Source organism: Gilliamella sp. HK2, assembly GCF_001690265.1.
Classification (GTDB): Bacteria; Pseudomonadota; Gammaproteobacteria; order Enterobacterales; family Orbaceae; genus Gilliamella; species Gilliamella apicola_C.
Window position 1 is genome coordinate 1 of sequence record NZ_LZGV01000045.1, and the last position, 40,870, is coordinate 40,870.

General features: G+C 36.8%; 49 protein-coding genes, 2 tRNA genes and 1 pseudogene. 29 read left to right on the plus strand and 23 right to left on the minus strand.

The window, feature by feature from the left end; genetic code table 11:
* Window positions 1-373 precede the first annotated feature (373 nt).
* The 3 genes from A9G45_RS04000 (at window position 374) to A9G45_RS04010 (ending at window position 1,974) form a co-directional block, all read left to right on the plus strand.
* On the plus strand, window positions 374-811 hold the full coding sequence (locus tag A9G45_RS04000) for a DDE-type integrase/transposase/recombinase (RefSeq protein WP_065567546.1): 438 nt from the start codon (window positions 374-376) through the stop codon (window positions 809-811).
* 302 nt (window positions 812-1,113) lie between these two features.
* Complete coding sequence (locus A9G45_RS04005; RefSeq protein WP_065567547.1) at window positions 1,114-1,461, plus strand: hypothetical protein; 348 nt, start codon at window positions 1,114-1,116, stop codon at window positions 1,459-1,461.
* A gap of 66 nt (window positions 1,462-1,527) precedes the next feature.
* A complete protein-coding gene (locus tag A9G45_RS04010) occupies window positions 1,528-1,974 on the plus strand; it encodes an aspartyl protease family protein (protein WP_065567548.1) in 447 nt (148 codons plus the stop codon).
* A 266-nt stretch (window positions 1,975-2,240) separates the two neighbouring features.
* On the opposite strand, the gene A9G45_RS04015 is transcribed toward A9G45_RS04010, so the two are convergent.
* The 12 genes from A9G45_RS04015 to sbcB form a co-directional block, all read right to left on the minus strand.
* Window positions 2,241-2,316: transfer RNA gene (locus tag A9G45_RS04015), tRNA-Gly, on the minus strand.
* Between the two features lie 12 nt (window positions 2,317-2,328).
* Window positions 2,329-2,416: transfer RNA gene (locus A9G45_RS04020), tRNA-Leu, on the minus strand.
* 236 nt (window positions 2,417-2,652) lie between these two features.
* Window positions 2,653-3,207: a CDP-diacylglycerol--glycerol-3-phosphate 3-phosphatidyltransferase gene (gene pgsA, locus A9G45_RS04025; protein ID WP_065567549.1), complete on the minus strand. Its 555-nt coding sequence runs from the start codon at window positions 3,205-3,207 to the stop codon at window positions 2,653-2,655.
* A gap of 107 nt (window positions 3,208-3,314) precedes the next feature.
* Window positions 3,315-5,150 carry an excinuclease ABC subunit UvrC gene (gene uvrC, locus A9G45_RS04030; protein ID WP_065567550.1) on the minus strand — a complete coding sequence of 612 codons (1,836 nt, stop codon included), beginning with the start codon at window positions 5,148-5,150 and terminating at the stop codon, window positions 3,315-3,317.
* 1 nt (window position 5,151) lies between these two features.
* Window positions 5,152-5,829 (minus strand): arginine ABC transporter permease ArtM, encoded by a 678-nt coding sequence (gene artM, locus A9G45_RS04035; protein WP_065567551.1) that lies wholly within the window; start codon window positions 5,827-5,829, stop codon window positions 5,152-5,154.
* 12 nt (window positions 5,830-5,841) lie between these two features.
* Window positions 5,842-6,570, minus strand: a complete 729-nt coding sequence (gene artQ / locus A9G45_RS04040; protein ID WP_065567562.1) for an arginine ABC transporter permease ArtQ — start codon at window positions 6,568-6,570, stop codon at window positions 5,842-5,844.
* 134 nt (window positions 6,571-6,704) lie between these two features.
* Entirely contained in the window at window positions 6,705-7,439 is a 735-nt protein-coding gene (locus A9G45_RS04045; protein ID WP_065567552.1) for a transporter substrate-binding domain-containing protein, read from the minus strand.
* A gap of 23 nt (window positions 7,440-7,462) precedes the next feature.
* Window positions 7,463-8,191, minus strand: coding sequence for an arginine ABC transporter ATP-binding protein ArtP (gene artP, locus A9G45_RS04050; protein WP_065567563.1), 729 nt, complete (start codon window positions 8,189-8,191; stop codon window positions 7,463-7,465).
* Between the two features lie 157 nt (window positions 8,192-8,348).
* Complete coding sequence (locus A9G45_RS04055; protein ID WP_065567553.1) at window positions 8,349-8,996, minus strand: ElyC/SanA/YdcF family protein; 648 nt, start codon at window positions 8,994-8,996, stop codon at window positions 8,349-8,351.
* A gap of 1 nt (window position 8,997) precedes the next feature.
* Entirely contained in the window at window positions 8,998-9,687 is a 690-nt protein-coding gene (locus A9G45_RS04060; protein WP_065567554.1) for a CidB/LrgB family autolysis modulator, read from the minus strand.
* Window positions 9,684-10,139: a CidA/LrgA family protein gene (locus A9G45_RS04065; RefSeq protein ID WP_081297814.1), complete on the minus strand. Its 456-nt coding sequence runs from the start codon at window positions 10,137-10,139 to the stop codon at window positions 9,684-9,686. Before A9G45_RS04065 ends, A9G45_RS04060 begins: the two co-directional genes overlap by 4 nt.
* Window positions 10,140-10,240: 101 nt before the next feature.
* Window positions 10,241-11,674 (minus strand): exodeoxyribonuclease I, encoded by a 1,434-nt coding sequence (gene sbcB / locus A9G45_RS04070; RefSeq protein ID WP_065567555.1) that lies wholly within the window; start codon window positions 11,672-11,674, stop codon window positions 10,241-10,243.
* A 177-nt stretch (window positions 11,675-11,851) separates the two neighbouring features.
* Here sbcB and A9G45_RS04075 point away from each other — a divergent pair, with 177 nt between their 5' ends.
* The gene (locus A9G45_RS04075) at window positions 11,852-13,021 is read left to right on the plus strand and encodes a tyrosine-type recombinase/integrase (protein WP_065567556.1); all 1,170 of its coding nucleotides are present in this window, start codon (window positions 11,852-11,854) and stop codon (window positions 13,019-13,021) included.
* Here the strand turns inward: A9G45_RS04075 and A9G45_RS04080 are convergent.
* The 10 genes from A9G45_RS04080 to A9G45_RS04125 form a co-directional block, all read right to left on the minus strand.
* A complete protein-coding gene (locus tag A9G45_RS04080; protein WP_065567557.1) occupies window positions 13,005-13,187 on the minus strand; it encodes a helix-turn-helix transcriptional regulator in 183 nt (60 codons plus the stop codon). The genes A9G45_RS04075 and A9G45_RS04080 overlap by 17 nt on opposite strands.
* A gap of 133 nt (window positions 13,188-13,320) precedes the next feature.
* Window positions 13,321-14,709 carry an SNF2-related protein gene (locus tag A9G45_RS04085; RefSeq protein ID WP_065567558.1) on the minus strand — a complete coding sequence of 463 codons (1,389 nt, stop codon included), beginning with the start codon at window positions 14,707-14,709 and terminating at the stop codon, window positions 13,321-13,323.
* Window positions 14,702-14,965, minus strand: a complete 264-nt coding sequence (locus A9G45_RS04090) for a VRR-NUC domain-containing protein (RefSeq protein ID WP_218057029.1) — start codon at window positions 14,963-14,965, stop codon at window positions 14,702-14,704. Before A9G45_RS04090 ends, A9G45_RS04085 begins: the two co-directional genes overlap by 8 nt.
* Window positions 14,958-15,560, minus strand: coding sequence for an Nmad5 family putative nucleotide modification protein (locus A9G45_RS04095; RefSeq protein WP_065567560.1), 603 nt, complete (start codon window positions 15,558-15,560; stop codon window positions 14,958-14,960). The genes A9G45_RS04090 and A9G45_RS04095 overlap by 8 nt, the downstream gene beginning before the upstream one ends.
* Window positions 15,561-15,564: 4 nt before the next feature.
* A complete protein-coding gene (locus tag A9G45_RS04100) occupies window positions 15,565-17,664 on the minus strand; it encodes a DNA polymerase (protein ID WP_065567561.1) in 2,100 nt (699 codons plus the stop codon).
* A 288-nt stretch (window positions 17,665-17,952) separates the two neighbouring features.
* Window positions 17,953-18,666 carry a BRO-N domain-containing protein gene (locus A9G45_RS04105; protein ID WP_065568188.1) on the minus strand — a complete coding sequence of 238 codons (714 nt, stop codon included), beginning with the start codon at window positions 18,664-18,666 and terminating at the stop codon, window positions 17,953-17,955.
* A gap of 293 nt (window positions 18,667-18,959) precedes the next feature.
* The gene (locus tag A9G45_RS04110; protein ID WP_065568187.1) at window positions 18,960-19,508 is read right to left on the minus strand and encodes a DUF2815 family protein; all 549 of its coding nucleotides are present in this window, start codon (window positions 19,506-19,508) and stop codon (window positions 18,960-18,962) included.
* A gap of 2 nt (window positions 19,509-19,510) precedes the next feature.
* Complete coding sequence (locus A9G45_RS04115) at window positions 19,511-20,749, minus strand: DUF2800 domain-containing protein (protein ID WP_065568186.1); 1,239 nt, start codon at window positions 20,747-20,749, stop codon at window positions 19,511-19,513.
* A gap of 1 nt (window position 20,750) precedes the next feature.
* The gene (locus A9G45_RS04120) at window positions 20,751-21,167 is read right to left on the minus strand and encodes a hypothetical protein (protein ID WP_065568185.1); all 417 of its coding nucleotides are present in this window, start codon (window positions 21,165-21,167) and stop codon (window positions 20,751-20,753) included.
* Window positions 21,168-21,700: 533 nt separating this feature from the next.
* The gene (locus A9G45_RS04125; protein ID WP_081297815.1) at window positions 21,701-22,372 is read right to left on the minus strand and encodes a LexA family transcriptional regulator; all 672 of its coding nucleotides are present in this window, start codon (window positions 22,370-22,372) and stop codon (window positions 21,701-21,703) included.
* A gap of 147 nt (window positions 22,373-22,519) precedes the next feature.
* On the opposite strand from A9G45_RS04125, the gene A9G45_RS04130 reads away from it, so the two are divergent.
* The 3 genes and pseudogenes from A9G45_RS04130 to A9G45_RS04145 all read left to right on the plus strand — a co-directional run bounded on the left by A9G45_RS04130 (window position 22,520) and on the right by A9G45_RS04145 (window position 26,488).
* Entirely contained in the window at window positions 22,520-22,720 is a 201-nt protein-coding gene (locus A9G45_RS04130) for a helix-turn-helix domain-containing protein (protein WP_065568184.1), read from the plus strand.
* A gap of 1 nt (window position 22,721) precedes the next feature.
* Window positions 22,722-24,865, plus strand: a pseudogene (locus A9G45_RS04135) (VapE domain-containing protein).
* Window positions 24,866-26,152: 1,287 nt separating this feature from the next.
* Entirely contained in the window at window positions 26,153-26,488 is a 336-nt protein-coding gene (locus A9G45_RS04145; protein ID WP_065568182.1) for an antiterminator Q family protein, read from the plus strand.
* Window positions 26,489-26,614: 126 nt separating this feature from the next.
* Here the strand turns inward: A9G45_RS04145 and A9G45_RS04150 are convergent, their stop codons facing one another.
* Window positions 26,615-26,806 (minus strand): hypothetical protein, encoded by a 192-nt coding sequence (locus tag A9G45_RS04150; RefSeq protein ID WP_065568181.1) that lies wholly within the window; start codon window positions 26,804-26,806, stop codon window positions 26,615-26,617.
* Between the two features lie 315 nt (window positions 26,807-27,121).
* On the opposite strand from A9G45_RS04150, the gene A9G45_RS04155 reads away from it, so the two are divergent.
* The 22 genes from A9G45_RS04155 to A9G45_RS04250 all read left to right on the plus strand — a co-directional run.
* A complete protein-coding gene (locus tag A9G45_RS04155) occupies window positions 27,122-28,036 on the plus strand; it encodes a hypothetical protein (protein WP_065568180.1) in 915 nt (304 codons plus the stop codon).
* A gap of 6 nt (window positions 28,037-28,042) precedes the next feature.
* Window positions 28,043-28,600 (plus strand): hypothetical protein, encoded by a 558-nt coding sequence (locus tag A9G45_RS04160; RefSeq protein WP_065568179.1) that lies wholly within the window; start codon window positions 28,043-28,045, stop codon window positions 28,598-28,600.
* Window positions 28,601-28,766: 166 nt separating this feature from the next.
* Window positions 28,767-28,991, plus strand: coding sequence for a phage holin family protein (locus A9G45_RS13750; protein WP_081297816.1), 225 nt, complete (start codon window positions 28,767-28,769; stop codon window positions 28,989-28,991).
* Entirely contained in the window at window positions 28,951-29,484 is a 534-nt protein-coding gene (locus tag A9G45_RS04165; protein ID WP_065568178.1) for a lysozyme, read from the plus strand. Before A9G45_RS13750 ends, A9G45_RS04165 begins: the two co-directional genes overlap by 41 nt.
* Window positions 29,485-29,551: 67 nt before the next feature.
* On the plus strand, window positions 29,552-29,881 hold the full coding sequence (locus tag A9G45_RS04170; protein WP_065568177.1) for a DUF2570 domain-containing protein: 330 nt from the start codon (window positions 29,552-29,554) through the stop codon (window positions 29,879-29,881).
* On the plus strand, window positions 29,829-30,083 hold the full coding sequence (lysC, locus tag A9G45_RS14930; protein WP_442902875.1) for an Rz1-like lysis system protein LysC: 255 nt from the start codon (window positions 29,829-29,831) through the stop codon (window positions 30,081-30,083). The genes A9G45_RS04170 and lysC overlap by 53 nt, the downstream gene beginning before the upstream one ends.
* Before the next feature lie 39 nt (window positions 30,084-30,122).
* Complete coding sequence (locus A9G45_RS04175) at window positions 30,123-30,431, plus strand: hypothetical protein (protein ID WP_065568176.1); 309 nt, start codon at window positions 30,123-30,125, stop codon at window positions 30,429-30,431.
* Window positions 30,432-30,651: 220 nt separating this feature from the next.
* Window positions 30,652-31,245, plus strand: a complete 594-nt coding sequence (locus A9G45_RS14070; RefSeq protein WP_065568175.1) for an HGGxSTG domain-containing protein — start codon at window positions 30,652-30,654, stop codon at window positions 31,243-31,245.
* Window positions 31,238-32,509, plus strand: coding sequence for a terminase large subunit domain-containing protein (locus A9G45_RS04185; protein ID WP_081297817.1), 1,272 nt, complete (start codon window positions 31,238-31,240; stop codon window positions 32,507-32,509). The genes A9G45_RS14070 and A9G45_RS04185 overlap by 8 nt, the downstream gene beginning before the upstream one ends.
* Window positions 32,509-33,885: a DUF4055 domain-containing protein gene (locus A9G45_RS04190; RefSeq protein ID WP_065568173.1), complete on the plus strand. Its 1,377-nt coding sequence runs from the start codon at window positions 32,509-32,511 to the stop codon at window positions 33,883-33,885. The genes A9G45_RS04185 and A9G45_RS04190 overlap by 1 nt, the downstream gene beginning before the upstream one ends.
* 8 nt (window positions 33,886-33,893) lie before the next feature.
* Window positions 33,894-34,967, plus strand: coding sequence for a hypothetical protein (locus A9G45_RS04195; RefSeq protein WP_065568172.1), 1,074 nt, complete (start codon window positions 33,894-33,896; stop codon window positions 34,965-34,967).
* Between the two features lie 80 nt (window positions 34,968-35,047).
* Complete coding sequence (locus tag A9G45_RS04200; RefSeq protein ID WP_065568171.1) at window positions 35,048-35,815, plus strand: hypothetical protein; 768 nt, start codon at window positions 35,048-35,050, stop codon at window positions 35,813-35,815.
* A 14-nt stretch (window positions 35,816-35,829) separates the two neighbouring features.
* A complete protein-coding gene (locus A9G45_RS04205; RefSeq protein ID WP_065568170.1) occupies window positions 35,830-36,828 on the plus strand; it encodes a major capsid protein in 999 nt (332 codons plus the stop codon).
* A 34-nt stretch (window positions 36,829-36,862) separates the two neighbouring features.
* Complete coding sequence (locus A9G45_RS04210; protein ID WP_065568169.1) at window positions 36,863-37,342, plus strand: DnaT-like ssDNA-binding protein; 480 nt, start codon at window positions 36,863-36,865, stop codon at window positions 37,340-37,342.
* On the plus strand, window positions 37,342-37,695 hold the full coding sequence (locus A9G45_RS04215) for a hypothetical protein (protein ID WP_065568168.1): 354 nt from the start codon (window positions 37,342-37,344) through the stop codon (window positions 37,693-37,695). The genes A9G45_RS04210 and A9G45_RS04215 overlap by 1 nt, the downstream gene beginning before the upstream one ends.
* Complete coding sequence (locus tag A9G45_RS04220; RefSeq protein ID WP_065568167.1) at window positions 37,696-38,145, plus strand: hypothetical protein; 450 nt, start codon at window positions 37,696-37,698, stop codon at window positions 38,143-38,145.
* A gap of 3 nt (window positions 38,146-38,148) precedes the next feature.
* Window positions 38,149-38,556, plus strand: a complete 408-nt coding sequence (locus tag A9G45_RS04225; RefSeq protein ID WP_081297818.1) for a DUF4128 domain-containing protein — start codon at window positions 38,149-38,151, stop codon at window positions 38,554-38,556.
* A 20-nt stretch (window positions 38,557-38,576) separates the two neighbouring features.
* Window positions 38,577-39,236, plus strand: coding sequence for a phage tail protein (locus A9G45_RS04230; RefSeq protein ID WP_065568166.1), 660 nt, complete (start codon window positions 38,577-38,579; stop codon window positions 39,234-39,236).
* A gap of 10 nt (window positions 39,237-39,246) precedes the next feature.
* Entirely contained in the window at window positions 39,247-39,558 is a 312-nt protein-coding gene (locus A9G45_RS04235; protein WP_034910063.1) for a phage tail assembly chaperone, read from the plus strand.
* A gap of 47 nt (window positions 39,559-39,605) precedes the next feature.
* Window positions 39,606-39,863 carry a DUF1799 domain-containing protein gene (locus A9G45_RS04240; RefSeq protein WP_081297819.1) on the plus strand — a complete coding sequence of 86 codons (258 nt, stop codon included), beginning with the start codon at window positions 39,606-39,608 and terminating at the stop codon, window positions 39,861-39,863.
* An 81-nt stretch (window positions 39,864-39,944) separates the two neighbouring features.
* The gene (locus tag A9G45_RS04245; protein ID WP_065568164.1) at window positions 39,945-40,301 is read left to right on the plus strand and encodes a DUF2513 domain-containing protein; all 357 of its coding nucleotides are present in this window, start codon (window positions 39,945-39,947) and stop codon (window positions 40,299-40,301) included.
* A 39-nt stretch (window positions 40,302-40,340) separates the two neighbouring features.
* A partial coding sequence (locus A9G45_RS04250) for a hypothetical protein (RefSeq protein ID WP_141673596.1) occupies window positions 40,341-40,870 on the plus strand: 530 nt, incomplete at its 3' end.

Consider the following 40,870-nt stretch of genomic DNA (forward strand, 5'->3'; position numbering starts at 1 on the left):
TGTGGAAACGATAAGCACTGATAATGGGGCGAATAACTATTCTAAACGCAAAACGACATCGTTATAGCGCAACAAAACTATATATTATCAAGTTATTATGCTTATTGTTAGTGTAAATTGAATAAACAAAAATCAGTAAGACTTTATGTAGTTAAAATAGTGATGCTGTTTAACCAAAGCTATCATTCTTATGGTACAAGGCGAATTCGTTTTGATTTGCAAAACGAGAATATTTAGGTATCACGTCGTTATATTACTTGGGAGATGAAATCCTTTATTACTCGTATCAAAATACACCGTTAAACATTATAAATTTCACGATACAGAAGTGAATGAAACATCCACAAAGAATTATTGGCAACAGTAATTCTTTGTGGATGATAAAAAGCAAATTGTTGTCGCGGATTTAACTTATATTCGAGCTAACCAACGTTGGCATTATTTATTGTGTTTTAGTGAATTTATCCAATATGCAGATTGCCATCATGTTGGTAAACATAAAACGGCAGAGCTTGTCATGTTAGCATTAAGCCAAATTAAACAACCATTATCGAAATTGGATTTATTTCATTCAGATCGAGGTGAAAAGTTTGATAATCGGCTATTGGAGGATTGTTTTAAGGCATTTAATATCACGCATTCATTAAGCAAGAAAGAGGGTTTTTATGACAATAAGGTAGCCGAAGCGACATTGAAAACAATTAAAACGAAGTTTGTAAAAGGCCAACATTTCAATCCCATAACTGAGTTACAAAGTGCTTTTTCAGTTTATTCTATTGGTATAATAATAGACGATGACATTCTTCATTAGGCTACTTGCCTACCGTTGAATTTAAGAAGCACTTACTCCTTAATTTTTTTGTTTGAAAATGTATTGCCATTTCAACTGCAAATGAAAACAGTAAACGCTTCCATACATGGTTATTATTTTACTAAACTGGTTCTTGCACATAGGCAAGAAACCATTAATATAGCAAATAGAGCGATACTATTAACGCATAGTTTAATCGTTTCAGATTCATTGAATATTTCTGGCAAATAAGATCAAATCCCAAAAAACTTGCACTTCACTGATGTTTATAAAAGTAATGTTTATCAAATGCGAAGATTTATATGAATAAAAAATCACTATTTTTAATCATATTATTAATAACTAACTTTGCCTACGGTAGTGAAGCAGTTTGGGATCTGACTTTTGATAAAAAATATAGTTTACCCAATATAATAATAAACCTTGAAGGTGAAAAAATTGCATTGACATTGGATACTGGCACTAAAGAAGCTTTACATCTGCCAATAGAGCTAATTGATAAAATCCCAAATAAATCTGAAAATTCACAAAAAATAAGAAGTATTGATTTATCTGGTAACATGACAGAGAGTAGAACATTTATTATCAATGAGTTAGAGTTGAATTCTTTTATTTTTAAACGTGTGGAAGTTGTAGAATATAAAAATTGAAGACTGAGTTTTTCTAGTAGTAATGATAATAACGAGAATAATAATATAGAAAACCCAGTTATTGGGTTGGGTTTATTTGATAGTTATGTTTTAACTATTAATTATCCTGAAAGTAAAATAATAATATCGGATGAAACAGATATTGCTACGGATCTTGATAAAAAATGGATTGCAATTCCCTTTCATATTAATGGTGAGGGCTTAGTTATAGATATGTCGGATGGTATAAAGAGTTATAAAATGGTTTTAGATACTGGAGCCACTATGTCAGTCATAAAAGAACAATCACTTTCAGCAAAAACGATTAAAAAGAACGACGATGAAAGTGATTATAAATTTGTATCACTTAAAGTCGATAATGTTGTTAATGATAATATCGACGCTGTTATATTGGATTCTCTTCCCACTGAATTTCAGTCTGATGGATTAATCGGGTTTGATTTCCTTAGTAAAAATATAGTGAAGATTGATTTCAAAAATAAGCAATTATGGATTCAAACTGTGACACGATAAGCTAATAATGGCACAACTCGTAATAAATGCTCCTTATGTGTTTGAACGCAACGTAAGGCTAGTTAGAAGGTAATGACTTCTACTCCACTTAAACTGGTGCTATCACATAACTTATTTTTGGACTAGTCTATAGAATTCAAAAAATTTTGAACTAATAAGTTATCGCTTTAAGTGGATTTCATCAGAATTTAGTAGACTGAAATATAACTTTTATTTCTGTTTTTCAATCAATTGTATCAGTGAATAGGGGGTTATAGAAAAGATATTGGAGCGGGAAACGAGGTTCGAACTCGCGACCCCGACCTTGGCAAGGTCGTGCTCTACCAACTGAGCTATTCCCGCATAAGTAAAGGTTGGTGCCCGGGGCGAGACTTGAACTCGCACGGCCAAAAAGGCCGAGGGATTTTAAATCCCTTGTGTCTACCGATTTCACCACCCGGGCTCAAAACTGATTTACAAAAAGTAATTCGCTTTGAATGCAGTGCATTTTACCTATCTTATGATTTCAGTCAATAGAAATTTTAAATTAATTGTTTAATTGCTCAATGTTTAGCTAATTAATGATTAAAATAGCGTTGTTAGTTAATTGATAAGGCGATAAGTAATTTTGTTTATACGTTTTGATTGAACAAAATTACTTATATAAAAAAGTGTTTGCTCAGAAATATAGAGAGTTGGTTATTCTTCTTCTAATAAATCACTGTGCGCTATCCATAAATATTGTAACATTGATAATAGCGTTAAAACTGTCGCAATAAATAATGCAACGAGACCAGCATAAATGACCATATCACAAGGACGCCATAGTAACCAAGTTAACGCGGTCATTTGGGTAATTGTTTTTATTTTACCAATTGACGAAACGGCCACGCTTTTACGTTTACCAATTTCAGCCATCCATTCTCGTAGGGCAGATATGATAATTTCGCGTGAAACAATAATAATTGTTGGAATAGAGATCCACCATGCTTGATAATATTGTGTAATTAAAACTAAAGCAATTGTCACCATAATTTTATCAGCAACAGGATCTAAAAAAGCACCAAATTTAGTTGTTTGTCCTAAGCGACGGGCAAGATAGCCGTCTAAAACATCGGTTACGGCCGCAATTAAAAAAATCAATGCAGAAAAAAAACCAGCCCATTGATGAGGAAACCAATAAAATGCCATCACAAAAAAAGGAATTAAAATGACTCTAAATAGTGTTAAGGCTGTTGGAAAATTAATTTTCATGTGATAGAAGCTCTTTTTTATTTTATTAATCAATGCATTAGTAATTAGCGAAAAATAGTTTTTTATTGGTGATTATGTTGCCTGAAAAATGTTAATTTTTCAATGTGTTATTGCTTTAAATTTAGATAAATTTTTTCAGCTAATGATTTAGATATTCCTTGCACTTGCGCTATTTCATCAATGCTGGCATTTTTTAGTTCTCTTAACCCACCAAAGTGTTTAAGTAATGCTTGCCTCCTTTTGGCTCCAACTCCTTCAATATGTTCCAAAGCACTATCGGTAAGTTGTTTGATGCCTTTTTTTCGTTGGCCGACAATGGCATGATCATGTGATGCATTTCTGATCTGTTGAATGAGTAATAGAGCAGGGGAATGATCATCCAGATAGCGCCCAGAGCCATGAGCCTCAAAGAAAAGGGTTTCTAATCCTTCTTTACGCTCAGCGCCTTTTGCTACCCCAATTAAAATAGGATGATTTTTATTCCAATTAACATTCAATTGGTCAAATACTTGCAACGCTTGGTTAAGTTGTCCTTTACCGCCATCAATAAAAATGATGTCGGGGATTTTTTCGTCAGGAAGCTCTTTTTTGTTGTAACGGCGTGTTAATACTTGTTCCATTGCTGCATAATCATCACCTGGTGTGATACCTGTAATATTATAGCGTCGAAATTCGGCTTTAACAGGTCCTTTATCGTCAAAAACAACACAAGATGCAATGGTGTTTTTGCCCATAAAATGGCTAATATCAAAGCATTCCATGCGGTTAATTTTATCAATCCCTAAAAAAGCTTTTAATGCATCGTAACGTTGTTTTATGGTTGAGTTTGCTAATAGCTTATTTTTTACTTCAGTTTGAGCATTTACCGTTGCAATGTTGAGTAATTTTAGATTATCACCTTTAGGTTCATCAACCAATTTAACTTGGTGTTCAGCAATAAGTGACAGTGTCTCTTCTATAGGTTTTTTATCCGATAAAGAATAATTCAACAAAATTTTCTTAGGAATGTTGCGGTTTTGATTACCTTGTAAATAAAATTGCCCTATAAATGTTTCAATAACTTCTTCTAATTCCGTATTGGATGGTACTTTAGGGAAGTAAGATCGATGACCAAAGGTTTGCCCGTTGCGAATAAATAAAACATATATACACGCTAAACCTAATTCATAATGAAAGCCAATCACATCAAGATTATCATTATTGTTATAAATTGCTTGTTTTTCATTGATATGTTTTATTGCTTGTAGTTGATCGCGTAGTGTTGCCGCTTTTTCAAAATTAAGTTCATTGCTGGCTTTTTGCATATCTTCAGTGATTTTTTGTAAGATTTGTTCTGATTGCCCAGACAGAAATAACCTTACATAGTTAACTTGCTGTTGGTAATCTTCATCACTCACTAAACCAGGTACGCAAGGCCCTAAACAACGCTTAATTTGATATTGTAGACAAGGACGGGTGCGATTGCGATATGTCGAATTCAGGCATTGTCTTATTGGGAATGTTTTTTGTAACAAGGCTAATATTTGTTTAACAGCATAGCCACTGGGATAAGGACCAAAGAACTCATCTTTTTTCCGATTTACAGCTCCTCGGTAAAGCGATAGTTGAGGATGTTGTTCTTTACTTAATTTTATAAATGGGTAGCTTTTATCGTCTTTTAAAAGCACATTGTATCGTGGCTGATACTTTTTTATATAAGTTTGTTCAAGTAGTAAAGCTTCGGTTTCGGTATTAGTAATTGTGAATTCAACATGGCGGATATGACTAACTAGCATATCTGTCTTTAAGGTTTTTTTGCTATTGTTAAAATAGCTTTTTAGACGGTTATTAAGATCTTTTGCCTTTCCCACATAAATAATCGTCTGTTTATCATTAAACATTTGATAAATACCCGGTTTATGTGGGACAGTTTTTAAAAAAGATGCTGAATCAAATGAGTTCATATTAGTTTTCAAATGTGAGGGCTTTTTTCTCTATTATCCTCATAATGGTGCTAAGCAAACCATTTATCAAGAGGTAAACTAGCCCAGCAGCAATAAAAATAGTGAAATCGTAATAATCCGCATTCAAATCATTACTATAACCCATCACATCCATCACAGGAATCATTGCGGCTAATGCAGTACCTTTTACGACAAACACGACTTCATTTGAATAAGTGGAAAGTGCACGTTTTAAAGCATAAGGAAAAACAACTTTTAACGTTTGTATTTTATCCATACCAAGTGCTTTACAAGCTTGCCATTGTCCTTTAGGTAAGGCTTTTAACGAGCCATAAAAAATTTGCGTTGTATAGGCAGCGCTGTTAAGTGTTAATGCCAAATAGGCACAAAACCAAGGTGATGAGATGGTATTATAAAGTAATGGTACTTTGATTAAAATATCTTTAAACTGTGATGGTCCATAATAAATAAGTAATAGCTGTACAAGTAAAGGTGTACCGGTAAATATAATAATATATGTGCGTATTACTTTATTTAGTATAAAGTGATTTAGTGATAATAAACATGATAAGCAAGTAGCAATAACTCCTGCAGATAAAATACCTAAAATGCTTAAACTTAATGTTTCAGGAAGACCTTGGCAGATTATTTTTAGGTAATGAATAAAATTATCAAACATAATGCGACCTTACTAATTTTTCGCTGAGGTAGGTTGTTCAAAATAGGTTGAGCGTTTTTCAATGCGCAATATAATTTTTTGACTAAAAATTGAGATAATTAGATAAATAATCATAGCCACGATATACCATAAAAAAGGTTGATTGGTTCGTGCAACAATGGTTTTGGTTTGCATCATTAAATCATTAATGGCAATTGCTGAAACTAATGCCGTATCTTTTAATAATATTAACCATTGATTACTTAGGCCCGGTAAAGCATGGCGCCACATTTGTGGCATAATAATGCGAAAGAATGTGCGAGATTTGCTTAGTCCTAAAACTTGCGCGGCCTGCCGTTGTCCATTAGAAATTGCTTTAAATGCACCACGTAAAGTTTGAGAGGCATAAACAGCATAGAGAAGAGAAAGTGCGGCAACACCACATAAAAAAGGGCTAACATTAAAATCTTCAATGTTTAGCTGTATTGTTAAAGAGGTAAAATACAGATCAATGGTGAAGCCATCATTTAATAATATCAATAATAAAGGTAAACCGTTATAAATGGCTATCACAATTAATAATTCGGGTAATGCTCGAATAGTTAAGTTAAATAAAGACATGGTCCATGCAATGGGTTTGAATGGAACGGATTCTAATATTGAGAAAATAAAAGCAAATATAATCCCAACAATTAATGATACAAAGGCTAATGATAATGTGGTAGAAGTAGCTTCAATAAGCGGCAAAATATAACCATCCATTGAAGACAAAACCCATTTCATTTCATTTGCAAAAAAATCAAACATAAAAAAACCAAGATTAAATTAAAAAATAAATTCGCCGCAAGTGAATGCGGCGAGGTCATTATTATAAAATATATATTTAAATATAAAGTTTATTTGTTAAACCATTTTTTATAGATAGCATCTAGTTCACCGTTAGCTTTCAGTTTATCTATTGCTTGATCAAATTGGTTAAGTAGCTTCTCGTTACCTTTACGTATCGCAATTCCTAGCCCTTCACCAAAAAAGTCGTGGTCAATAATTTTATCACTTAAAGGAACGATGTCTGCATCTTTACCTAACCATTCACCAGCAACAATTGAACTTGAAACGATTGCATCAATTCGCTTAGCTTTTAAATCTAAAATAGCGTACTGATAGCTGTCATAACTTACCTGTTTGACATCTGGGTACTTTTCATTTAGGTATTTTGGATAAGTTGTGCCTTTTTGGATCCCAACACGTTTACCCTTTAATTGTTCAAGATCCGTTAGTGTATCTTTTAATGTAATAAACTGAATTGAGCTATCATCATAATAAATTTTTGTAAAATCAACTTGTTTTTGTCGTTCTGGCGTAATGTCAATACCCGCTATAGCAGCATCAATTCGACGTGTTTTTAAGCTAGGAATTAGGCCATCAAATGATTGATTAACCACTTTACAAGATGCTTTTATTTCATCACAAATTTTATTTATGACATCAATATCGAAGCCAATAATTTCATTTTTTTCATTAGTAAATTCAAAAGGCGCATAAGTTGCTTCAGTGCCGATGGTTAAAGTGTCTACAGCTTGAGCTAAAAATGTTGTTCCTGCAAGACAAATGGCTAGTAACGTTTTTTTCATATATCCACCCAATTTTATTTTAATTAATGTGATAAATAAGCTTTAAATTGCTCGGTTTTAGGATGTGCAAAGCATTCAAGTTGTCCTTGCTCAATAATTTTGCCATGCTCCATATAAATGACTTGTGAAGCTACTTTGCGCGCAAAATCGACTTCATGAGTCACAATAATTTGTGTAATACCTGTTTGCGAAAGCTCATTAATAATTTCAGCAATTTGTGATGTGATCGCTGGATCTAATGCGGCTGTTGGTTCATCAAATAATAATATTTGTGGCTCCATCATTAATGCCCTTGCAATAGCCACTCTTTGTTGTTGACCTCCTGAAAGATGAAGGGGATAACGCTGAGCCATATTATCAATTTGTAACCGCGCTAAAATTGCCATTGCTTTATCGCTAGCTTCTTTTTTTGATAACTTTAAAACTTGGCAGGGCGCTTCAATCAAATTTTCTAGCACCGTTAAATGTGGCCATAAATTGTAATTTTGAAAAACCATGCCGACATTTTTGCGAAGGTGTCGAATTGTGGATTCGCTGATTTTTTCAGAAAAATCAAAATGTGAGTTGGCAATAGTCATTTTACCTGATGTCGGTATTTCAAGTAAATTGAATACTTTTAATAAAGAGCTTTTACCCGCACCACTTTGACCAAGTAATACAATTGTTTCGCCAAGTGGATAGCTAAGAGAAACATCATTTAAGGCCTGATGTGCACCATAAAAACAGTTAATATGGTTTAATTCAATATTCATTATATTTTTTTTTTGACTGTATAATTGATTAAATATTACTTTTTTTTGCATAAAAATGCAATCTAATTTATTGGACAATCTTTTCTTTGCTGTGTTTTTATACCAAAATAGACGTATTACCTGAATTTTCTTTACAAAAAATTTAGGCTAAATAAAACTAATGACTATTAGTAATGATAGGAATTACTGGGCCAAGATATTTGGGTTCTTTATTAAGAATATAGAGATCAATAAAGGCACTGACGCGTGCAAACATTTCACGAATGCGCACTAGTTTCATGCTTGCTGGTGCTGGTACAGCAAAACATTGTGCTTGAATGTTATGTGCAAGCGCAATAAAAATAGCCCGTTCACAGTGAAACTCTTGCGTAATAATAGTAAAGTCATTGGCATCAAATACTTTATTGGCTCGAACTACCGAATCAAATGTTCTAAAGCCGGCATAATCTAAAACAATCGAATCGCTAGGAATACCTGCTTTTATTAAATCTTTCTTCATGGTGATGGGTTCGTTGTAACTCAAAAGCGCGTTATCGCCACTTAATAATAGATAATCAACTTTATTTTGCCAGTATAGATCGATGGCTCCATCAATACGATTCCGATAAAAGCCATTTATTCCGCCACCACGAACATATTTTGCTGTACCAAGTACCACACCGATCGGACGGTATGGCAGTTTGTTTTCATCATGGTAAATATAAGGCGCCGTTTTGTAGCTGATCCAATAGTCTAACCCCAATATTGCAGACATTGTAATCAAGCACAATCCAGTAAAATAAGCAATAAGCTTTTTTAAGTTCATGCTATAACCAGTCAAAAATAATTACCATTATTGGAAATAAAAAAGGCGCTGTCAATGATGTCATAATACCGCATAATACTAAAGATAACGAACTGTAGGCGCCTTCGTTGTAATCTACTTCAATACAACGAGCAGTACCAACAGCATGTGATACAGCACCAATAGATAATCCTCTAGCTGAGGCCGATTTTATTTTAAATAAATTTAATATTTGATGTCCAAATATGCCACCTAATGTGCCAACAAGTATTACACATAATGCTGCAATAGACGGAATTCCTCCCTGATTGCTGGCAATAGTCACTGCAATTGCCGTTGTAACTGATTTTGGTAAAACCGATGCGGCTATTTCATCATTACCACCTAACCAAAATGTAATACAAACGCCTGTTATCATTGAAGCAATTGATGCGGTAAAGGTAATAAGCATTATCGATTTCCAACGCGCTTTGATTTGTGGAATCAATTCATATAAAGGGTAGGCTAAAGCAACCACGGAGTAAGGTAATAAGTCATTAATAATTTGTATGTTACTAACATATTCCACATAACTTGTGTTGGTTATTAGTAAAATTGGAATTAATACAATGACTGAAATCACTAAAGGGTTGAATAGCGGATTTTTTAGTTTCAATGCAACCCGACGAACAATGAGAAAAACGCCAAGCGTTAAAGGTAACATCCATATCATGGTTGATTTTCCTTTTTTTCGGGTTCAACAATTGAGCTCTTAGTTGGTAAGCGATGGCAATGTTCAGTTAAAAATGCAGTTAGTAGCAGTACAATAAATGATCCTCCTACACTACTAAATATTATAGGTATCCAGTTTTGCAATAAGAGTGAATAATTATCCATTATTCCCATAGCTGCGGGAATAAAAAGTAATGTCATGTAACGCATGAAAAGGTTACAACTATTTTTAATCCAACAAGTAGGAATAAGTTGAAAAGCAAGTAAGAAAAATAGAATCAACAAACCGATAATACTACCTGGGATCATTATCGGTAATATTTTAGAAATGATGTTTCCTGCCCATAAGCAAATAGTCAGTATAATCAACCCTCGGCTATAACTGAACAGTGTATAGTACAAAGAATAAAGTCGATGTCTTATTGTGGCGTGCTTCGCTAAAAAATGTTTCATAACGTGAATGCTATTAATCTTAATTTTTAATTATGACTATATGCCTGTAGTTAGCGTTGACATAAATTGAATAAAGCATATCATACGCCCGTCAAATCTAATTATCCAACTAAATAATGACAATATTGATAAAGTTGTTTTAGTATTAAAAGCTTTTCCGGCTGTTCTATATAAGTTTCCGCAAGCTGTTCTAAGGTTAGTAAATAATCTTGAATTTTTTGGATATTAAATTTATCGCGGCAATAATCCTTCCAAATAATCTGTTCATGCTCTGTTAGTATTTGTGGGTAATTACGTGCTTTATATCTAAAAAATAGCGTTGCTAAGCGAGGATCATCAAATGTGAATGATAAACTGTCTAATAAATGTGGCGGTGTTGTTCGAATAGTTTCACAGCGTAATTTGTCTTGGCTATTTAAAAAACCACTATATATTTGGCCATCAACATCAGAACTAATCGAAAAATGATTATCTATTGCAAATAATTCTCTCATTTTATCTTGCAATATTGTTTGATTTTGCAATAACCGTTGTTGATTGATTAAACATTGTTCTATATCAATATCAAACCTTGTTGCGTTTTCGGGTAATAGTGTTTTTAACGGAGCAACAATAGGGCATTTGTTTATATGAATTAACTTTAAAGGAATTCGTGATTCATTAAGTTCAAGATCTTCTGTTTTTGTATAAAGTTTTTCTTTAATTTTTTCTGCTGGTAAATCAATAATTGAGTTAATATCTCCAGTTAAATCACAAACAATAACGGCATTATTTTGTAACGGATGCCAAGCAATAGGGCAAACTAATGATAGATTGCCTCGATGGCTACCTAGCATGCCCGATATATGAACAATAGGATTCATATTAATTACATCAATAAGCTCAGCAACTTTATTTTTGTTGCGTAATGTAAAAAAGTAATTGAAAAGTTTAGGTTGTTTTGTTTTTATTAATTTTGCCATGGCAATTGTTGCATACACATCAGACATTGCATCATGTGCATGCTCATGTTCAATATGATTCGCTTTTGTTAAATGCTCCAAACGAAAGCTAGGTAATCCCGCATCATTAATCGGCCAGTTGATACCTTCAGGTCTTAGCGCATAACACGCTCGAACAACATCAAGAAGATCCCATCTTGAATTACCATTTTGCCAACTATAAGAATAGGGATCGTAAAAATTGCGATATAAAATATTACGCGTTACTTCATCGTCAAAACGAATATTGTTATAGCCTAAAATACAGGTATTGGGGTGGCAAAAAGCGTGATGAATTAGTCGAGTAAATTCTGCTTCACAAATACCTTCTTGATTGGCTTTTTGAGGTGTAATTCCAGTGATGAGTACAGCTTCTGGACTAGGTAGATAATCTTGTGTTTGACGGCAATATATCACTAGTGGGTCTTCAATAATATTAAAATCCGCATCAGTACGAACCCCAGCAAATTGAGCAGGGCGGTCTAATGCTGGATGAATTCCAAATGTTTCATAATCATGAAAGTAAAAAGTTGGCTGTTCTAGGTTGTTTTTCATGGTGCTTCTTTGCTCGTAATTGTTCTTTTATTTCTTTAAATTCAATCGCATATAATAAATTTTGTTCATTTTTGTTTTTAGATATTTAAATGTTTTTTTTGTTTGTTCACTTGCAAATGTGTACAGATTGGGTACATAATTACATCTTTATATGTGTACAGAATGTAGAAGATAAAAATGGCGTTAAGTGATACAAAATTAAAATCAATATTAAATAAACCTTACACTGGGTTGCCCGAGTTAACAGACGGCGATGGTTTAGGTGTAAGAATATCACAAAAAGGGACAATTGCATTTCAATTTCGCTACAGATGGAATGGAAAGGCGCAAAGGATGACAATAGGGCGTTACCCATCATTATCGCTTAAAGATGCTAGAATTTTAGTTGGTGAACTCAGAGACTTATACAACAAAGGGATAGATCCTAAAAAATATAACCAAGCTAATAATACGGGTATGACTTTAAAAGATTGCCTTGATTATTGGATGGAAAAATATGTATCAACTCTTAGAAATAAAACTGCCACACTGTATCAAGCAGTTGTATGTAAAAATCTCTATAATCAATTTCCTGATATCCCTGTCAATGAAATACCTATACGTGACTGGGTCACTTTTTTTGAAAAACAAGAACAAATTAATCTTAAAAGAGCCAGAACAATACTTGTGCAGGCTAAGTCCGCAATAAATTGGTGTATTAGCCGTCAAGTTATAGACTCATGTGAGTTAATGAAACTAAGCCCTAAAAATATAGGTGTTAAAACAGAAATTGGTGACAGAGTATTAACATATAAAGAGTTAGCCAAAATATGGCTAGCAATTGAAAACAGCAGGGCATCAACAATAAATAAGTTATTACATCAAATGTTAATGTTGTGGGGCGCTAGAAATTCAGAATTACGGTTAGCTACAGTTAGTGAGTTTGATATGGGTGAATTGATTTGGACGGTCCCAAAGGAACATAGCAAAATGGGGAACGTAATAAGAAGACCTATTTTTGAACAAATTAAACCAATGGTAGAGAAACTGCAAACTATGTTTAATGATAAAATGTTTCCCGGAACATCATTAAATACAGCCATTACCATTTCTGCAGCTAATAGGTATGTAAGACGATTACGTGAAAAATTAGATATGCCTGAATGGAGTTCTCACGATTTTAGACGGACATTATCAACTAGATTATCAGAGGAGGGGGTTATGCCCCATATTACAGAAAGGATGTTAGGGCATGAACTCGGTGGTGTTATGGCTGTTTACAATAAACATGATTGGATAGAAGATCAAAGAAAGGCATATGAATTATATGCTGATAAGATCCTTTGGCACATCAAACACGTTGATTAATTCCGCCATTATTAAACCAGTCAATTACCGCCTTTTTATTGTAACGCTTTGGGTAATTCAAAACAGCGGCAGGAAAACCTTTATTTTTTGTCAAATTATAAATTGTTGTCCTGCTTTTGATGCCAAACTTTTGCATGATTTCTTTTTCTTCGATTAAGTCATACATTTTATTTTTCTCCAGACTTTTACTTATACTGCATTTTCGCCAAATTTGGCGTTAATTTATAGAATAGGGTTGTTGTTGTTAACTGAGTTGCTAACAGCTTTTGTGGGTTAAAACGCTATGCGCCTACGGGTTTCTATGTGTAAATCTTCTTTTTCATCGATTCGAGTAAAATTTCCTGCATACTGCGTTTAGTTTTTTTACGCTGTATAACGTCCTCATCGACGGTGCCACGTGTGATAATTTCATAAACAAAAACGGGGCGGTTATATCCCGATTGTGCTTGGCGGGTTGGTCCTATTCGTTCCAATATTTGATCCGAACTTTCTAAGTTCCACCAATGTGCGAAGTAGACAAGAATGTTACCGCCGTCTTGTAAATTTAATCCGTGTCCTGCGCTATCAGGGTGTGCAAGTAGTATCGGTATTTTGCCAGCGTTCCAATCCCTTATGGTTTTGGGGTCGTTATCTAGCAAACGGGCTTGCTTAAATGATTTTAGTAACCTAACTTTATCATGTTCGAAGTGGTAAGCGACAAGTACGGGCATGCCATTGGCTTCGTTTACTATGCTTTCTAGTGCCTGAATTTTCATGTCATGCACTTCTGTAAAGCTGCGATTTGCGTCGGTATAAATTGCACCATTCGCAAACTGCAGGCACTTAATCGTTTTCGAGGCAGCATTCATCGCTTCGATTTCATTATCGCCAATTTCTAAAAACATTTCACGCTCAAGCTGTTTGTATTGCTGTTGCAGTTTATCGGGTAGATCAACATAAACCGGTGTAGTGATAGGATCGCTAATATCGAACCAATCTTTTGCTTCTAACGTAATGCAAACATCTTTAAGCTTTTCTTGTATTTGTTCCTGCGCGAATTCAGTAGGTGTAATTTTATAATAATCCCCGATAGGGATTTTGTTAAACCATCTATCGGTAAACGCACCAATTGTTCGGCCTAGACGTTGCCCGCCGTCGATGAACCAATTCTGCCCCCACAAATCAATTAAGCCGTTGGGCGCAGGTGTACCCGTTAAATTTTGCCAGCACCGTACTTTTTTAAAAGCTATGCCCCGCAATGAGGCAGCGCGAACACCGCCACCGCGTAACCGAAACGATTTTAACTTTGTGCTTTCATCGGCGATAACTTGCTGAAACGGCCATTTATCGCCGAGTGTTTCGGCTAACCATGGTAGGTTTTCGTAGTTAGTTGTGAAGACATTCGCATGTCTGTTTTGTATTGCTTGCAGACGTTGCTTTGGCGTACCAACAACAGTTTGTATGCCGATATTTTTAAAGTCCCACTTGCTTACTTCATCGGGCCATGTCGACTGGGCAACACGGAGCGGGGCAATAACTAATGTCGGGGCGGAGTAGTAACCACACATATATGCGATATCTAACGCACATAATGTAGATGATGTTTTCCCCATGCCCATCCCCGCCCAAGTGTTACCTCGAAGTAGATCTAGCTGATGGTTTACTATTAAGTTTTGATAGGGGCGGGGAGTAAAGGTTTTGTTAGTCATATAGAAATCTCACATCGTGGGAGTCCAAAACTTCAACACGAAAACCTAAATTGCGTAAGCGTTCGTGCTCCCGTACTTGCCCTGATCTGGGTTTTTCCCCAGGGCGTTTACATTCAACAAAAATGACCTTTCCACCGGGTAGCATGACCAACCGGTCGGGTTTATTTATTCTACCGATTGGTGATAGCTTATACGTTATCCCGCCAAGAGCCTCGACTTGGCGGACAAGGTTTTTTTCAATAACGGATTCACGCATATATACCCAACTTAGCATTCAGATCGTTAACTAGGACGACGGGAACCCCTTTAATCTCGGCGCACACTTCGCAGCCTTCAAGGAAATTTACCGAAGCTGGCCAAAACTTTTCAAGTTGTGCGGCAGTTCTGCAACTGTTTAATATTGTTTGTATATCTATCTCGAGATTATTTTTTTCTTCTTCACATTTTTGTGCTTCTTGAACTATTGCATTAAACTTGATAGAGAATTCGTGGTCCCCTGAAAAGCGTAGAAGTGTACTTTTAATTTGATATCGGGTTTTACCATCATCTGGAAAATATAAGTAATCTTGCAAGCCCCCAAACGCACAATAAATATAATCTCGTTCTACTACGTCCGTTGCGGTTGCGCTTTCGCTTTCGCTTAATCCCAAATAAAATGGCGATTTATGTACTATTTCTTTTAATTGCGCAGCGTATTCGGCTATGTTATGCCCTTCAGTTACACTGTCGTAAATGTCAACGGTTAATTGATATTTCATCGCCTCTAGCTCTTCTAACCGTTTTGTTACCGGAGCTGCGTTTAGTGCATTTTGTAAAATTTTAGCTTTAATATCTTTGTTTAGTCTGGTCATTTTGTTAATCCTTCTTGTATCGGTAAGATTCAAAACCCGCAGCGGCAAGAGGTAGATCCTTTGCCCAGCAGGGCGGTGTTGATAACATTTGACTAAGATAGTCATGAGAGAATTCGGGTACATCGGGTGCTTCTGTAATGATTTCATCGTGCACTGTTAGTACGATGTTAAAACCTATTTCGTCAATGCACGGCATCGACCACGCCATCACATCCCTCGCAACGGCTTGTGTTATATTTTCAGTAATCTTTCCGCCGTAGGTGTTAATACGTTCCCATTTACGCGAATAGGTATTCAATCCCATGTAGCTGATTTTTCCGTTTTCGTCGATACGCGCACCGGGGTAACATAGGTATCTCCCTGATGGTAGTTGGATGCGTAGCCATGCACCGACTTTATCGATAACTAGTTTGTTGTTTATATGTGCGTTACTAATTGCACCAGTAATTACGGAACGCACTTGATAATCTAGCTCTTTCCAAAAATTAGCTATATTGGGGTGGGCTTCTCGCCAAGAACGTTTAAAGGCATCGCAAACTATGTAAGCTTTAGCTGACAGCCCGTAGGTGCGTTTATTTTTTTCAGCCCATTCATACGCGCTTTTGGCTTCGTACACAATTCGTTCATCTATACTAGCAACGGCTAGATCCGCCATTGCGTCAAGATCTATACCGTATGCTGTACTAAATGTGATAAATGCGCCAACACCGCCCTCATAACCTAACGCCAATTCTTGGACTTTACCTATTTGACGTTGGTCTTTTGTGACGCTTTCTGGTGTAACACCAAACGATTTGGCGTACGATAATTTGTAGAGATCGTGACCGTCGCCGTTATCGTAATCGCTGAAGGCTTTTATCTTCCAACTTTCACATGCAAGCCATGCCAGTACCCGACCTTCAATATTTGATAAATCCGAAACCACCAACTTTTTACCTTCCGGTGCGCAAATGCACCCCCGTAATGTGTTACTTGTTAACTTCATAATATTATCGGTTAGCAGGTCGGCGTTGCCTGATTTAATTGCATCGATACCGATTTCAATTTCCCAATCCGCCATAGTAGGGCGCGTTAGATTTTGGGGTTGAAACCCCCGACCAGCCCATCGTCCTGTGCGCGGTGCCCCCATAAATTGCAACGTACCGCGTAAACGTCCATCGCTATTAACACGATTTAGTAATGCTTTGTATTTGCTTGTGCTTGTTGTACTTGCTTGCTGTCTAACGGCTAGTAATCCTTTTAGCCCGTCCGGTAAATCGGGATCGCTTAATCGCCGTTCAATTGTAGAGGCAGTTAAATCATTTAACGTTATGCCATATGCGCTAGCAATATGCTTTAACATTGCATCGCGTTGTGTTGCAGTTTGCACTTCGCCGTGGGTCATTTCGTGGGTTTCATCGGCTAACCGTTGTTGTTCTGAATTAATGCACTCAACGGCTTTTGTGGCTAGATCAACATCGATACACACGCCTCGGTCGTTAATGCGCTGATCTAAATGCCAAAACTCTAATTCTGCGCTACCGTCCTGCATATTCCAGTTAGGCATTTTTTTAACCACTTCCCGCATTGAAACGATATCTTGTTTGGCATAGTGTTTAAATTTTTCCCATTCTTCGGGATGGGTTTTGCTAGTTGCTCTGCGGATTTTGCTAGTTTTCGGACGGGGTTTACAAAACAGTTGTACGAGGGCTTTACCTTCTTTATCTTTTGCCTTGTCTGTTTCCAGTTTAAATATCTCGCACAAATCATCTAGCCCACCTTTTAGGCTATGGGCGTAGGCTATAACCATACTATCCCGCCAACGTTCAGGCTTACTGATTGCGTCAATAATATCAGGTCTATCTTTTAATAAGTTACCGCGAGTTAATACGGTTCTATCGAACATTGAATTTTGGGCAAATAGCAGTACCTCGGGATTTAGTAGCAGGTTGATCACCTCTTGGGGTAACTTTCCTCCGTTTGCTAAATCTACAACGTAAACAGGACCATCGTTAAACGCATACTGAAATAGCATAATTTCTACGGTTTCAGCGTACGCATAGACACCTTTACTAATCGGCTGTTCGTTGTATGTTTCGGTATCTAGGTAAAGGATGTGGGGCATTACATTGCTCCTTAATTATGGGGTTTTATGCATAAAAAAAACCGCCGAAGCGGTTTGTTAAAAAAAGGGGGGAGCCGCCTATTCGGCGGTGAACTAGATTATATCAAACATAGTATTTTGTTTTAATTATATTTTAACCATTTTTCTGAAGATAACCCTTTTTTATGTTGCTAAAATTAATCTTTATTTTTCAATGGATTAAAAACGCAATTAAAAAAAGGTTGTAGATTTTTACCCTCAAAATTGCTAGAAAAAATTTAATAAAATCAATGCCTTTTCTGACGGATCTTAGTGGCTTTGTCTTAATGCTTCTTCTTGAACGAATTCTATTAAATCAAGTGACAGCGATTTGCCGTGGGGGTAGAAACCAAGTAGCTGTGCCGTTTCTAAAAACATACTAATGTGCGCAAAAATATCTTCTTTAGTAAAAGTATCTGGTACGGAAAGCGGTTTTGCTTTGGTTTTAGATGCTCGTGTTTTTTGAATTTGTTTTATTTCGCCGGTTGTTGTGAATTTTTTCTGTGCGTCTACCGCTTCTGCAATTGTCGAGAATACGCCGACATGTATCATATCGTTACCGTTCCAAACACAAGCTCGGTATGGATTGTATTTGCTTCTACAATGATATATACCTTTTGGTAAAATCTCGCGGTTTGGTTTCACAACAATAGGGGTTGTTTCACTCACTTCTTTATCGAGAATATCTAACACCCACGTACGAAACGCTTCTGCAACGGGGGTACGTGCAAACATAGCGATTAAATGCGCTCCTCGCAATGAGAAAATCCTTACGGTTTGTATAAGGTTATTCGGGGCGGTCAATTTGACCTTCTCGGTCATTTTGGGTGTAAATTCGCTTTTATTTCGGTTATATATTTTTGTTATTGAATCGGCGCTTTTATATTGAAGTAATTTAGCTAGTTCGCTTGATGTGATCCAAATTTGGTTGTTGCGATTAATTGATTGAACTGGCGCATTATTAAATATTAATTGGTTAGACATTTTTGTACCTCTTGTAATTTCTTAAGTTACCCACGAGTGTGGAGGTCAAGAGGTTAAGAAACCGACAAGAACGGCCGGACTTATTCCCATTTCTGGTGTTGTATTCGTCGCCCTCTCGACCATAGTCAAAATTAGGTACAAAAAAAAAAAAAAAAAAATCACACTAACGGGGCGATATATCCGTCTTGTTAAGGTTCTTAAGCCTCAACAATGAATATAACGCAATATAGTATTGAAAGTCAATGTCAACAGTACACAATCAAGCGCACTCTATGAATGCGCTTTGTTCCGCTCTAAACGCTAAACTCTTCTTCGTTATCGACGGATAGGTCATCAAAGTCATCATCGGATGCAACCCCACCGCCAGTGAACGCGTCCCCATCTTTAAAAAATTGAACCCCAGATAACGAGGCGCAAATACGTTTGCCAAATTTGTTATCCATTGCCCATATGTCGATAACTGCGTAAACGTAACAGCCTGCATACATTACCCCGTCGTCGGGATTAAGTTGCGTTTTGTCCCGGTTAATCACATAAGGTCGGGTTTTATTGCTAGCACTTAGAAAATAGTTGCCGGCAAAACCTTCGAGGTCGGCTTTTAAATCACCGTCTTTTAGGCAAGTTTTTAATTCCGCTTTGACTTTTTTCAATATCGCATCGGCTTTATCTGCCCATTTTTCTTTAGCTACTTGCAAAATGGCATTTTCAATATCTTTTACGTTAGGGTGATCTTTCGGAAAAATAAACGTTGCGCTGAATTGTGGTTCGCCTTCCCCGTTTACTTGTTCTGCTTTAAACAGCTTAGGGAATGCTAATCGTACTTTTTCTAATTTTACTTTCATTATTAATTATCCTCTTGTGTTAGGTCTGTAAAGTCGTCCGCTGGAGAGATAGCGGGGCGTTTGTCTGATTCGGGTACTACTGTGGGTTTGCCATCTGGGCGGGTTATGAGTTCTTCAAGTTTAGCGATTCGTTTATCTGAACCTTTCAAAACTTTAAGTGCTTGCGTTGGGCTGATAAGCTTACGTGTGTACATCTCATCTTGTTTTAAGCGAAAGCTTTTTAATGTATTTTCCGCATCGTTTTCATTAGCCCACGCTCTGTTACCTTGCCTACCCATAACTAGCTTAAATCCCGGTACGGAATTGCCTTGTTGTAGCTCAGCTTGTACTCGGGTTTCTACGGCTTTGATCCAAGACTTGATTAAGTCAATCGCGTTAAACTTAGTTGCTAATACTGAGTTTTCTAGCTTGCTGACGTTTTCGATATCTAATTCTTCTAAGTTTTCAAAATCCGCTTCTATTGTTTTTGCAACGGTTTGCGCTAGCGTATCGCATTTACCTGCTGCTTTACAGAATCGGCATTGTGATTCGCCAGCGCAGAAATCATCGGCACTTTGGGGGCCATTTAGATAAATGTTGTATGCAATGCCTGCTTTTTCTTTTAATTGCTTGCCAAACTCTAAAAGCTCGTCGGGGGACAAACTAAATTCTGAGTAATGGTTTAATCGGGGTTGATGTATGTGTACCGAAACTTTACTAATTTCGCAGCCTAGGCTGTAGTAGTAATATGCGGCTAGGGCGTAAATTAGTAGCTGTTTGTTGTTTTCAGCACTAACCCTTACGCCCTTACCGTACTTTAGATCGTGTACTTGCAGCTCACCGTCTCCGAGTAAAACTACATCGGCGGTACCGAACGATTTTTCAGGTTCATAATCTGTATTCACGGTATTAATGTTGGTACTTAGATCCAACAGCTCGCTAAAATCTAGCTTTTGTTCAACATCAAAAGCTAAAACATTAGACATAGACGCTTTAATACCGTTTACCGTATCAACGTAGTGTTGGATAGCTTCCGCCATTTCGTCATCGACATAGATGTCGTTTACTACGGTTTTCATCCCTAGCAAGCAATTTGCTTTTTTCTTGAATTTAAAACAGTATTCAGCTAGTGCGTGCGCGGTGGTGCCTTCCTTTGCATACTCCGATGATTGCTCAGGCTCATCTTTACTAAGCCATAAAGACGCAGGGCAGTTAAACCACCGCTCCGCGCCAGAGGGGGATATTAGCGCATGTTCTGTCATGTTATTTACCTTCTAGCTTATCAAGCTGAGCGTTAACTGCGGCGATAAAATCGGATATCTGGTCTTCTTTTAGCTCGCTTGCTTTACCAACTCTAAATTGAGCAAGTACTGCTACTGCACGTGTTCGTTCTTTTTTAGCTAAATCCATCAAGCAACGAATAGCCTCTTGTTTATCGGGTGCTTTTTCCGGCTGTGGCTCTGTTGGGGTTGGTTCCGGTTCATTTAATGGACGGGCGTTTTCAGTTTTTTCTTGTCCCAGATTAGCGGTGATTTGTCCTGTATCTTCGGTTGTCTGTCCCATTTTTTGTGGTTCTTGCCCCGCATCCTTTGTTAGTTTCCCAAAATTTGCAAACTTCATAGCGGCTATCAGCTCACGCATGGTTGCGGTGTTTTCAGTGATTGCTTGTTCTAGTGACATTTCTTATACTCCCGATGATAAATATAAAACAATAAGGGTTGCGCAAAGTGTAGTAAGAAGGGCGGAGACCCACGTGGTTTGTGGTTGGGGTTCCCAACTTACGTGACGATTACGTGTAGCCTGCGCCCGTTTTAATTTTTTAGCGTTTAAATCGATCATGTTTTATTTCCTTTTTAAGAAAAATTCATAATTAAAGTCACTCGATGAATGGCTTTTATATGAATTCTTTTTATTTATCGTGTCTTATTGCCGTTCATCCTGAACCCGCCAAGCACCCGACGCAGGCTTAGAGTCGCGCCGTTCGACTATTCACTTTGTAAAAACGGGATTTAATTCCGTTTATGCAATGAATATAATTTACATTAACGAATTTATTTATGCAAATTAATTTTCCAATTTGCAAATTGGTTGCTTATTTTTTGTTCTTTTTGTTAGGGAGATGAAAAAAAAATAAACCCGCCTTTAGCCGCGGGTTAGTGGGTTAGTGGGTTAGTGGGGGATGTTATTACATTAATATTTTGTATGTTTTTTAATCAACCAAATACATTTAATTTGTGCGTTTGACTTAATAAAACTTTTCCTTGAATAAATAATTGATCCATTTCCTCGCTCAATATTTCCCATACTTCATAGTGTTTATTGTCGGAAATTACTCGTAGCCTATCTTTTACCCTTTGTAAACGTTTTACAAATAAGTTTTCTCCGTAAACGAAAACATAAATACCATCACCATCATAGTAGTTTTTTGATATATCGACAAAAACAAGATCGCCAGCTTCCAATGTATTCGCCATGCTGTCACCTTTAACCGTCAATATTTTTACATTATTTGCAGGTACGTTTCCAAAAATTTGATGGGCTTTTTCGTTGCTGTACTCTATAGACCTTACAGCATCAACGGATCCCGTATCTATTAAAACGCCTGTTCCCGCGCTAACAGACACGTTTAATACCTCTACCGTATACCCTTTTTCTTCTAGAATAGGCGTTGCCCCCGTTTTAAGTTCGCCTGTAGCGGTTATTGTTAACTCTTTGATATTAAGAAGCCTTAGAACTTCAACCATTTCTGCTGCTGGGGGGATCCTCGACCCCGATATCCAGTGAGATACCGTACTGGTAGGTTTTTTTATTAATAAGCTAAGCTCTAATTGATTTATATCTCGTTTGTACATTTCTGTTTTTAATAAATTACTCCAAGCCTGCATATTTACTCCCTTTATTATCTAATAGCCAAATGTTATCACTACTTCTATAAAAATAAAAAAACGTAGTATTTCAAAAATCAGAGTTGATATTCTCGTTATTCGGTATTAATATTGCAAATACGAAATTAAGTTAATGGCAAATACGAAATGAAAAAACCACAAGAAATAATCGAAGAATTAATTAAAATGGGTTTCTCTCAACGTGAGATTTCAGAACACACTCAAGTACCCCCATCAACGGTTTGTAGGATTTTAAAAGGAGAGCATATCAATCCCCGATGGCAAACGGTTGCGGCTTTGCAATCGTTTCTAGATACCGTTAAACAATTTGACGACGAGAATATCTAATATGGAAACAATATTTGGATCAACACCCGAGGACTGGTTACATTTTGATTTAGCGCTAGGTTTGACGGAGGATTTATTGCCCGTCGTATCAAACCCTAATGCAGTTATATCAGAACACAGCACATTAAAAACGCTAGGCAAAACACCGTCACAGTACAATAGAAAAGGTAGGGCTGTTGGTTTCCCTAATTGGACAAACTATATATCTACATCAGCACAAATCGAAAATTGGGCTAAAAATAGCGATTACGGCATTTGCATACAAACACGTAACGTTCGCGCTATTGATGTCGACGTATCCGACCCAGATTTAGCGGAAAGCATAAAAGCGTATATAGAAAATAATATACCCGAGGCGTTGCCATGCCGCTTTCGAGCTAATAGCAGTAAATTTTTATTTATGTTTGCTATGCCCGGCGATTTTACTAAACAAATTATTAAGCTTGACGATAGTAATATCATCGAATTTTTGGCTAACGGGCAACAATTTATCGCGGTTGGCACCCACCCAAGCGGCGAACGCTATCAATGGCGTGGGGGTTTGCCGTGGACGGTGCCTACGTTAACGCCAGAACAATTTAACACGTTGTGGGATTCACTGTCTGAAGCCTTCGGCGGGAACATGGTTAGTACTCGTGCCAATAAAATTAGGGACATATCAAAAAATCAAGGTGTTAAGTCAGACGGTATTACGCAATATTTAGATAAAAATTGGAATGTTTTAGGTTTTGGCAAGTCTGGTGAGCGTTATATTACATGCCCGTTTGCTGAAAACCATACTACTGAATCAAGCGAAACCGCAACTGCCTATTTTCCTGCGGGGACAGGTGGCTTTGATCAGGGGCATTTTAGATGCCTACATGCGCATTGTTCGGATAAAGAGGATAGCGATTTTCTAGATGCTATCGGTTATCGCTCGCAAGATTTCGATGTTATCCCTATCCATGATGGCGAAGACCTTTTACCTGTCTTTAAGCGCGATAAAAGCGGAAAAATTGAGGCAACCATTAACAATGTGTACCTTGCTGTTCAGCGTCCTGATGTTTGTCAGATTAATATTAAGTTTGATCAGTTCCGCGATGAGCTTATGTTTACCCATGTTAATAGCGATCAGTGGCAAACTTTTACCGATGCGGATTACTCACGCTTACGAATTGGTCTAGAAAAAGGGGGCTTTAAGCCGATCGGGCGTGAGTTGATACGTGATGTTGTTTTATTAGTTGCGGATGAAAATCCGTTTGACTCGGCCACAGAATGGTTATCACGCGTAAAATGGGACGGCGTGCCTCGAATCAAAACATTTTTATCAGACTATTTTAATGCTGAAGCAAACGAATATACGGAGGCTGTTTCGCTTTATCTATGGACAGCGCTAGCAGGCCGTGTTTTACAACCAGGAATAAAGGCGGATATGGTACCCATCTTAGTCGGTGAGCAGGGTTGCGGTAAATCCACAGGTGTTGCTGCGATATCACCTAGCCCTGATTATTTTTGTGAAGTGTCGTTTGCTGAAAAAGATGACGACTTGGCAAGAAAAATGCGGGGGCGACTAGTTGGCGAAATAGGGGAGTTACGTGGGCTACATACTAAAGAGCTTGAAAGTATTAAGGCCTTTATCACCCGAACCCATGAAAACTGGATCCCCAAATATAGGGAATTTGCTACACAATTTCCAAGACGACTCGTCTTTATCGGTACCACAAATCAAGATGAATTTTTATCAGACGATACGGGTAACCGTCGTTTTTTACCTGTTAAAGTCGGCATGGCGAATGTGGAAGGTATTAAAGCTAATCGTGACCAACTGTGGGCAGAAGCCAAGCAGATGTTTGCGGACAGCGGTATCCAGTTCACGGCGGCGGAGCGATTAGCGACAAGCGAACATGAACAATACATGATTAAAGACGCTTGGCAAGAAACGGTTAGCCGATGGCTAAATGAGCCGGATATTACAACAGGCGAAAAGCCGATAGATAAAAAATATTTAACATCTAGCGAAGTTTTACGCTGGGCGATAGGCTTGACCCCAAAAATATAGGTCGTCGTGAGGAGCTACGGATCAGTAAAACGTTACAAAGTTTGGGGTTTGAAAAAACGGTAAGAAAAATTGACGGTAAAAGTTTAAGGGTTTTTATTAAAGCGTAGACGTCTACACTTTAACAGTTGGGAAGTGTAGACGGAAAAGCCTTTTTGGTAAAGGTTTTCTACACTGTCTACACTTTCTACACTTAGTTTTAAAGTGGACGTCTAGAAATACAGGTCACTGTATAAACCACTGTATAGTGTCATAGAGTTCAGGCTTATATAGGAAAAGAAGGGTTACAACGGTTACAAATTTAATAAAAAGGTATAAGAAAGCCTTACGGCATAAAGCCTCGGCGTGTGTAACCGAACTTTTAGGTTTTAACCGTTTATAACCGATTTTTGTGGGTTGTAGGGTTATATAACCAACTTGCAAAATTTTGCAAGTTAAAAGTTTAAGGTTTTTTATTAGGGTATAAAACTACACTAGTAAAAGCGAAAAACTACACTTAAAAAAGGGAAGTGTAGTAAAAGAAGCCTTGTAGGAAAAGGGTTACTACACTTACTACACTTACTACACTTAGTTTTAAAGTGGACGTCTAGAAATACAGGTCACTGTATGAACCACTGTATAGTGTCATAGAGTTCAAGTATATATAAGGACAAGATGTGTAGTAAGTGTAGTAAGTGCTAAAAAAAGCAAACAAAAACCCTTATAGCACAAGGCAAAAATAGTTACTACACATGTACGTAAAAAAGATCTGTAGTAACCCAAACAAACACGGTTTTATAGGTGGAATGTTCAACTTGCAAAATTTTGAAAGTTGGAGGTATAGGGATAAAGAAAAACTTTTCAAAGCATTCGTTAGAGAAGAAGAGTAACAAAGGTAACATTTTTAAGATAAAGGTAACAAAAAATTTTTTATAAATCAACATTGTTACCCTTGTTACCTTTGTTACCCTTATATATAAAGCGGACTGCTAGAAAGGACAATATAAAAAACTACTGTATAAACTACTGTATAGCGTCATAAAGTTCAGGTATATATAGGAAAAGTTCGGTAACAAGAGTAACAAACGCATCTAAAAAAACAACACAAAGCCTTATTCAATAAACTTTAAGCGTTAGTTACCCTTCTTTAAAATTTAAGTATAAAAAGTTCAATTTGCGAATTTTTGCAAATGGGAGGTGAAAGATGAAAAAGATCGATTGGTTTATCATCATCAGCGATTTACAACGGAATAAAATATCTATGTCAAGGTTAGCGAAAGATCTTAAAGTTAGTGAAAGGACAATCGCTAACTGGAAGTGTGTAAATGAACCGAAATTTTCAGCCGGAGTCAAACTCGTTGAATTGTGGAGAAAGACAATGAACCGAATTGAATTACCATGTAGTAAAGAGGGGAGATATGATTGAAACAAAAATTTTATTAAAAATGTGGTCTAATTCGGTTGTTGCTAGTGGGCTACCGAATGCTAGTCGCCCGACCATATACAACGTACCGATAGCTAATCGGCAATATTTGCTGGATGATGAGGTTGATGTAGTAGAAAAAGCGATGACTGAGCTATTTAATGATAGCCCCGAACGTCATAGCTTAATAAAATCAATATATATACATGAAAAATCGTGTTCGAGCATTGCCAGATTATTAAATTGTAGAACCGATAAAATTACGGCGATGTTATCAGAGGCTGAATTTTTCATCCGTGGGCGCGTTATAGACTATTTTAAAGGTCGATAGTATGAAAAAAATTGCGGATTTTAAGGCGATCTGTTAAAAAGTCTTGATTTGTCCGGATATCCGTATAACAATATATGCAAATAGTGCGGTAGCACGCATTCAAATAAAGATACTTAAAAGAAAGCCTCAATTAAGAGGCTTTTTATTATCAAGGTAAAATTTCACAGCATCAACAATAAGTTGAGCTTGTGATACATCTAGGTTTTTACTTGCTTGTTCAATTAATGCGATATCATCAACGTGTAGTTTAAAGCCTTTTACTTTAACTCCTCGTTTTTGGTCACTTTTTGCTTGAATTTCTGTTATTGATTTTGCCATAAAATTACCTTGATTTATTAAATGTCAATTGATATATTTAAGGACATCGGTAGGGCTTTCGCCCCACCTTTGATACTACTTAAAAAGCCGGAAAACTTACAAGTAGTAGAAGAAATATGATTAAAAATTTCATTTTTTCTTCTCCTTAAGCCCTCATCGAAAGCTGAGGGTTTGCTTTATCAACGTCGTGTTGATGGTTATAATTATAGGTTAACCTACAGTAAAAGTCAACATTATTCATTTAAAATTCAATATATGAAATATGTTAAAAATGAATTATACTTTTAACATTATTAATGACGATAAGTATGAATAATGTACTCAATTTCTCCATATCTATTTCGTAGCTATAATAAAAACATTATGGGACCTCAAGGGCGCCACTATTCTCGGCTTGACGATATTGCGGGGTATGATTTATTTACACTTTTAGATGATTTTATTAAAAAATATGCATCGTATGAGATTAATGACAATACAAAACAAGTCTATCGATTTGAAAACGTATTCATTGATCAAGGCAGTAGAACAATAAGTGTTTGGTTTGTTGTTGGAACTTATGGTATAAAAACTGATATTATCGATATAGATACTGGGCTTGTCAATTTCCGAAAAGCTGAAAATAATGCTGAAATGATTAAGTATTATATGCATTTTTTCATACCAGTTGGCTTTGATGAAGCAATTGTTTTAACTTCTAATTATAGAAGCTCTGGGGTGAAAACTTTATTTTATTCCTTATTTTCAAAGTATTTTTCTAGTAAAACTAAACAGAAGTTGCAAATGAATACTTTATCATATGATAAAGCCCTTAATTCTTGGTTGGATGCAAGAATGACCGAGATTAGATGTACTAAATTTAATGGTTGCAAAGATATTACAGACCAATTAACGTTGTTGGGACATCAGGAACAAGAGTTGGTTATTAAGCCGCAAAAAAATAAATCTTTGGGGCGGTTGAGAGATTTCATCGGTAAAGGTGATAAGTTAGAAGCGATCGAAGTACTTTTCGAAACATCAGCTGTAATAAAAAGTGTCGTTGAATTGGATGGTAAAAAAAGGACATTTAGAATTGGCGAGAAAGCAACGAATGTTTTGTGCGAAATTGAACTAGACGATACTGTTGTAATGACTAATGGCGTTCCTGTATTTAGCTCTATGCAAAAATGGAGTGAAGAAATTGTAAAAGAGTATGCTCAACGTATGTATCCAGGATTATCTATAGGTTGATGAATTATGAATGCTAAAATAAATATATGCTCTTTAATTAAAGGACATATAAAGACACTTTATGATGCTAGTACACAAAGACTAAGTTATAGTGATATTGTAACTTTTTTTATTCTACCAGCGGTAATTGCTATCTTGTGTAGTTTTTGGGGGGTAAATTTAAGTAATGATATTATTTCGTTGCTTGTTAATTTTGGTTCGATATTTACAGCATTGTTGTTGAGTGTACTTGTCTTAGTTTATGATCAAGCGGGTAAAGTTACTGAGAAATTAAATGGTGATAAAAATGAAAACGATCTAATGTTAAAGCTGAAATCTAGATTGCTTCAAGATTTATATTTTAATATCAGTTACTCTATGGTTTTATCATTATTTTTAATAGTATTATGTTTTTTTTATTCAATGAGTTGTGAGTTTGTATTAACCATTCCTTATATCGAAACAGAACTAAGTATAAGTCGTTTGTTTTTTTTACCAGCAATAATTTTTGTTACTATAAATTTATTATTAACCATTTTAATGATCATAAAAAGACTTCACTCTTTACTTATATCAAAAAATTAGCACTTCGAAACACCAGATTCATGTAAAGCTCCCAATTGGGGGCTTTTTTATGTCCAAATTTTGAGTAATTCACTCAACATCGAATCGACAGCAATGCTAGACACACACATAACTAACATTTAGCTAGTACGCTGTCACTTTATTAACTCATATGAAGATATTTAAAATGGAAAGATACTCATCACCGATATCTTATTTCTGGGGCGCTATATGCACGCTTTTAGGCGCACTTAGCTTAAATGATATTGCCATTATTGTAGGTATTATCTTATCAATAGCGACGTTTATTATTAACTGGGTATATAAACGCCGAGACTTTTATCATAAAAAAAACTTGAGAGAACAATACTATGAAAAACACAACAAAAATAGCGACGAGTGCGATTTGTAGTGTTTCAGTAATCATCGGTATTGTTATTGCTAATTATTCAGATGAAATCAGAACGAGCAAAGCGGGACTTGAAATAATAGGTAACGCTGAATCATGCGCAAGAGAGCCATATTATTGTCCTGCTAATGTGTTAACAGTAGGTATCGGCTCAACGGGTAATATTCAGCAGAAGGTTTATTCAGACGAGGAAATAGCGGAGCGTTGGGTTGGTGATATCAAAACTGCGGAGCGGTGTGTCAATCGCTACGCTAATGGTTTTCATTTGCCTCAACCCGTTTTTGACGCTGTTACTTCGATTACGTTTAATTGCGGTTGTTCAAACATGCGGAAATCAACAATGTATAAACATTTGAACAACGGTGATTATAAAGCAGCTTGTAATGAATTCCCAAGGTGGATTAAAGCAGGGGGTAAAGTACTGAATGGCTTAGTAATCAGACGAGAAAAGGAGAAAGCGTTATGTCTATCTTATGCTTCATCATTGCTTCAATAATGGCTGTTAATGATGTCAACGGCTGGGGTTGGTTTTTATTTGTATCGTTATTGTTGAGTGATTCATCATGTTCAAATTGTCTAAAGTGAATATAGTAAGCATAGCATTAATCATTGTTGCGTTTATCTTTACTATATATTTCGGTTACAACAATTATCAAGAGAAGAAACAGCTACAAAAAGATAAAGCTGAACTGTTCGGAAAAATCGAACAGTTGACCCAGGATATTGCTAAAAACAATCAAATTATAGCGCAACGAGAGCAAGAAAAAGCTCAAGACGCTATGTCAATTAAACAACTTCAAGAGCAAATGAAAGATGCGCTTAAAAATAATCAATGTGCTAATGAGTATATGCCTGACAGCGTTATTAATTGGATGCGGAACGGTAAAAACTAAGTACGTTTATCAATGCAATATCCCTGCATCACTAACACAGCCAAATAACGAGCCTCATATTGATAAACGAATCACGTGGGGACAGTGCCCTGTTTTGTACACTGAGTTATTAAACGAGCTTAGGCAGTGCAATGCGGATAAAAAAGCAATAATGGAGGTTAGTAATAAGAAATATAAACCCCTTAACTTTTTGTGGAAATAAAATATAATTTAACAAATCTATTCAGTGAGGAGTTAAATTATGGAACTAGAAAATAAGACTAAGACGAAAGCAATGGGAAATTGTCCTTATTGTGGAAATCGTGTTTCAGCAATAGTTATTGAGGAAAATATATTAAGAAGGGATAAATGCGAATGCCCTTCTTGTCATGAGGTTATTTATGTTTGTCGATGGCCTGGTTGTCATAATTATACTGTTGGAGGGGATTTTTATGATGATGAACTTTGTCCTAAATGCGGTAAAGATATTTTTGACTCAACAACCAGTCTAGTAAAAGTAGCAGCGGGAATTATAACAGCAGAGTTTATTAGAAAGAACATGAAAAAATAATAGAATATATTCTCAATCAAACCGCTTAATTGCGGTTTTTTTATGTCTGAAATTTGCCATCACACGGCAATTAACAATAAGAGCCACTTAGGAATGAGTTTTAGAGGGCACCAGATGGTTGTCATGGTTACCTCTCTTGACTGGTTCCCTGTGTGACTAAAACTCATTTCTAATGGCTTTTTTAAATTCAACCCCATGCAATCAATTTTAGAGGTTATAAATGGCTCACTTGTGCGGGGCAAAAACCCGTAGTGGTAGCCCGTGTAAATCTAAAGCTATGACAAACGGCAGGTGTCGAATGCATGGCGGTAAATCAACTGGCGCCCCAAAGGGTAATAAAAACAACTTAAAGGCTGGTGGTATTTATTCTCAATTCTTCACAGCAGAAGAAAGACAAATATCGGCAGAGCTTGAGCTAGGCTCGCTTGATGATGAGCTTAGATTAACTAAAATTCGGTTAATGAGAGCGTTAAAAGCCGAAGCTGAACAGCAGGAACAAATAGAACAGCTTGAGCTTGATTCTTATTCTGAATCACCGGCGATTATTAGTGGATTTCCTGATAACGATGAAATTGTTAGGGTGAAGCAGTTCAAGCGTCGAGATTATGTATCAATCATTGATAGATTGACTGCAAGAATCGAATCACTCGAAATTAGACGGGCATCACTTGTGCAAATGTCGTTAGATGTTGAGAGAAAACAGCTTGAAAATAAAGAGCTTTCGGACGCGATCATAAACGTATCTAAGGATGAGCCAATCACTGAAATGGAGGTTGTCATTGTCAGGTCGAAAAATACAAATCACAATGACTGAGCCGCAAGCTGAGTTTTTTAATCTTAGCTGTAAGTATCCTGCTTTTGTTGGTGGTTTTGGTACTGGCAAAACGGAAACTCTTGCAATCTCGGCTTTTCGAGATGCGAGAAGTTCTAGTGATGCTTTGATAGCGTTGTACGAGCCAACCTATGATCTGATTAGGTTAATATTGGCTCCTCGAATGGAGGATAAACTTAATGAATACGGTATTAGGTATAAATACAACAAGTCTGAAAATATAATCTATACATCATCTGGTGGTATTGGTGATTTTGTTTTAAGAACGTTAGATAATCCAGCTAGAATCATCGGTTATGAATCATACAGGGCACATGTTGACGAAATTGACACCCTTAAAAAACTAAAAGCCCAAGAAGCTTGGGTTAAAATCATTGCGCGTAATAGACAGAAGCCTAAAGGGTTGTCTAATCCATTTAATAGAGTTAGTGCATACACTACGCCTGAGGGGTTTAATTTCGTTTATGAGAAATGGAAGAAAAACCCAGAGGATGGCTATAGGATGATTCAAGCATCAACCTTGTCTAACCCGTTCTTGCCGAGTGATTACGTTGATTCGCTCAGAAAATCATATCCAGCTCAACTTATTGATGCTTATATAAATGGGCAATTTGTTAATCTGAAAACAGGGACTATTTACCATCAATTTAACCGCAAATTAAATCATTCAGATGAGGATATGACGGATAAAGATACGTTATATATCGGCATGGATTTTAATGTTGGCAAAATGGTTGGAATTGTTCACATTAAGAGAGATGGTCGCCCAATTGCTGTTGATGAGCTGATCAATATCTATGACACGCCTGCAATCATTAATGCAATCAAAGAACGATATTGGAAATACAACGGCAATAATTACATTAAAAGCCGTGAAATATATATTTATCCCGATGCGTCAGGTGATTCAAGAAAAACGGTTAAGGCGAGCAAAACCGATATAGCTCAACTTCGAGAGGCAGGCTTCACGGTAATTGTGAACGCGTCAAATCCTCCAGTTAAAGATCGGATAAATGCTATGAATGCCATGCTGTTAAATGCTGATGGTGAACGTCGGTATTTAATAAATACGAACAAGTGTAAGCGGTATGTTGAATGCCTCGAAGAACAGGCTTGGGCAAGTAATGGAGAGCCTGATAAATCATCGGATAACGACCATCCAAATGACGCTGCCGGGTATTTCATAGTGAAAGATTACCCAATAGTTAAACCAGCCTTCACAATTCAAATGGAAACAACATTCTAATGAATAATGACATCACCTTTATTCGGCCGGAGTTCAAACAGGCATCAATCAACTGGGAAAAAATGCGAGATGTTTGTGCTGGCGCTGAAGTAATAAAATCAAAAGGTAATCAGTATTTACCTTTTTTAGATCCAACTGACAAAAGTGAGCGAAACAAAAAGCGCAACCAAGATTATGTGTCCAGAGCCGTTTTTTATAATATTACTGGGCATAGCAAAATCGGATTAATCGGTATGGCTTTTCGAAAAGATCCTGTTGTTAGCGTGCCTGATAAATTAGACTATCTCAAAATCAACGCGGATGGTGCAGGAACCAGCATTTATCAACAATCACAGTCAACACTCGAATCAGTGTTAGAGGTCGGCAGACATGGGTTATATGTTGATTATAATTCTGATTCTAATGAAACCGTGATATTGACGTATAAAGCTGAAGACATCATCAACTGGCGCACTGAACGAATTAATGGGAAAGATAAATTAGTCCTTGTTGTTCTTCGTGAGGTTGTAGAAATTCCCGACGGGTATGGTTTTAAAGACATCACGCAATACAGAGAATTAGCACTAGAAGATAGCGCGTTTATTTGTCGAGTGTGGAGGCGAAAAAGTGATAGCTCTAGTGGTCCATATGAGATAAGTTCCGAGTACAAACCAACGCCAGCAGGGAAGGGGAAATGGGAAGAAATACCTTTCACTTTCGTAGGCGCTCAAAACAACGACCCAACAATTGATGATTCCCCTTTATCTTCATTAATTGAAATCAATTTAGGACACTATCGTAATAGTGCTGATTATGAAGATAGTTTGTTCTTTTGCGGTCAGGTTCAGCCTGCAATAAGCGGACTGGATACGGAATGGCGCGATTTTTTGCAAAAGAATGGTATTAAGTTGGGTTCTCGCGCTCCTTTGTTGCTCCCTCAAGGTGGTAATTTTGTTTATGCACAAGCGCAGCCCAACACGCTTGCAAAGGAAGGTATGGACACTAAGCGAGATTACATGGTTGCGCTTGGCGCGAGATTAATTGAGCAGAATTCCTCTGTAAAAACCGCAACTCAAGCAAACGGAGATCAAACGGCATCGACATCGGTACTTGGCATTTGTTGTTCAAATGTCTCTGAGGCTTACACTATCGCTATTAAATGGTGTGCTCATTATTTAGGGTTAGCGGCGGATGATGCGATTTACTCTATTAATCAGGAGTTTATAGCTAAAGTGGCAGATTCAGGCATGATCACATCGATTGTAAGTTCATGGCAATCTGGTGCTATTCGTGACGAAGATATGGTTCGTGCAATGCAAAAAATAGACCTAATTGATCCTAGTGCTGACCCTAATGATGTAATGCAAGAGCTGAAAGACGCTGAACCTCAACTATGAGGTAATTTATGACAATCAATAAAAGGCTTCGTGATGAGGCCATTTTTCATCGTGTGAATCTTGTTGGTTATGAAAATAACCTAATAAAAGAATCATTAAAATTGCTGAATATTGTTGATAAACAATTAACAGCGCAGCTTTATGTAGCATTAGAGGATATGACAGCCAGTGAATTTAAAATATCACGGCTAGAATCAATGCTCAGTAGTGTTAAATCATTAAATTCATTTTCTGATTACTTATTTGGTGAATTGAATTTATTTTGTGAGCATGACAGTCATTACCAATATTCACTATTTGAATCATTGCTACCAGATAATGTTTTAGCTAAATATCCACTTATGCAAATATCGCCAAATCAATTATTTACAGCGGTAAAAACCAAGCCTTTTCAGGGGCGTTTGTTGTGTGAATGGGTGAGCAATATTGAGGATGATAGGCTTAAACGTGTTACCAATGCCGTTAGAACTGGTTATGCAACAGGTGAAACCACCGAACAGATTATTAGGAGAGTGAGAGGTACTAAAAAGAACAATTATAAAGATGGCGTTTTAGAAACGAGTAAGAGAAACGTATCATCATTAATTCATTCTGCTATATCTCATACTGCTGCGCTATCTCGTAATGAGTTCGGTCAAGCCAATAGTGATTTGATAAAAGGAAAACAATGGTTATCTACGCTAGATACTAGCACCACTCCGATGTGCATGATCCGCGACTTAAAGGTTTATTCACTGGACAACAAACCTATTGATCATGATATTCCGTATGGCGATGGTCCCGGCAGACTTCACTTTTGTTGTCGTTCTGTTGAAACATTTATTCTGAAAAGCTATCGAGAACTTGGAATTGATATTGACGAAACGCCAACAGGCACGAGAGCATCAATGGATGGGCAGATTCCTGCTAAAACCTCATATCTCGAATGGTTGAAGAGCCAATCAAAAAAAAGGCAGGAGCAGATATTGGGGGTGGAACGAGCTAGGTTATTAAGAAGTGGCGAGATTACACCAGAAAAATTCTTTACTCGTGATGGGCATCTTTTAACAATCAATGAGTTAAACAAAACAATAGATAAGTAAATATTCATTAACATCTACAAGGTCGCTATACGCGGCCTTTTTTATTTTAAGAGCAAAATTCAAAGTCCTAAGGAAAAATTATGTTATTTAGAGAAATCAACCGAAAGTTTTATTCAGAAGCGCAAGAAGGCGGCGATGCTGGCGGCGGCGCAACAATCACCCCAGAAGTGCAAGCCCTAATTGATAAAGCGGTCGCCGAAAACACGCAAGGCTTAAAGAATAAAAACACCGAATTACTAGGTAAGCAAAAGGTATTGTCAGAAAAACTTAAGCAGTTTGAAGGGATTGACCCTGAGGCTGTACGAACGATTTTACAGCGATTTTCTGATGACGAAGAAGCAAAACTGATTTCGGCGGGCAAGATCGACGAAGTTTTAAGTAAGCGAACTGAGCGATTTAGAAATGAGTTTGATAAAAAGTTAAAAGCTGAACAAGAACGAGCTGATAGCGCACAAAAGAAAGTCGAAAAGTATAGCAGTATTGTGCTTAGCAACAAAATGACTAATGCGGCATTGAAAGCAGGAGCGTTACCAGAAGCATTAGAAGATATTAGTTTACGTGCCAAAGGCATGTTTATTTTAAGTGATGACGGCGAGGCTGTCGCAGTAGGACAAGATGGTGAACCACTACTTGGAAAAGATGGTAAAACTCCATTAACACCTCAAGAGTGGGTGGAATCATTAAAAGATAACGCTCCTCATTTATTTCCTCGAGCCGAAGGCACAGGAAGTGGAGGGCACAAATCGGGTGGCGCAAATCTAGTCCGTTCAAAAATGACCAGTACGGAAAAACACAATTACATCCAGAAGCATGGTCAACAAGCATATTTAAAATTACCAAAAGATTAAGAGGAAGTTAAATAATGGCAACAACAGTAAATACAGATTTAATTATTTATGATGATTTAGCACAAACTGCTTTTTTGGAACGACGCCAAGATAATCTTGATGTGTTCAATACCGCATCAAACGGGGCGATTTTGATTGATAATGAATTAATTGAAGGCGATTTCCGAAAACGCGCGTTCTATAAAGTGAACGGCTCTATTGATCCGCGTGATGTTAATTCCGTCAAATCTATTACAGGAAAAAAAATCGGCGCAGGCGAAGCTGTGGGCGTCAAAGTACCGTGGAAATATGGACCCTATGAAACAACAGAAGAAGCATTTAAACGCCGTGGGCGTGATATTTCTGAATTTTCAGAGGTGATCGGCGTTGATGTGGCAGATGCAACATTAGAGGGCTACGTTAAATATGCCATCAATTCTCTAATGGCTGCTATTGGTGCTAACACAGACATGACAGTAACCGCAGATATTGCGACCGATGGGAAGAAAACATTAACTAAAGGACTGCGTAAATACGGTGACAAATTCAATCGCGTAGCGTTATTTGTCATGCACTCTACAACCTATTTTGACATTGTAGATCAGGCAATGGACAACAAGCTATACGAAGAAGCTGGCGTTGTCGTCTATGGCGGTCAACCGGGCACATTAGGTAAACCTGTATTGGTTACTGATTCTGCGCCAGTTGATGCAATTTTGGGTTTAGTTGCAAGTGCTGTAAAAATCACTGAATCACAAGCTCCGGGATTCCGTTCTTACGACATCAACGACCAAGAGAACTTGGCTATAGGTTATCGTGCCGAGGGTGCAGTTAATGTTGATTTACTCGGGTATAGTTGGGATACATCAAAAGGCGCGAACCCAGACTTAACCAAGCTTGGCAACGGCGCTAACTGGAAAAAACACTTTGATAGCAACAAATCAACCGCAGGTGTTTTAATTAAATTAGCGCCGGCTGGATATAGTCTAGAGACGCCAGAAGCCGGCAATAAAGGCAATAAAGGTAATAAATAAAATAAGGGCTTTACGCCCTTTTTTGGAGCGATGAATGATAACTACAGATCATAATTCCAACTCTTTCAATAGTTATGCTAGCGCTGATGATTTAGAGAATTTTGCTGACGCAAGAGGTATACAATTACCAGAAAACAAAGAGCCGTTACTCATTAAAGCAATGGATTATTTGAATGGATTAAATTGGGCAGGACAAAAAGCTCGGCCCGATCAGCCATTACCTTTTCCTCGAAAAGATATGGTCATTGACAGCTATTTTTTACCTAGCGGAATCATTCCCGTTCAAGTTGTTACCGCGCAATGCATGCTAGCTGTTGAGGCTATTTCGGGTGATTTATTACCTAGTGTACGTGAAGCTCCAGTAAAATCGGAATCTTTAGCTGGTGCGCTTGCGGTATCTTATGCAGTTGATGAATCTGGATTTAAACCTCGGTATCCATCTGTTATGTCAATACTGGGGGGATTGGTTGTTAGCAGTGGATTCTCAATAAATTGTATTGCTGAGAGGTCGTAATGGGTAGCTTTTATGAACGTTCATCTAATACGGCATTAAGGCTTCTGTCAAAGTACGGAATTGAATACTCCGTGTTAAGAAAAGGCAAAGTTTCGATTGTTAACGGCAAGGAAGTTATTACTGGGAATCAAACGTTTACAGCAATTGGCGTAAAAACTAACTATAACCAGATTGAAATTGACGGAACAGTCATTCAGTCTGGAGATATTCAAATGATTTTTGCCGCTAATATTGAGCTGAAAATTAATGATATTGTAACTGTTGATGATGAAAAATATCTGATTAAACAGCCTAATCCCGTAAAACCTGCTGATGTTCTCATATGCTACAAAGCACAGTTGAGGAAAGCTTAAATGTCGAATAGCCAAAATTTTCTATCGTCTATCAATGCGTTTGTAGATAAAGCGAAAGCAAAAAATGAGCTTGTAGTTAAAAAGGCTAGTATCGAAATCTTGCAAGACATTATCAGAATGTCACCGGTAGGACAGTCTGAATTATGGCAAGGTTATGCACCCAAAGGCTATGTCGGTGGACGTTTTCGTGGTAACTGGCAAGTTACCTTTAATGTGCCTGCATCTGTTGAACTAGATAGAATTGATCCATCAGGAATGGACACGTTAAAAGATGGTATCGAGCAGATTGGGCGGTATACAAATGGTGTTCAGTCAATCTACTTTACTAACAACCTACCTTACAGTGTGAGATTAGAGTTTGGACACTCTAAACAAGCGCCTAACGGTATTGTCAGGGTCGCCGCACTAAATGCTCAAGTTCATTTTGAAAACGCCACAAAAGGAGGTTAATAATTGATTTCGACAATTTCAGAATTGCTCGAATCGCATTTAGATATCATTGCCAACCAGCTAGGTTTACCAATCATTTATGAAAACATCGAAGCAACACCTAATGACGAAATCTACTTAAAATCCAACGTATTGCCAGCAATCACAACCAGCTTTGATTTGGGCGGTAATTCAAGGATTTACAAAGGAGTTTACCAAGTTAGCGTAGTTGCTCCAATTAACACTGGTAAATCACACTCTCAGCAGATATCAGAAGCGATTATTAGGCATTTCAAACTCAATACAGAGTTAACCAAAGATAATTTTTCACTTTACATCAACTCAATACCAAGCGTTTATCCAGCTATCACGGATAAAACCACTTACACCATACCAATTAGCATGAATTACCGTGCTGATACGTTAATTTAATTAAATTAGGAGTTTTAATTATGGGTTTTGCATTACCTAACGGCGCACGTGTTTACGTGCAAAAATCAAAAGGTGAGGCTTTAGCATTTGAAACTATTACAAACGCCAAAGAAGCGGTCGTTACATTGAAAACGAATCACGGACTTGTGGTTGGCGATGAGGTTCTAATTACTTCGGGTTGGACAAAATTAAATAATGCGGTTGCGAAAGTATCGAAAGTTAATAATTTAGAAGTCATTCTTGGCAATATTAACACGACAAATGTCAGTGCATTTCCTGCTGATGAAGGTAGTGGAACATTAACCAAAATTACAGCGTGGGAACGATTGCCACAGGTAAAAGAAGTTGCTACTGAGGGCGGTGAACAACAATTTGTTCAAATTCAATTTTTGGATGATGATACAGAACGACAATTACCAACCATTAAATCAGCAAAAAGCAAAAGCTTTACTATTGCTCATGACAGCTCTTTGCCGATCTATCCGCTATTGCAGGAATTAGATCAGACGAACGATGTGGTAGCAATGAAAATGTATGTACCGAAAGCAAAAGAAACTCGCTATGACGCTGTACGTGTGTCATTTGACCCAACACCTGAAACAGCTATTAACGAAATTGAAACTGTAAAAATCAATACAACAGTCGAATCACCCGCAATCACATTTTACAAAGATAAATAAGGATAACTAAATGGCAAAATTTAAATTAGTCGCAGAACCAACGTTTAAATGTAATGTTTTAATTCCTCGAGCAGGTCAAGAGGACGGGCAAATCGAACTCACTTTTAAACATTACTCAGCAGATAAGCTCGCTAAACTTGAAGATGAAGTTAAAGATAAACAAATCGTCGATCTTGTCATGAAAATAGTTCAAGGCTGGAGCTTGGATGAAGAATTTAATCAAGAAAACATGCAAATCTTATTAAATAACTATCCTGCTGCTTGGCGTGCGATAACCGATACATACTATAAAGAAATGTTAGGTCAGCGCGAAAAAAACTAATTGAACTTGCCATTGCTCTATATACCCCCGAGCCATCAAAAGATGAATTGGCGGCATTCGGTCTAACTGAAGACGATTACGCTGATGAGTATGTAGAAATATGGCAAGATAATTTAGATGCTTTTAAGTTATTCAAGTCAATGTCCACCCAGTGGCGCACAAGCATGGGTGGCGTTACAGGGCTTGATTACAATTGTTTGCCATGGGTTATGAAAGTTAACAATATAGCTGAAAACGAGACTATTTTTAATGATATTCAAATAATGGAAAGTGAAGCCCTGAAATTAATAAATAAAGTTAAATAACTGGCGAAAAATCAGTTGTTTTAAAATAAGTTAATTAATAAACTAATTAATAAATAAAATAGGTTGGATTTCGGAGTAAATATGAAAAGAGATTGGGAATTAGTCAGAAAAATAATGATTGCCATTGAAGAAGCTCCTTCTGACATGCATATATCATCCTTTTCTATTGATGGTTACAATCCTGAATTCGTTGGTTATCACTTAAAATTACTAAGTGATGCCAGATTAATCGACGCTATTGACGCTAGTAGTGATGATATGCGTTACGAATATTATGCACAAGAGCTAACATTAGCGGGGCATGAATTTTTAGATAATATTAGAAGCGACACTAATTGGAATAAAATTAAAAAAATAGTAAAAGATAAAGGATTAGAATTAACATTTGATACTGTTAAATCAGCGGCATCTTATATGGTTATGAATCTTTTTTCATAAGACGATTCAATATTACAGGAATAGAATGAGAACATACCAATGACCATGATAATAGCAGCAAATTTAGGTGAATATGTAGTATTAGCCGCGGACAAAAGGGCGGTGATGCTTGGTGCTGATGGACTTAGTTCTTATGTTGTCTCTGATGATACAAAAAAGATTGTTGATTGCAAATGCTTTGGTGTTACAGGTATGGGCTATGTAGAGATACTAGATGATTTTAAATCCATGGTATGTAAAGCAAAAATGAACTCTACTGATATTTTTATATCTTTAGCTAAAAAAGCTTATTTTAAGAATTTCACAACTCACAACTACAAATTATCTAAAACAAAATATTTGGTTGCCTACATTACCGAACTCAATAATTTCCTCTTGCCAAGAGTTGCAATTATTGAGGCGGGCAACCCAAATGACTTAATTATAGTTGATGATATTACAATCCTTTGCAAAGTAACTAAAGGCACAAATGAAACCTTACGAGACTTTTTAAAAGAAAATTTAAAAGTTCCAGATGAGAAAATTGCAAGTGAACAAAAATTAATATTTGAAAACATAGAATATAATAA

Coding starts and splice junctions, on each gene's coding strand:
- A9G45_RS04090 (WP_218057029.1), bottom strand. CDS start 14,965: ATGCGTGAATCCGTTATTGAAAAAAACCTTGTCCGCCAAGTCGAGGCT.
- A9G45_RS04145 (WP_065568182.1), top strand. CDS start 26,153: ATGATTGAAACAAAAATTTTATTAAAAATGTGGTCTAATTCGGTTGTT.
- A9G45_RS04160 (WP_065568179.1), top strand. CDS start 28,043: ATGAATGCTAAAATAAATATATGCTCTTTAATTAAAGGACATATAAAG.
- A9G45_RS04150 (WP_065568181.1), bottom strand. CDS start 26,806: ATGGCAAAATCAATAACAGAAATTCAAGCAAAAAGTGACCAAAAACGA.
- A9G45_RS04235 (WP_034910063.1), top strand. CDS start 39,247: ATGGCAAAATTTAAATTAGTCGCAGAACCAACGTTTAAATGTAATGTT.
- A9G45_RS04110 (WP_065568187.1), bottom strand. CDS start 19,508: ATGAAAGTAAAATTAGAAAAAGTACGATTAGCATTCCCTAAGCTGTTT.
- A9G45_RS04130 (WP_065568184.1), top strand. CDS start 22,520: ATGAAAAAACCACAAGAAATAATCGAAGAATTAATTAAAATGGGTTTC.
- A9G45_RS04210 (WP_065568169.1), top strand. CDS start 36,863: ATGATAACTACAGATCATAATTCCAACTCTTTCAATAGTTATGCTAGC.
- artP (WP_065567563.1), bottom strand. CDS start 8,191: ATGAATATTGAATTAAACCATATTAACTGTTTTTATGGTGCACATCAG.
- uvrC (WP_065567550.1), bottom strand. CDS start 5,150: ATGAACTCATTTGATTCAGCATCTTTTTTAAAAACTGTCCCACATAAA.
- A9G45_RS04085 (WP_065567558.1), bottom strand. CDS start 14,709: ATGACTAACAAAACCTTTACTCCCCGCCCCTATCAAAACTTAATAGTA.
- A9G45_RS04190 (WP_065568173.1), top strand. CDS start 32,509: ATGAATAATGACATCACCTTTATTCGGCCGGAGTTCAAACAGGCATCA.
- A9G45_RS04065 (WP_081297814.1), bottom strand. CDS start 10,139: ATGAAACATTTTTTAGCGAAGCACGCCACAATAAGACATCGACTTTAT.
- A9G45_RS04220 (WP_065568167.1), top strand. CDS start 37,696: ATGTCGAATAGCCAAAATTTTCTATCGTCTATCAATGCGTTTGTAGAT.
- A9G45_RS04125 (WP_081297815.1), bottom strand. CDS start 22,372: ATGCAGGCTTGGAGTAATTTATTAAAAACAGAAATGTACAAACGAGAT.
- lysC (WP_442902875.1), top strand. CDS start 29,829: ATGAGTATATGCCTGACAGCGTTATTAATTGGATGCGGAACGGTAAAA.
- A9G45_RS04005 (WP_065567547.1), top strand. CDS start 1,114: ATGAATAAAAAATCACTATTTTTAATCATATTATTAATAACTAACTTT.
- A9G45_RS04170 (WP_065568177.1), top strand. CDS start 29,552: ATGTTCAAATTGTCTAAAGTGAATATAGTAAGCATAGCATTAATCATT.
- A9G45_RS04215 (WP_065568168.1), top strand. CDS start 37,342: ATGGGTAGCTTTTATGAACGTTCATCTAATACGGCATTAAGGCTTCTG.
- A9G45_RS04080 (WP_065567557.1), bottom strand. CDS start 13,187: ATGTATGACTTAATCGAAGAAAAAGAAATCATGCAAAAGTTTGGCATC.
- A9G45_RS13750 (WP_081297816.1), top strand. CDS start 28,767: ATGGAAAGATACTCATCACCGATATCTTATTTCTGGGGCGCTATATGC.
- A9G45_RS04055 (WP_065567553.1), bottom strand. CDS start 8,996: ATGAACTTAAAAAAGCTTATTGCTTATTTTACTGGATTGTGCTTGATT.
- A9G45_RS04165 (WP_065568178.1), top strand. CDS start 28,951: ATGAAAAACACAACAAAAATAGCGACGAGTGCGATTTGTAGTGTTTCA.
- A9G45_RS04205 (WP_065568170.1), top strand. CDS start 35,830: ATGGCAACAACAGTAAATACAGATTTAATTATTTATGATGATTTAGCA.
- A9G45_RS04075 (WP_065567556.1), top strand. CDS start 11,852: ATGGCGTTAAGTGATACAAAATTAAAATCAATATTAAATAAACCTTAC.
- A9G45_RS04200 (WP_065568171.1), top strand. CDS start 35,048: ATGTTATTTAGAGAAATCAACCGAAAGTTTTATTCAGAAGCGCAAGAA.
- A9G45_RS04045 (WP_065567552.1), bottom strand. CDS start 7,439: ATGAAAAAAACGTTACTAGCCATTTGTCTTGCAGGAACAACATTTTTA.
- A9G45_RS04245 (WP_065568164.1), top strand. CDS start 39,945: ATGAAAAGAGATTGGGAATTAGTCAGAAAAATAATGATTGCCATTGAA.
- sbcB (WP_065567555.1), bottom strand. CDS start 11,674: ATGAAAAACAACCTAGAACAGCCAACTTTTTACTTTCATGATTATGAA.
- A9G45_RS04230 (WP_065568166.1), top strand. CDS start 38,577: ATGGGTTTTGCATTACCTAACGGCGCACGTGTTTACGTGCAAAAATCA.
- A9G45_RS04105 (WP_065568188.1), bottom strand. CDS start 18,666: ATGTCTAACCAATTAATATTTAATAATGCGCCAGTTCAATCAATTAAT.
- artQ (WP_065567562.1), bottom strand. CDS start 6,570: ATGGATGGTTATATTTTGCCGCTTATTGAAGCTACTTCTACCACATTA.
- A9G45_RS04155 (WP_065568180.1), top strand. CDS start 27,122: ATGTACTCAATTTCTCCATATCTATTTCGTAGCTATAATAAAAACATT.
- pgsA (WP_065567549.1), bottom strand. CDS start 3,207: ATGAAAATTAATTTTCCAACAGCCTTAACACTATTTAGAGTCATTTTA.
- A9G45_RS04195 (WP_065568172.1), top strand. CDS start 33,894: ATGACAATCAATAAAAGGCTTCGTGATGAGGCCATTTTTCATCGTGTG.
- A9G45_RS04060 (WP_065567554.1), bottom strand. CDS start 9,687: ATGATATGGATGTTACCTTTAACGCTTGGCGTTTTTCTCATTGTTCGT.
- artM (WP_065567551.1), bottom strand. CDS start 5,829: ATGTTTGATAATTTTATTCATTACCTAAAAATAATCTGCCAAGGTCTT.
- A9G45_RS04120 (WP_065568185.1), bottom strand. CDS start 21,167: ATGTCACTAGAACAAGCAATCACTGAAAACACCGCAACCATGCGTGAG.
- A9G45_RS04185 (WP_081297817.1), top strand. CDS start 31,238: ATGACTGAGCCGCAAGCTGAGTTTTTTAATCTTAGCTGTAAGTATCCT.
- A9G45_RS04175 (WP_065568176.1), top strand. CDS start 30,123: ATGGAACTAGAAAATAAGACTAAGACGAAAGCAATGGGAAATTGTCCT.
- A9G45_RS04100 (WP_065567561.1), bottom strand. CDS start 17,664: ATGCCCCACATCCTTTACCTAGATACCGAAACATACAACGAACAGCCG.
- A9G45_RS04095 (WP_065567560.1), bottom strand. CDS start 15,560: ATGACCAGACTAAACAAAGATATTAAAGCTAAAATTTTACAAAATGCA.
- A9G45_RS14070 (WP_065568175.1), top strand. CDS start 30,652: ATGGCTCACTTGTGCGGGGCAAAAACCCGTAGTGGTAGCCCGTGTAAA.
- A9G45_RS04115 (WP_065568186.1), bottom strand. CDS start 20,749: ATGACAGAACATGCGCTAATATCCCCCTCTGGCGCGGAGCGGTGGTTT.